Genomic DNA, 57,671 nt, shown 5'->3' with positions numbered 1-57,671 from the left:
ATACCATACAACTTTGTCTGGAAGGACAGGTTAAAATTGAAATCGTAGACATGGTAGAGGCCGCTGATAGTATCTTTCGGCATAAGCCCCGTTTTGCTTTGCAACGGATCATATCCCCTTTCCACCTTGCGCGTATATACGCGTCCGTTGTAGTTGAGCGAAGGTGTAATATTCAGATGGTCAAGAACACTGAATGTAGCCCCTATCGGAATGGAATATTTCATCCCGTTGCTCCAGTCTTTTGTCAAATCCGATTCGAAGAGTTTATCTTCTTTGGTGGTGATGCTGTTACGGATATCTGCCGTATAGCTCATATATATTTTTTCGTACCAGCGCTCGTCACCCATCATCTCTTTCCGCTTGAACGGATAAATACGGCTCATCGAGATATTCAGCTGCGGCAGGGTAAGCATAACAGTCGAGTCCTTCATTCTTTGAGCAGCATTTATCATCCCCGAAAATGTCCAAGGCGAATTCGGGATGCGTTGCGTCAGCGTGATAGACGAACTCTTATTATTGTCGGTGTAGGCCTGTGTCCCCTGCGAATTCAACTGGTTACGGTTGTATGTACTCGATGTATAATCCACTTTCACCGAGAAGGTGCGGTACATATTGAACTTAGGATCTTGCGTGTGTGTCCAGCTCAATTTCAGGTCGCGCTGAACAGTACGGTCTATCCCCTTTTCGCCCAATTGAGTAACTAAATACCCTATATCGAACGTACCATTATATTTATATCGGTTTTTATATGTCGACCGGGCACTCAATCCCCACGATCCTTTCGTATATATCTCCCCTCTAAGGCCTAAATCGATATGATCGTTAATAGCAAAATAATATCCTCCGTCGTGCAGACCGAATCCTTTATCCATATCATCTACGAACGACGGGAAAAGCACCCCCGACGAATAAGAATCGGTAATCGGGAAAAATCCGAACGGAATCCCCAGAAACGGGATAGGCAAATCTTCGATAACCAGATAAGCAGGCCCTGTCACCACATTTTTGCCGGGACGAACCTTCGCCTTTGTCAACCGCACATAAAAGTGTGGATGGTCGTGATGGTCGCAGGTCGTATATGTCCCGTCCTTCATGAAGAAAGTTTTGTCGGGATTCATCTTCGCATTCTCGGCTACCACGTATCCTTCGCCCTGCTGCGTTATCGTATGCCAGATATAGGCTTTTTTCGTTTTGAAGTTGTAGCGCATCCTCTTCGATTCGTACTCTCCCGACTTCTCGGCAAAAACAGGATAACCAAATTCTTCACCTATCGAGTCGAGCCCGTATTTGGCTGTCACAATGCTGCTGTCGACATTCATGGTTATATTTTCGGCTTTCAGGCTGAGGTCGGTATAGTACACCTCGCTCGAACCGTAAAGATGCCCTATATTCCCCGCCGTAAAGACAATCGAATCCTTTGCCTTGTAATCGACCACAGCATCCAAAGTCGATTTCTTTTTCAGCGTATCGCTAAAAAGGGTATCGATGGAAAGGGTGTCTACAACAAGGGGGGCTTTCCGTTGCCTCGAAGGTTGATTGTCAGCGGAATCACCAGACAATTCGCGTCGCGGAACAGGCAATGTACGCCGAAGGAGTGAAGAATCTAAAGGGATTACGGTATCTGTCCGCAAAGGTAAAGATGGAGTATCAGCCTTGTACGAATAAGCTTTTTGCGCCGCCCAGAAAGGCGTTGAAAACACAAGCAAAACCAGTATATATGTGAAAATACGTAACTTATTCATCTATCAGGCAACCCTACAATATAAGATGCTAAATTAAAATTCAGCTGCAAAACTAATCAATAATCGGCGAAAACCCGAATCGAAGTGAATAAAAATATAGCTTGACATATGAGTATTTTTAGTATCTTTCGATTCTTTAACAATTTCGTTGCTAAATAAAGGATTTTACTCAATAAACGTTGTTCAGGTATGAAATATTACATCGCCATTATACTCCTGCTTGGCAGTTTCGTCCATGTCACCGCCCAAAAGTTTTCGGACAACTTCGAAACGAAAACACTACGGCTGGACTATATCTTCACCGGAACTTCCGGCACACAGGATGTAGCCTTGGATGGCATGAGCCGGCTCCCCGGCTGGGCAGGCAGGTGGAATAACTTAGACAGCCTCGCCCTGAAAGGAAACGGGCAGGTGATTGTTACGGATGCCGCTTCGGGCAAGGTCATCTACAAAGACGCATTCAGCACGCTCTTTCAGGAGTGGCAGATAACCGAGGAAGCCCAAACGGTAAAGCGTAGCTTCGAAAACGTATTCCTCGTGCCTTATCCCAAGAATAAAGTTTATGTGGAAATAAAACTGAGAGACAGACAGGGAAATTACCATAGCAAAATAAAGCATCTCGTCGACCCTCAAGACATTCTCATCAAGGAGAAAGGGCAATCCATTGCCCACAAATATACCTATACCCACCATGCGATAACCGCCAAACTGGGCATCATACACGTTGCCATTCTGGCCGAAGGATATACGGCGGAAGAGATGCCGCTTTTCAGGGAACATGCACGCATCGCGACCGAACGCATTTTAGCACACACCCCTTTCGGGAAACATCAGGACAAAATCACTTTTGTAGCCGTAGAGACCACCTCCGAAGATACCGATGTCAGCGTACCCCGCAAAGGCATCTGGAAATCGACAGCTTTCGGTTCTCATTTCGATACCTTCTACTCCGAGCGCTACCTCACCACTACCAACGTCAAGAAAATACACGATGCCATTGCCGGCATCCCCTACTCGCACATCATCATTTTAGCCAATACCCACACCTATGGCGGCGGCGGCATATTCAACGCCTACACGCTCACCACGACAGGCCACCCTGAATTTGCACCCGTTGTCGTTCACGAATTCGGGCATAGCTTCGGAGGTTTGGCCGACGAATATTATTACGAAGGCGATATAGGCGAAGGCACATACGCATTAGACGTCGAACCGTGGGAGCAGAATATTACGACTTTAGTCGATTTTTCGTCGAAATGGAAAGCTCTCCTGCCCGCAGGGACACCCGTACCGACGCCTGCCGGCAGCAAAAACGATTATCCGGTGGGAGTGTACGAGGGTGGAGGTTACTCCGCCGAAGGGATTTATCGCCCTGCTTTCGATTGCCGGATGCGGACAAATACGTGCAAAGATTTTTGTCCGGCATGCCAAAAAGCCTTAGATAATTTGATAAAATTCTATACCGACTAAAAAAAATAGAGGTTAGATTTTCTTTATAAGAAGAAAACTGCTATTTTTGTCGCTCTAAATTAGGATTAAAATATTTTAAACATAAATAAAACAGAAACAATGTCTTCTAAAAAGAAACAAGCTGAGATTCGGGAAGAAAAGGATTGGGAACGCATCGACCAAGCAGTTGTCAAATCGGAAAATTTCCTCGAGAGATACAGCAAGCAGATTCTCGGCGTCATCGCAGTAGGCGTTATTGCAGCATGTGCATACCTTGCTTACCAGCATTTCTATGCCACTCCACGTTCGTTGGAAAGTGAAAAAGCAATCGCCCAAGGACAATTGTATTACGAAATGGGACGCGATTCGCTGGCATTATATGGCGATGCCAATGCCTATGCCGGGTTCGAAAAAATAGCCGCCGACTACAGTTCGACTAAAACAGGTAACCTGGCGAATGCTTATGCAGGAATCTGCCACGCACGCCTCGGCAACTACGAGAAAGCTCTCGAATACCTGAATGCGTACAGCAACAGCGGCGACAAGGTATTCTCTCATCTGATAGATGCAACAAAAGGAGATTGCCTCGTTTCGACAGGTAAACAGAAAGAAGCAATCGCATTGTACGAAAAAGCAGCAAAGGCTGTGGACAACAATGTGCAAAGCCCTATCCTTTACAAAAAAGCAGCGCTACTATACCGCGAGCAAGGAAACCATGACAAAGTAATCGAACTATTCACTTTCGTAAAAGACAATTACATGAATTCTTCGATTGCCATGATGGAAGCCGACAAATACATCGAAGAGGCTAAATTGCTGAAAGGTAAGTAAGAAAAGAGGAAAAGGTAGTAATAAATAATATTATACAAAGCTGCTGACATAATCGTTAGCAGCTTTTTGTTTCTTCGGGAAAAAGTACAGGAAACAAAAAGTATTTCTGCCCGAAAAGAGTTGCTGTTTTTTTAGATATTTTTAGAACAATTTTGAAAATTAAACGTTAAGAAATTATAGTTATATTTGCAGTCTGATTATTTAAAACGAACGGAATAATGTTGAAAACTAATATATATGCGCTTTTTATCATACTACTTGCAGGATTTATCTTCGCCTCCTGCGATGAAGAAAAAGCGCCGGACAGCTTTGAAATGACAGGTAAGCTCGAAAACCTTACCGCCCCCTATTTTATTGCCGTCCGCGAACATAGCGATTCTATAATAGTGGATACGGTGAGAGTAGACGAGAAAGGGCTATTTTCGCTGAAAGGCTCTATCGACACCCTGACGGTTGTTTCGCTGTACTTCAACAACAATAGCGAATACGCATTCGCCCTGTTGGACAAAGGCTGGAACATAAACATCACAGGCGACGTATTATACACTGACCTGCTGGCTGTCAAAGGTGGGGACATCAACGATAACCTCACAGCCTTTAAGAAGGAAAACAGTGCCCTGCTGAAAAAACGCACCGATATACTGAAAAACATCGACGACAACAGCTATCTGGAAGAAGAAGGACTCTCACCCGAAAGCCCTCAGGTCACAGAATTGCGGAATGTCAACTTCGAACTATCGGGAGTGGCCGCCGACTATGTGCGCAACAATCCCGACAAGATATCCAGCGTAATGATTATCAATGCCTTCTTCAAGCACGAAACAACGATACCGCTGCTCGACGAATCGTTGGCATTGTTGCGCGGAAAAGCCGCCACGTTCGAACTGACACGCAGCTTAGTCGCCTACAGCAACAAAATAAAGCGTTCGGCGGTAGGCAATATAGCTCCCGAATTTTCGCGCAATGATATAACCGATAAGAATTTCAGGCTATCTTCCCTGCGTGGCAAATATGTATTCCTGATGTTTGTCTCTACCACATGCGAGATGTGCGATGCACAACGTCCTGATGTCATAGAGCTATATACGAACCTGCGCAAGAAGGTTAGCAATATCGAATTTGTGACAGTCGTAATCAATACGGAGGAAGTTCCTATTTCCAAAGAAATACAGCGGTCAGTCAAATGGAGCCTGATTCCCGAAAACGGAGGATGGTCGTCCGACTTGCTCGACATATACAATGTACGCGCTTTGCCTTTCTATATGATAATCCTACCCAACGGAAACATCGCTCATCGCGATATTTCGCTTTACAGCACGGAAGAACTTATAGATGAGGAAGTGAAAAAAGCGCAGGAAAATACATTCCGCCGTTGATAGTTATATCCTCGGCACAACCAACAACCAAGACCTGAATATGCTCGTAAAAGTTTATGGTGCTGCCGTGCAAGGCATCGACGCCACCTTGATCACAATAGAAGTAAACTGCTCGAAAGGTATAAAATTTATGCTCGTAGGACTTCCCGATGCTTCGGTGAAGGAAAGCCACGAGCGCATTATATCGGCACTCCAAGTCAACGGCTATAAATTCCCCCGCCAGCAAATCGTCATCAATATGTCCCCTGCCGACATCCGCAAGGAAGGGACAGCCTACGACCTGCCTCTGGCAATAGGCATACTGGCCTCCTCCGGAGAGATAGAAGGAGATAAACTCGAAGATTACCTTATCATGGGCGAATTGTCTTTGGACGGAACCATATTGCCGATAAAAGGCGTCCTTCCGATAGCCATCAAAGCCCGCGAAATGGGTTTCAAAGGCATTATCCTCCCCCGAAAGAACGGGCGCGAAGCCGCTGTTGTCAACGATTTGGATGTATATGCCGTAGACAATATAAAAGAGGTCGTTGAATTCCTCAACGGAAATACGGAATTGGAGAAAACCACCGTCAACACCCGTGAAGAGTTCTACAAACTGCAGCAGAACTTCGAGTTCGACTTTTCGGACGTAAAAGGGCAGGAAAACGTGAAACGCGCCCTCGAAGTATCTGCCGCAGGAGGTCACAACATCATCATGATAGGCCCTCCGGGTGCAGGTAAATCAATGATGGCCAAGCGTGTACCATCTATCCTACCGCCTTTCACATTGCATGAGGCATTGGAGACGACCAAAATACATAGCGTTGCGGGTAAAATAGGTAACGAAACCTCCTTGATGGCACAGCGTCCTTTCCGAAGCCCGCACCATACCATTTCGGATGTCGCTTTAGTCGGCGGAGGAGCCTATCCCCAGCCGGGCGAAATCAGCCTCTCGCACAATGGCGTACTCTTTCTGGACGAGTTGCCGGAATTTAGCCGCAGCGTATTAGAAGTGATGCGCCAGCCACTCGAAGACAGAAAAATATGTATCTCCCGCTCGAAGTTTTCCGTCGAATATCCGGCAAGCTTTATGCTTGTTTCGTCGATGAATCCTTGTCCGTGCGGTTACTACAACCACCCCGAGAAAGAGTGTGTATGCCCGAACGGGGCGGTACAGAAATACCTGAATAAAATATCCGGCCCGCTACTCGACCGCATAGACATCCATATCGAGATAGTGCCCGTCCCATTCGAAAAAATTTCGGACAAGACACCTGCCGAACCGAGTGCCTCGATACGCCAGCGGGTAATAAAAGCGCGCGAAATACAAGCTGTCCGCTTTGCCGATGTAGAAGGCGTTTACTGTAACGCCCAGATGACATCGAAAATGCTGTCGCAATATGCGACGCCCGACAGCGAAGGACTGAATCTCCTGAAAACGGCGATGGACAGGTTCAACCTATCGGCACGGGCATACGATCGCATATTGAAAGTATCGCGCACCATTGCCGATCTCGACGGCTCGGAAACAATAAAACCTCATCATTTAGCCGAAGCAATCAGCTACCGCAATCTGGACAGAGAAACTTGGGCGAATAAGCTATAATCTCCATATAATTCATATCTTTGCAAAGAATAATCTTGGTGATATATATATGAAAACATCTAAATTTATACTTGGTGCACTTTGCACACTTCTCATCTTGTCGGTCTCGTCCTGTAAAGAGGAAAAGCCTCATTTCACCATCGAAGGAGAAATCAGCGGAGCCGATTCGACGATGCTCTATCTGCAAAAGCAGGGGCTGAATGAATATGCCTTGGTCGACTCGGTCAAATTGGATAGCAACGGTACTTTCTCGTTCAAACAGGATGCGCCTCAACACGGCGAGTTTTATACGCTGATATTAGGCAATCAGGTTATCAACTTAGCCATAGATTCGATAGAAACAGTTGTTGTGAAAGCATCGAAACCGACCTTTGCCGCCCAATATACGGTGGAAGGTTCGGACGAAAGCAAACTGATGAAGGAAATCATCTTAGAGCAATACAAGCTGACAAATACGGTTCGCTCGCTGATGGTCAAACTTCAAAAGAAAGAGATTTCGCAGGATGAATATATCACAGATATGAATACAGCTGTCGCAGCTTATAAAACCTATGCCGAAAAAGTTATCCGCTCCGACTATACCAGTTATGCATCCTATTTTGCCTTGTTCCAGAAAGTAGGAGATTTACTTATATTCGACCCTTACGACAAAAAGGATCGCTCCTTGTATCAGGCGGTTGCCACGGCATGGCTGCACAAAGATCCCGAATCGCCAAGGACAAAGCAATTAGAAAGTTTTGTACTGGGGATTCTTGCTGATATCCAAAGAGAAAAAGACAGGGAACAACATATTATCGAGCTGAATAACAACATGAAAGAGGTAGACTCACAGGATTTCTTCAAGATATCATTGCCGGACATCTCTAACAAACAAATCGAACTGGCCTCTTTACACGGGAAAGTTGTCCTGCTCGATTTCACGGCTTACCAGACCGATTACTCTCCGGCTCATAACATCCTGTTGAATAAAGTATTCGAAAAATATTCCGGCAAAGTGGCTATCTATCAGGTGTCTCTCGACAGCGATGCCCACTCATGGAAAAATACGGCTACCAACCTCCCTTGGATTTGCGTTTACGACGAAAAATCACTCGGCTCGGAATTGATACAGAAATTCAACGTACAAAGCTTGCCTACTACTTACATTCTGGATAAGAAAGGTAATATCGTGAAACGCCTCTTAGGCTCGGAGAATATAGATGACGAAATCAAAAAACTATTGTAAAACATCATACTAAAATTTGGATATCTGAAGAATAGTATCTAAATTTGACCAAAATCATACTGAAAAGGGAAGGAGTTCTGGCCATTACCGGCAAGGATTCTTTTTCTTTTTGTCGCTTTATTTTATTTTGAATTAACAAGAAAATCATTATGGCAGTAACTTACATGACTGAGGATGGCTATAAAAAGCTGAAAGAAGAAATAAATCAACTCGAAACAGTTGAGCGCCCCGCTATTTCGCGCCAGATTGCTGAAGCACGCGATAAAGGGGATTTGTCCGAAAATGCAGAATATGATGCGGCCAAAGAGGCTCAGGGCTTGCTGGAAGCCAAAATTGCCCAGCTAAAAGGCCTGTTGGCGAATGCGCGGTTGATAAACGAAGATGCGATAGGAACCGACAAAGTTCAGATACTGAACAAGGTAACCATCCGCAACACGAAGAACAACCAGCAGATGACCTACACGCTTGTTGCCGAAAGCGAAGCCAACCTGAAAGAAGGCAAAATCGCTGTCAGCACACCTATCGCGCAAGGGCTGATGGGCAAGAAGGTAGGCGAAACAGCCGAAATCAAAGTCCCTCAGGGAGTAATGACTTTCGAAATAGTCGATATATCAATATAAAAACAATATGTATAGCGTTTTTAGCAGAATCGTTGCGGGCGACATTCCATCATACAAGATAGCAGAGGACGACAAATATTATGCCTTTCTCGATATAAGCCCGATGAAAGAGGGACATACACTGGTTATACCTAAAGTCGAGATAGATTACATCTTCGATTTGGACGACGAACTTTTGGCCGGACTGGCAGTCTTTGCCCGGAAAGTAGCAATAGCTATTAAAAAGGCAATCCCTTGCGAACGCGTAGGGATGATGGCCATCGGCATGGAAGTGCCTCATGCGCATATCCACCTGATACCGATAGACAAAGAATCGGACATGCTGTTATCCAATACACGATTGACTTTTACTCAAACTGAGTTTAAGGAGATAGCCGAAAAGATAAAAGCTCAACTATAAGAGAATATAGCAAACCTAACATAAGACAAAGACTATAGGGTATTTACACCCCCTTACTCTTTGTCTTTTTTCATGATGAGCATCTATGCCATTCGCCTCTTACAGAAGTTATTTTAACATACCTGCGAAAGGAAATATATAAAAGATGACACTTGCTTCACTTCTTTTATTACCTTTGTAGAGAATGCGATTAAAAATCAGAGTTTAAACAGCCAAGCAGATTTTGATATATACTATCAATCAGAGTAACAAACAATAAACTCGCATCAAAGCTTGATGTTTTATTCATGCAGGTTTTCCTGTACAGAAGAGGGAAAGTTGTAAACACAAAAGGAAATTAGATATATTATTCTTGGGGGCTGAACGGAAACCCATACGACTTATGTGGCATAACACTGGAATAAGATTATGAAATGTATTATAGTTGACGACGAACCGATAGCACGCGAGGGGATAAGATTATTAATAGCAGATATATCTCAGCTGGAATTAGCTGGCAGTTTCAACAATGCCGAATCTGCAAGTAACTTTATAACCGAAACACCTGTCGACCTGATATTTCTGGACATCAATATGCCCGGGGTTAATGGCCTGGAATTTGCGCGAAGCATACCTAAAGATACACTTGTCATTTTCACGACAGCCTATTCCCAATACGCTTTAGACAGCTACGAACTGGATGCAATAGGATACCTGATAAAACCGATAGATCCTGCAAAATTCAGGAATGCGGTAAATAAAGCATTAGTCTACCATTCTCTCTTGCTGAATGAAGAGAAGAAGAATATCGACAGCATCGAAGATGAATATATCTTCGTCAAATCCGACAAGAAATACTTCAAGATTAAACTCAGCGAAATACTCTTCATCGAAGGCCTGAAAGATTACGTTATTATCCAACTCGATAATCAGCGTATCATTTCACGCATGAGCCTGAAGACCATTCAAAACCTGCTGCCGACCAATATATTCTTCCGCATAAACAAGTCGTACATCATCAATATGGAGCACGTCGATTCATTCGACAATAACGACATATTCATCGGAAGCTATGAGATAGCCATAGGAAACTCATACCGCAACGATTTTTTGAACGACTTCATCAAAAACAGACTTTCTCAGTAAACGATATATGATCCCCTGACATTATACACACCTTTCTGCAATAAAGAAACCACCTACAAGCCTGTAAGTGGTTTCTTTATATCCGTATATCTGTTAAATAGAAAATCTTACATAAAGATTCCTAATATGTAATAGCATATCATAGCCAATACTGCGCTGACAGGTATTGTCAATATCCAGGCCACGAGCAGGTCTTTAGTGACTCCCCAACGGACAGCCGAAAGACGCTTGATAGAGCCCACACCTATAATACTACCGGTGATAACATGTGTCGTACTCACCGGAATCTTGAATAACTCTGTAAAGAAGAGCGTCAAGGAACCTGCGGTTTGAGCACAAAACCCTTCAACAGGAGTAATCTTGGTAATGCGGTTACCCATTGTTTTCATTATCTTCCAACCGCCACAGACTGTACCCAGAGCAATAGCTCCGAAACAAGAAAGGGCAAGCCACATATGCGTATTCATTATATGATTAGGACTATCACCCTGCATAAATTCAGGAAGGCCAAGGCTTTGGTTGACAAACAAGGCAACTGCAATAACCCCCATTACTTTCTGCGAATCATTCAAGCCATGCCCTATACTAAGCCCTGCCGATGATATCAGCTGGAGATTCTTAAACCACCGTTCAGCTTTTGCCGGCTTGGCTTTACGCGCCAGATGTAATGTAAGGATAGTTATTATATTACCGCCTACCATACCAATCAATGGAGCCAAAACGATGAATGCTATAATCAAGCCGATAGTTCCGCCATGAACGACATCGAAACCATAAGAAACAATACCAGCCCCGGCAAGCCCGCCAATCAATGTATGCGAAGACGATGACGGTATACCCAGTCGCCAGGTAGCAAGATTCCAGATAATAGCAGCCGACAATGCAGCTATAAGAGTTTTAGACGCTGCTGCAGGTTCGTGCAAAGGCAAGTCAATTACCTTGGAAACGGTTGAAGCAACACCAAAATCTTCAAATATAAATTTAGCTATAAAAAATGCGACGAAGTTGAAGAATGCCGCCCAGATAACGGCTTGTACGGGTGTAAGAACTTTAGTGGTAACAACTGTTGCTATCGAATTGGCAGCATCGTGAAAACCATTGATGAAGTCGAAAACGATAGCCAATACAATAATTATAATAAGTAAAGTCATAGAGCTTTATTAGGTGTACTTGATGATTATGGTTTTCAGAATTTTCCCTACCGTTTCGGCCGAATCGCTCGCACGTTCCATCTCATGCAGGATATCTTTGAGTTTGATAACTTCTATGGCATCCTTTTCATTTTCGAACAAATCGATGAGAAAATGCTCATACACATCATCCGCCTTAGACTCTATTTCATTGAGGTGTCCACACGCCCCGCGAATACTATCTGCTTTACCTTTCAGATTAGGCAAATCATTGATTGCCGATTTAATATCGGATGCAGCATCTTGCAGGAGTAAAGCCAGCACCCGAGCACTTTCGGGCAAGGATTTGGGGCTGTACAACATAATACGTTTTGCCGAACTGTTAATCATATCAATCACGCTGTCCATAGTGCCGGCAAGCGAGACTATATCTTCGCGGTCGAATGGTGTGATAAACGTATCGTTAAGTTCCGTAAAAATAGTATTCTGGATTTTGTCGCCTTTATGCTCTTGTTCCTTTATCTTTTTATAGATACTGACAACTTCTTCGTGACTGGAAGCCTGCACACAATCTCCGATGAGAGAAGCAGCTTCGGTTATAACATCCGCCATTTCGCGGAGGAGAGGAAAAAATTTACTTTCTTTAGGCTTGAACCTATCGAATAAACCGTTTTTCATACAATAAAGTTAATGAACCAATTATTTATCTGTTCGTTATCAAGCCTTTAAGCTATCAACTTCACACTTTTTTTCGAATGCAAAGATAATATTTTCTGATGGAGTATAAAGTGTTTTAACACAAAACTTAACAGAAATGTAACAAAAACAAAGTAACCCTTTAATAAGCTGTTTTATCCTCTTTTTTCTCCCACATCCTGAAGGCGGACAATGCTTCTTCGCGCATCAGATGTTCGGCGGAAATGCTGCGTTTTTCGGGCGACAACTCGATTTGCTCGTATATAAAGGAGTCGTCGAAACCGATATCTTTGGCATCCGTTTTGGTGCATCCGTAGTATATTTTACTGATATGTGCCCAATAGATTGCCGACAAGCACATCGGGCAAGGCTCGCACGAGGTATAAATTTCGCAGCCCGACAAGTCAAATGTTTGCAATATTTCGCAGGCATTGCGTATAGCCGAAACTTCGGCATGTGCCGTCGGATCGTTGTGCAAGGTCACACAATTAGCACCTTCTGCCACAATCGCTCCATCCTTAACAACAACTGCCCCAAACGGGCCACCTCCGCGCTGCACGCTTTCTTCTGCCAGACGGATTGCCCGCGCCATAAATTCCTTTTGCATCGCTACAACGTTTTGTTTATCTGGTCTATATAATCCAGTAATTCCTCTTTCCCCAGTTTATGCTCCGACGAGGTCATAAAAACGGGCGGAAACTCCTCCCAATCTTCTTGTAAGCGACTGAGGTAATTATCGACATTGCCTTTCACCTTCTGTTTGCCCAGTTTATCTATTTTGGTGAAAACAATGGCAAAAGGGATACCGTTCTCGCCCAACCAGTTGATAAATTCCAGATCTATCTTCTGCGGTTCGTGACGGCTATCGAGCAGCAGGAACAACGAAGTCAGCTGCGAACGGTTGAGTATATAACTTTCTATTATCTTCCTGATATTCTCGCGCCCCTCTTTTCCACGCTGGGCATAACCATACCCCGGAAGGTCGACCAGATACCACTCCCCTTTATTGATTGTGAAATGATTGATCAACTGCGTTTTTCCCGGCTTCGACGAAGTCATAGCCAACCCCTTATGATTGGTCAGCATATTAATCAACGAAGACTTACCCACATTCGAACGCCCGATAAAAGCATATTCGGGTTTTCCGTCCGAAGGGCCTTTCCGGTAGTCGGTATTACTAATGAGGAACTGCGCATCTTTTATTATCATAGATTTATCTTTTTAGAGAAAGCAAATATACAAATAAAGAATAAGGGCATAAATAAGATTTTGGATATATATGCTTAGTAATTTTGTTTATATTTGGTTGTAAATATCGATAATTCAACAACCTTGCCTGTTATGAATAAGCATACATATATTAGGCTCTCTTTTATTGTTTTTGTCTTCAGAATAATACTGGTAGTGTTATATTCTATTTTTCTACTCTTGGGATTTGTTGGAATAATGGGACATGGTAAAACATTTTTAGACGTTATCAAAATGTTATTTGTTCCATCTGTAATATGGTGGAGCATTATAATCGGCTTACATTTTATATATAGATACCTGAAAAAGAACAGCTACGAAGATTATTAATTTCACTTGACAGATCTGACAAGCTTTATTTCTCTGGTATTGCCATTTAAGCAAAAATAATTTAAAATAATCAATATCTTTGTAGCAAAACAAAAGTTATTGTCCGGCTGTTTAATCTATATATCAAACGACAGAAAAACAGAAGAATTATGCGCACATTCAAAAAAATAATATTCACCTTGCTCGCCATCCTTATCATTGGCGGACTTATCTTCGGATACATCTGGTACTTCGTTCCATTCAGCGATTCGGGCGTAAAAGCAGGAACACTGAACAACATCAAACACAAAGGAATCATCTTCAAAACATACGAAGGCGAACTTATTCAGACAGGTTTCGGCATGAATCCTAAAGACAGGACGCTTCAATCCAACGAATTCCAGTTTTCGGTAGCCAACAAAGAAATTGCCGAAAAATTAATGGGCATGAGCGGTCAGGTAGTAAAAGTACACTACAAAGAATACTTCGGGGCATTGCCTTGGCGCGGATATTCCAAGTTCGTGGTAGACAGCATCCTCGAACCCGATCATTATCAACAACCTCAATACCGTTTCAACCAAGAAGGAGATAGTAATCCCGACGAAACAAACATCGAAGATCTGCCACCTGTTACGGGAGGGGAAATCAGCAATATGTAACGGATGATAAGAGGAGTACAAGCAGCAGACGCCACGCAAATAGCCGGGATATACAATCATTACATCGAAAATACAGTTGTTACTTTCGAAGAAGAGCCTTTAACCTCTTCCGAAATGCAAAACAGGATAACCTCCGTTTTAGCAAAAGGCTATCCGTATCTCGTCTACGAAGAAGGCGGAAAAATCTGCGGCTTCGCCTATCTCAATACATGGCGGGCGCGGTCGGCATTCGACATCACGCTCGAATCGAGCATATACATTGCTCCCGAAGCCCAAGGCAAAGGGCTCGGAAAAGAATTATACACCTGCCTGATCAATAAAGCCAAAGAAATAAACCTGCACTCGATTATTGCAGCCATCTCTCTGCCAAACGACATCAGCCGGCAGCTGCACCGGGAAGCAGGCTTCGAATTAGTCGGCAACTTTAAAGAAGCCGGACGAAAATTCGGCCAATTAATCGACTGCGAATTCTGGCAATTATTCCTACAATCCAATAAGTAACCCTATGAAAAGAATCTGTTTATCCGTCATCCTTCTTTTACTCGTTGCGGGCGTTTCCTATAGCCAGACATTCCCTACCAAACCCGACATACCGATGGTCGACGGAGACGGAAATATATACATCGCGCGTTGGTTCGGCAAAAGCGAGACCATTGGCGCATACTGGACAACAAGCAACCTGTGGAGTACCCGTGCAGGAAACGGGCAACCTTTCGCCCATAAAACCGTATTGCTGAACACAGGAAAACGGGATTCCATTCCCGCCAAAATAGTAAACAACAAGTTCTCGATAAAACCATCCGACCATATTTCCTACTACGAAGGAGAAGGTACTGTCATCACACAAGCCACTCTCACCCAAAAAGAATATGCTCAAAAGTTCGGGCTGATGTACACATGGCATCAGGCAATAGTCGCCTGCCCTAAAGGATGGCACTTACCTACCGAAAAAGAATGGAAAGAACTGGCAAGGATAATGGGAGGCATAGACCTTGCCGGAGGAGTGATGCGCGGGAATGGCGGATTCGTTTACCAATCCGACAGGGATCTCTATAAATGGGGAGGAAAAGAAGAAAACGAATGGGGCTTTAACGGTCTGCCCGCCGGTCATATCGATGCCAAAAGCCTCACGCAGCAGCTGGGAATATCAGCCGTGTGGTGGACAACGACCAACGGCGTCATATACGGTATCAGCTATAGGAATACACAAGTGCAGTACGACCGCAATTCTTTTTATATAGCCGCATCCGTCCGCTGCGTAAAAGATTAATTTCCCAAAATATCTGCTTATTAAAGAAATTATATCCTGTCAAAGAATTGGTCTTTCGTTTTTTTTCCTTTTCTTTGTAGAAGAATAAGAGGAATAACCATATTTCTCAAAAAAGTCATTTTTTTCATTTAAAATGCAACATATCAATATGGTTTGCACGCTAAATAAAGGCACACACACACACACACACACACACGTAATATAACGATTTCTTGGGATATATCCAAGAGATGGTATCTTTTTTTTCTATCTTATATACATTTTTTTCTACTCTATATAACTATCGGCTATCGGCTAACAACTGATGAAAATAGAAAACTGGTAGGCAAGTCAGCCAGTACACGAGAGCGTCTTGTCTACTCGTATACTGGTCTACTTGTCAACTTAAAATATGCTTGTGTTAATGTCAGGGGTATTCACCCCATTTCATCCCGTCTTCTCCGTGAGGAGAAGCGGGATTCTTTTCGGGCAGTTAACAGTCAACAGTTATCAGTGAACAATTTAATGTTGCCACGCCTTTTAAGGCGTGGGTATGATTGTATCTCCCCTGCAATGACTTTAGTCAAAAAACATTCGGCTAAAGCCATTTTTAAACTAACATTCATAAACCTCCACTTAAAAGTGGAGGCAATTAATAAAGATAGGACGAGATCCCTCGTATCTACTCGGGATGACAACAAAGCTATTGGCTATCAGCTAATGGCTAAAAGCTATAAAAATTTACTAACTCACAAATTGACATTATTATGAAACAAAAAACTTTGATACAGGCTATTATCATATTAGCCTTATTTACAACAATTAGCTTGCAAGCGCAGGTAACTATCGGGAGCAGCGAAGCACCTGCACAGGGAGCACTGCTCGACCTGAAAGAAAGTGGAACTACCACTAAAGGGTTAGGCATGCCGCGGGTGGAGTTGAATAATCTAACCCCTACAAACAATACTGAATTTTCTACATCGATAGGAGGTAGTGGCAATTGGTCAATGACAGACCATGTAGGACTCATTGTATATAACTCTAAAGACAAAGCTAAATGCCCTGTTACAGAATCTATTTATAAAGGTCTATATGTCTGGGATGGCAATAAATGGGAAGGTATCGGAATAAAGAAACCGGAAGTACCATTAGCGCCAACAAACGAATCGGAATGGGGCACACAGGTTCTCCGGCATCCAGCCAAGGCAGGAGTATATGAAGAATTTATATCTGCCAGTTTCGGTACGACAGGACGATGGATGGTAACCAATTTAGCAGCATCGGCTTACGATGGCATTCATCACAGCACATACGGAACGATTAATGAGCGGACGTTAATCGGGCCCGACGGAAACATGGGAGGAGCATACAATATGGCCGCATGGTGCTATCCAAGCAGTACTTCACCAACAACATCTACCGAATACGAAGCCAATCCACATATCGGATATTTATATACTTGGGACGCAGCCACTGCAGGAAAAGGCGGAGTAGACGGATTGCAAAATGTAGTAGACGAACAAGGTTTAATTCATCCGGAGGTACAAGGTATTTGCCCAGCCGGATGGCACCTGCCAAGTGATAGAGAGTGGACAGATTTGGAAAACGAAATTATCCGGAACACAACCAAATATGCCAATGTCGCCAACAATATTGACCCGGGAGACAATTCCCAAATAATTCCTTATCTACAAAGCGGCATCCGTGGCGCACACGGATATGCTATGACAGAAGCATGCGAAGGAGCAGCAACCGGAACATCCAAAGCATACTGGGAGGGTGGATTCTCTGGGCTGTTAGTTGGATATGGTTATGCACAAGGTAGTATCTCTTATATCTGGACGAGTAGTAGTGCCAATATGGCAACTTATGCCCAACAGCATACTTTAGGTGATGGATGGAGTGGTGTCGGAAGCTTTTCTTTCGAGAGAAAAGATATGCTACCTATACGCTGCAAGAAAAATTAATATTCCTCCGCCAATGTTATATATAGCCTTCTCACCTTGAGAGGGCTTTCTTTTTGCACACACAGTACTGAAAAATCTTTAAAATTTTGCCCCTACTCTATCAAAATGAAAGTAAAACATTGTATCTTTAAGGCTATACAATCCTAAAAAAAGAGACAATAAATGAATATCAAAATATTCCCATTCAATCCCATACAGGTCAACACCTACGTTTTGTCCGACGAAACGAAGGAATGCGTCATTATCGATCCCGGATGTTTCTACCCGGATGAGAAAAGGGAGCTCCTTAGTTATATTCTGGACAACGACCTTGTCATCAAGCATGTGCTGAATACACACCTGCACTTTGACCACACACTCGGGCTGAACTTCGTATACGAACAGTTCCAGATGCGAACCGAGGCTCATCAAGCCGACCAGTTCCTGTTAGACATGCTGCCGCAGCAATACGAAGCATTCGGTTTTGGGAAGTACGACGGCGAAATACCCATAATAGGAAAATACCTCACCGAGCACGACATTATTTCGTTCGGAAACCAAAAACTGGCTATACAACACGTCCCGGGTCACTCTCCGGGTAGCCTTGTTTTCTATAATAACGAATACGCTTTTGTGGGCGACGTTCTTTTCCGTGGAAGTATCGGCCGCACCGACCTTATCGGCGGCGACATGCAACTGCTGTTAGACGGCATCCGTAGCAAGCTGTTCACACTATCGCCCGATACGGTTGTCTATTCCGGGCACGGGCCTACGACTACCATCGGAGAGGAAGCTAAGAACAACCCGTTTTTCTAACATAGCGGCAGCTTACCTCGTCCTGCAGGCAATTACAAGAGAGTTACATATAATCCTTAAAAATATCAACATACCATGGAAACAGAAAAATTCCAACACCGGCACATCGGTATAAATGAAAGCGAGCAAAAGATAATGCTCGACAAAATAGGTGTATCCTCCCTCGACGAATTGATAGACCAGGCTATCCCGCAAGATATACGCCTCAAAAGCCCGCTGAATCTTCCTCAACCGTTGAGCGAGCACGAATATTTAGAAGAAATAACAGCTTTGGCGCGGAAGAACAGGATATGCGCTTCTTACATCGGCATGGGATGGTACGATACCGTCAGCCCATCGGTCATCATCCGCAATGTATTCGAGAACCCTGTATGGTACACTTCCTATACGCCCTATCAGGCGGAAATTTCGCAAGGACGCCTCGAAGCTTTGATGAATTTCCAGACGATGGTCAGCGAACTGACCGGATTGCCTCTTTCCAATTGCTCGCTATTGGACGAAGCAACAGGAGGTGCCGAAGCCGCCACGATGATGTTCAATCTGCGCAGCCGCGACCAGATAAAAAATAATATCAACAAACTATTTGTAGACGAAAAAGTATTCCCGCAAACATTGGCCGTTATCCAAACACGGATGAAACCGCAAGGGATAGAAGTCATTACGGGCGATTACAAAACATTTGCCTTAGATAACACCTTCTTCGGATGCATCATCCAATATCCGAATGCAGACGGAAATATCGAAGACTACAAAGCCTTCACGGAAAAAGCACACGAATTGGATTGCAAAGTAGCTGTCGCTACTGACCTCATGGCATTGGTATTGCTTACCCCTCCGGGAGAATGGGGCGCGGACATTGCCTTCGGAAGCAGCCAGCGATTCGGCATACCGATGTATTACGGAGGCCCTTCGGCCGGATTCTTCGCTACGCGCGACGAGTATAAGCGCAGCATGCCGGGACGTATCATCGGATTATCGAAAGACGCTTACGGCAAGCCGGCTTACCGCATGGCCTTGCAGACACGCGAACAGCATATCAAACGCGAAAAAGCAACATCCAATATTTGTACCGCGCAAGCCCTATTGGCAACTATGGCAGGATTTTATGCCGTTTATCACGGAGCAGACGGATTGAAACGCATTGCCCGCCAGATACACTCCACCACCGCCCTGATTGCCGACGAATTAACAGCATTAGGCTACAAAATATGGAACGAACAGTATTTCGACACCCTCAAAATTACCTTGCCCGATGGTGTGACGCAGCAACAAATACGCGACATCTCGGAAATGCGCGACATCAACCTGCGCTATTTCCCTACAGGCGAAGTGGGTATCAGTATCGACGAAACCACCAACGACTATAAGGCTCACGAGTTGCTTGCCGTCTTTGCTTTGGCAAAGGGTAATCTAAAAGTATTCATGATAGACGACCTTCCGGCAAAATGCATTATTCAGGACAAATTCCTGCGTACAACCGACTTTTTGCAGAATGAAGTGTTCAAGCTATATCATACCGAAACGGAAATGATGCGCTACATCAAGCGTTTGGACAGGAAAGATATTTCTCTGGCTCATTCCATGATTTCGTTAGGTTCGTGTACCATGAAACTGAATGCGGCAAGCGAGATGCTTCCGTTGTCGTTGGCCGGAATGCAAAACGTACATCCTTTCGCACCCGAAGATCAGGTATTGGGCTACCGCGAACTCATCAACGAATTGGAACAATATCTTGCCGAGATAACAGGTTTCGAGGCTGTCAGCTTCCAACCCAACTCGGGAGCAGCAGGCGAATATGCCGGACTGATGACTATCCGCCGCTATCAGGAGAGCATCGGACAAGGACATCGCAACATTATACTGATTCCGGCATCGGCACACGGAACCAATCCGGCATCGGCCGTTCAGGCGGGATATGATATTGTAACGACTGCCACCGACGAAAAAGGGAATGTAGACGTTGAAGACCTACGTGCAAAAGCTATCGAACACAAAGATAACCTTGCCGGACTGATGATTACCTATCCGTCTACGCATGGTATCTTCGAAAAAGAAATCAGAGAAATCTGCCATATCATCCACGAAAACGGCGGACAGGTCTATATGGACGGCGCCAACATGAATGCACAGGTTGGCTTGACTAATCCGGGCTATATCGGTGCGGACGTTTGCCACCTCAACCTGCATAAAACATTTGCCATCCCGCATGGCGGCGGAGGTCCGGGCGAAGGCCCTATCTGCGTGGCGAAGCATCTTGTTCCGTTCCTGCCGCATCATCCGATGTTGGACGGCAGCACATTGAATACGGTTGCTTCTTCGCCTTTCGGCAGTGCAGGAATCCTGCCTATCACTTACGGATATATCCGCATGTTAGGAGCAGAAGGGTTGGCAATGGCAACCAAAATAGCTATCCTCAACGCCAATTACTTGGCAGAAGCATTCAAAGACACTTACGGAATCGTTTACCGTGGTACTTCGGGACGTGTCGGGCACGAATTGATATTGGAATGCCGCAACGTGAAAGACTTTTCGGGCATAACTGAAAGCGATATTGCCAAACGCCTGATGGATTACGGCTACCATGCTCCTACCCTTTCATTCCCTGTACACGGTACATTGATGATAGAGCCTACCGAAAGCGAAAGCCTTGCGGAATTAGAGCGTTTTATTGCGACCATGAACCAGATATGGGAAGAGATCAAAGAGGTCGAAAATGGCACTTACTCCAAAGAGGATAATGTTTTGGTAAACGCACCTCACCCCGAATACGAAATAGTTGCCGACGAATGGAAGCACGCGTACCCACGCTCAAAAGCCGCCTATCCACTCGAATTTGTGAAGAACAATAAATTCTGGATTAATGTTGCCCGCATCGACAATGCTTTTGGCGACCGTAATCTGGTAAGCTGTTTATGTGATATGGGATAGCCTTGCGCTATCCCGTCTTGAGTAGGCGGAACTGCAATTACAACACCTGGATATAATGAATAATCAGATACTTAATGCTTTGCTCGAAAGAGAAGAAGCACATAGACAGATTGTAGAGAACAAGCTCAAAATCATAACAAACCCTTCATTTCATAGGCTATATAATCTATGGAAAGACTTTGACAAGAGTACATCCATTGAGAATATGCTTTCGGAGTTCAATGAGAATTACGTAAAATTCTGGATTAACGACAAGTATAATAAGGATTTGACCAAGGGGTTCAACATGTTATATTTTGAGCATAGCGGCTACTATGGTTGTGGCGAGACAGAGGCTTATGCCATAAATTTCGCCGATACCAATCAGCAAAAACTGCCAGTGCTAGAATTGATGGACAGCCGATTCGAATATTTAGATAATATTTCTTGTTTTCCTGCACTCACAATAGGAGTATTGGATGAATTTTCGATGGCTCAGGATGAAGACAAGGATAACTGGGATGATGACAAGGAGTGGGACGATCGAATAAGTATATATAACCTATTTGAATCTACCGGGATGATAACATTCCATGAAATGTTGAAAAAAGTAAATTTTCATAAGATTTCAAAAGAATTGAATCTGAAATTTCCATTTTACTTTTCATTCTGCGAACATGATTGTGGCGAAGAACCAAAACTAATATATGCAATAGCATAGAATTTATCATCAGAGGCCGGATGTGAATCCGACCTCAACTATTAACCTACTTTAGAAATTTCTTGCGTAGCCATTCCCTGACAGGCAAATCGTATAATTTCATCGACAGGTATGCTACTAATATAGAAACAACTACCACGAGTAAACCATATGGCCACGATTCGGCCAGCGAATACTTATTATTAGTAACCCATGCCATATATACATACACTATCGGGAAGTGAGTGATATAGATAGGATAGGATATATCCCCCAAGAATTTGCATAACCGGGAAGCTTTCTTGCCTCTAACCTTCCCCCCTGCACCTAACCAAACAATGAAAGGGAACATGATTATCAGGCAAAAGCATTCATATAAACCATTCATCCAAAGGCTATCCGCTCCACCCAAACGGGGAACAGAGAATAGAACCACCAGTAAAACACTTGCTATCAGGAAAGCATTTTTAATATAGCGCAACTTCCCGATACGAGCCATCAACAAACCGGCAAGGAAAGGGAAAGCAAGCCGCGTAAAGCCAATTCGCAATTGGGTAGGGTCACTGATAGACCATCCCCCGATGATATCGCCGTTAGGATTTGTCAAAGCGTACTGAATTGTAACTCCTGCTGCTGCGACAAGCAGAATAGACAAAATAATCTTCGGCAAATGACGGAAAACAAGCGCATACAGGATATTGGCAATATATTCGAAAAAGAGCGACCAAGCCGGCCCGTTGAGCGGGTGCATCTCGCTCCATCCTCTGATATCCAACCCTTTTCCGACAGGAATCAGCGTCAGGCCAATCACCATTACCAACAGCATCTTCCACACGGGAACTTGTTGTATCTCCCAGCCCAAAGCAGGAGAATCCTGAAAATAAAACAACAATGCCCCTATTATCGAACCGATTATAATCATCGGCTGGAGGCGGATTATACGACGTTTGAAAAAATCTTTCAGCGTCATTTTCCCCCAACGGTCATCATAGGCATATCCGATTACATAGCCGGAAAGGAGGAAAAAGAAATCGACCGCTAAATAGCCATGATTGATTATTTGTGCGGCATGATCGCCTCCCGAATAAATTTCTAAGACATGAAAGAGAACGACGACTAATGCGGCTACACCGCGTAGCCCGTCGAGAATCTCGTAATGGGGTTTTGAGTCAGCCAAACTTAATGGTTGTTGTTTCATTTTAGTATTTCCGTATTATTTACTGATTGAACAAAAGTTATTTCTTAACCATTGCAAAAATAAGGCTAATTCTGCAACAGCGATTGTTTTATTTTTAATTAGTATTGTCTTATATTTGCATTATGCCTATTTTTATATAAAAACATGAAGGAAAATATAAAATATAGTCACAACCTTGAGATCACAGGAGCATCTTTCTTCTATGATCATGTCCATATCAATTACGAAGACCAAATTAGTTTGCATCAACAGGAATCATGGGAACTGTCTTATGTTATCACAGGCAGGGGAACACGGGTAATAGGAGATTTGATGGAATCATTTTCCGAGGGGGAAGTAATCCTTATTCCACCAAATATAGCACATTGCTGGTATTTCGACGCTTCCATACATGATACCGAAGGTAAAATAGAGAATATCTCCATCACATTCTCTAACAAGCTGTTAGAGAATTGCAGAAGTATTTTCGTAGAACTAACTGATACAATCCGGCAAATACAAGAAAACTCAAATGCTATATCTTTCTCGATGGAAACCTTATCGGAAATACAGCAAATTATGTTATCTATGTCAAAGGAAACAACTGCCGAAAGAATTGTATCATTTATCAGACTACTGAATATAATAGCCAATCCTCATACAACCAATATTGTAGGTCATCCCACAAGAGAAGACAAGAAAACCAAGAAAATACAAAGCATTTACTTGTATGTGATGAATAATTATCAACACAATATAACGCTTGAAAAGATTGCACAATTTGTAGGAATGGAAAAAAGTTCTTTTTGTGTATTTTTCAAGAAAATGACAAATAAATCCTTTTTCACCTTTTTGACTGAATACAGAATCGACTCTTCTTGCCAAATGCTTCTGGAAACAAATAAAAGTATATCTGAGGTCTGCATTGCTTCGGGTTTCAGAGACGTGCCATACTACAACCGAATTTTCAAAAAGATAAAACATATCACTCCCGGCGAATACAGGAAACGTTATCGTACCAAATAACCTCAAGCGGCAGAAGTTATCCCATCCGCAAGATAGCATCACCTAATCCAAAAATCATTTCGAAGTAGAGATATAGTGCCATGAAGCATCCGTACAATCCAACCATAGACAGGATGGCAGATATACAGTTTATTATCTTTGACTCAGAGTCTTTGAACCTGATGGCAGTAAAAAAGATATTTATCGCAAAGAAAACAGCAATTACCAACATATAGGGAACAAAAAGCAGCAAAAAGAAGGAGATAGTCCCAAACCCAAGATCCGGTGACAACCCGTCAATAATAGTATCGGCATTACGTACCAGAAAAGCAGGAATCAGCAAAAGAAATATCCCTATCAGCGTAATAAAGAATAATGTATAGCTCCTTTTTTTCGATAATTTCAGCATGTATTTGTATATTTGTAGAATATAGGATACGTCTCGGCTTTCGCTATATCTGTAAACAATCGCAAGGTATTAATATTTTTATAAACTATATTCAATAAAACAACAATAAGATGAAACTGCGTACATTATTTACGATACTTATATTCTCGGTCATGGCCTGCGGAAATACTTTTGCGCAAGACAAAAAAGACAACAAGAAAGAAACTATCACTTATGATGTTTCGATGAGTTGCGAGAAATGTAAAAAGAAAATAGAAAAAAACATCGCATACGAAAAGGGCGTAACAGACATGCAGGTCAACCTGCCTTCCAAAACCGTAACAATCGAATACCGGAAAGATAAAACAACGCCCGAAAAACTTCAGCAGGCATTCGAAAAGTTGGGATATACAGCTGCTGTTCATAAGGAAGAACCAGTAAAAACTAATGAATAGGAAGAAATGAACTAACAATGTCAGAATCTGTTTATAAACAGATAAAAGACTGCGTTAATTTATTTTTCACCAAATCATTTAAAAACTGAAAATTATGAAAAAAGTATTGTTTGTTGCAACTTTCGCTGTATTCGCATTCTATTCTTGTGGTAACAAAACACCGAAAACAGAAAGCGAAGTCCTGATTGAAGAAGTTGAAGAAATCAAAGAAGTACACAATGCCCGCAATTCGCTCGATTATTACGGGACATACGAAGGTGAACTTCCTGCTGCCGATGCTCCGGGCATAAAAACGACTATCGTATTGAATAAGGATAATACTTATACCCGGAAAGTCGTATTTGTCAATCGGAAAGACAACATCCCGGAAGAAAAAGGCAACTTCACATGGAATGCCGATGGCAATATCATCACGCTCGAAGGAGCTGAAAAAGCCAACCAGTATTTCGTTGCCGAAAACAGGCTATTTGCCTTAGACATCAACGGTCAGCGCATAACCGGCGATTTAGCCGATAAATATGTGCTTACAAAAAAATAAAATTTGCTTATGAGTAATGTAACTATTCGCTGCCTGAACAATAACACCTACAAGGAGTTTCCTAAAGGAAGCTCCTTGCTTGAGATCAAAGAAGCCCTTAACATTCAATCTGACTACCTGATTATCAATGCTAAAGTAAACAACAAAACCGAACCGCTCGAATACGAAGCCTACAGCGACAAAACGGTGGAGTTTATGGATATTACCTCCCAATCGGGTATGCGCACGTATGTCCGTTCGCTTTGTTTTATCCTGTCAAAAGCGATATCGGAAATTCTGCCCGACGAGCGTTACAATTTTGAACACCCTATTTCGAAAGGCTATTTCTGCAAACTGATAAACCGAGAGAAAGTCAGCCAGGAAACGGTAGATGCTATAAAAAAGCGTATGCTGGAACTTGTGGCGGAGAATCTGCCTTTTATCCACGTCGAAGAGGAAACGAGCAAGATAGTGGAGATGTTCCGCGAAAGAGGCTATCACGACAAAGCCCTTTTGCTCGAAACTTCCGGCGAGCTATATTCCAAATACTATAAATTGGGCGACTCTGTCGACTATTTCTACGGAAGCCTCGCTCCATCGACAGGATATATCCAATTATTTGATTTGATTCCTTACGAGAACGGGCTTTTGTTGCGTATACCGAACAGAAGGAACCCGAAGGAACTGGAACCGGTAACGGAGCAGCCTAAGATGTACAACGTCTACAAAGAAGAACTGAACTTCCTCAACATTATCGGATTAGATAACGTCGGGGATCTCAATAAAGCCAATCTGGAAGGACGAACTTCCGATATTATTAAAGTTTCCGAAGCCTTGCAGGAGAAAAAAATCGCCGACATTGCCACGCAAATCGCTCACCGTTTCAACGATGGGGTACGCGTAGTACTTATTGCCGGACCATCCTCATCGGGAAAGACGACAACCCGTATGCGCCTCGAAGTGCAACTGATGGCAAATCTTATCAAGCCGGTAGGGCTTTCGCTCGACAACTATTTTGTTGACCGCGAAAAGACGCCGCTCGACGAAAACGGGGATTATGATTTCGAATCGTTATATGCTTTGGATCTCGACTTATTCAACAGCGACCTCACTAATTTGTTGAAGGGTGAAAAAATTGCTCTCCCTACTTTCAATTTTACCACCGGCAAGCGCGAATATAAAGGAGACGAATTGCAATTGCACGAGAACAATATACTCGTCATAGAAGGTATTCACGGTTTGAATCCTGAGCTTACCCCACACATCCCCGACAGCAAGAAGTTCCTGATATACGTATCGGCGCTGACTGCTATTTCATTGGACGACCACAACTGGATTCCGACAACGGACAACCGCCTGTTGCGCCGCATGGTTCGCGATTTCCGCTACCGTGGCTATTCGGCTATCGACACGCTATCGCGTTGGCCGAGTGTACGTAAGGGCGAAGACAAATGGATATTTCCTTATCAGGAGAACGCCGATGTCATGTTCAATTCGGCTATGATATATGAATTAGCCGCTCTGCGAAAATATGCAGAACCTATTTTAAGGCAAGTGCCGAAAAACATACCGGAGTACTCGGAAGCACACCGCCTGCTGCGTTTCTTAGGCTATTTTCATTATATCAACGACAGGGAATTGCCTCCTACATCGTTGCTGCGCGAATTCTTAGGAGGAAGTAGTTTTAAATATTAGTTTTGAGTGAAGTATATTTTCACGCGGCACAAATCCTTCGGGGTTTGTGCCGCTTTTTTTACTCCGTTTCCGCTTTATATTCCATTATATCTCCCGGTTGACATTCCAAGGCATTACAGATTGCCTCCAATGTTGACAGCCGGATAGCCTTTGCCTTCCCGTTTTTCAATATCGAAATATTAGCCATCGTTATCCCCACTTTCTCGGATAACTCGGTGACGCTCATCTTTCGCTTTGCAAGCATCACATCTATGTTGATTATTATTGCCAAGTTGTTTCGTTTAAATGGTTAAGTCGTTTTCCGATTTCATATCTACGGCATTTTGCAATATTTTTTCAGCCACAGTAGCAGCAGTGCCTATTATGGCAGAAATGAAAATCATAAAAAGCCCGATAGCAACGCCTCCGGCAATATCTTCCGTCGCACGCTGAATTATAAAGAAATAAGCTTCGGCGCCTGCAATAAAAAGGATAAGAGCTATCGCACAATACTTGATAATCCGCAAAGCTTTCACCGATTCCGGAGAGAATATCCGGTCTTTCCTGACGTATCCTAACAGCCTGAATACTTGATATAACACTACAAAAAAAGATATAGACGAGATATAGACATACGCCAGAAAAGGATCGTTGAAATAAATCTCAAAGAGCGTCGCACCAACGTTTCGCCCCTCGAGATGAGGCTCCCAAAGCATAAAAGAAAGAGTGCCAATGCCAATAAAGACAATGACTACCTGAAGAAATACTATCGATATTCTTTTCATCATGACTTTCAATTTTTTAATTATTCATTTTGATTTATGCAAAGATAATAAATATTTATCGATAATCGATAAATATTTATTGATATTTTTATGCAAGCTATTATTTTTTTGCATAAAAAGTCTTACATCAGGCTTATACAGCCCGGTTAAACACATCAGATGAAAAAGAATTAAGTTAAATAGAAATCTCCGAATCACCGAGCAAGGATTCCAGATAATCCTTGTCTTTCTCCAGCAGTGCCAGAGCTTCTGCCGCCGCGTGTTGTTGCGATTCTTTTTTAGAGCGACCGACTCCTTCGCCTGCAACCTTTCCGCAAATATAGGCCACCGATTTGAATGTCGGGTTATTCTGGGCATCGATGGAGCTGTCTACAACCTCGAAATCGACTGGGATCTTATACTTCTGTCCCCACTCTATCAGTCGCGACTTGTAATTTTCGTCTTCCTTGGCAACCTGCTCTATGTTCAGGTATTGGTTAATCAGACGCTCTTTCACAAAGCGTTTCGAAACACGATAGCCCTGATCTAAATATATAGCCCCTATCAGCGCTTCCAGCGCATTGCCATACATATGCGTATTCTGTGTGATGCGGGTAGAGGTCTTTACCAACTTATCTAAGCCCAGATTCAGCGCCAGCTTATTCAATGTTTCCCGCTGAACGATACGGGCACGCATATTGGTAAGGAAGCCTTCTTTCTTGTATTCGAATTCTTTGAAAACAATATCGGCAACAATAGCATCGAGGATAGCATCGCCCAGAAATTCGAGTCGCTCGTTATTAATCCATTTGCCATTGCTCAATTTAATAGAGGAAGACTTGTGTGTTAACGCCTGTTCGTATAAGGTTATATTGTAAGGATAAAAGCCAAGTATCTTGTAAAAAAAAACATAAGGCTCCTTCCCTTTGCGCGGAAGAAGCCTTATTGTCCGATATAGTTTCTTAAACACTGTTTATTTCTTATACTTCTTTACGATGATACAAGCGTTGTGCCCGCCAAATCCAAAAGTATTCGATAGCGCAGCATTTACTGTACGTTCCTGTGCTTTATTGAATGTCAGGTTCAATTTGTAGTCGATAGCCTCGTCTTCGTCACCATCTTCGTGGTTGATAGTCGGAGGAATCACATCGTCTTGCACGGCAAGCGTACAGAACAATGTTTCCAAAGCTCCGGCAGCACCCAGCAGGTGTCCGGTCATCGACTTAGTCGAACTGATATTCAATTTGTAAGCATGATCACCAAAGATTTCTTTGATTGCAATCAATTCCGATGGGTCACCAACAGGCGTCGATGTTCCGTGTACATTGATATAATCGATATCTTCAGGTTTCATTTGGGCATCTTCCAATGCAGCTTTCATCACAATCTTCGCGCCTAATCCTTCAGGATGCGACGCAGTCAGGTGATATGCATCGGCAGACATACCTCCACCTACTACTTCAGCATATATTTTAGCTCCGCGAGCTAATGCATGTTCTAACTCTTCGAGTACCAAGCAAGCAGCTCCCTCACCCATCACAAATCCGTCGCGGCTTGCGCTGAAGGGACGAGATGCTGTTTGAGGAGAATCGTTACGTGTCGACAGAGCAGTAAGCGCATTAAAACCTCCTGTTCCGGAAATGGTAATAGGCGCTTCCGAACCACCGGTTACAATAGCTGTCGCTTTACCCAGACGGATAAGGTCGAAAGCCACTAACGCACTGTGGGTAGAAGAGGCACATGCAGAGACCGTACCGAAGTTCGGTCCACGCAATCCATGGCGCATGGAGATAAAACCTGCAGCAATATCCGCAATCATCTTAGGGATGAAAAACGGATTGAACTTAGGTCCCATATCCTGATGCAGGAAGTAATTTCCTACTTCGTCCTCGAAGCTTTTGATACCTCCGATTCCGGACGAAAAAATAACACCAATACGATCGGTGTTTTCTTTTTCGAAATCGAAACCAGCGTCTTTAATAGCCTCTTCGGATGCGGCAACTGCTAACTGTGTATATCTGTCGCACTTACGTGCTTCCTTTCTATCAAGGTATTGGCTTGGATCGAAATCCTTTACTTCGCAAGCAAATTGAGTCTTGAATGCTGAAGCATCGAAAAGAGTAATAGGTCCGGCACCACTTACCCCCTTCTTGGCATTTGCCCACGTAGTGGCCACATCGTTTCCAAGCGGTGATACTGTTCCCAGACCTGTTACTACAACTCTTTTTAATTCCATAAATTTATTTTATAGGAACAAAAATTTATTTTGTATTTGCTTCGATGTAAGAGATAGCGTCTCCTACTGTAGCTATTTTTTCAGTTTGATCATCTGGAATTGAGATACCGAATTCTTTTTCAAATTCCATAATCAATTCAACTGTATCAAGTGAATCAGCTCCTAAATCGTTAGTAAAGCTTGCAGTATCTGTTACTTCAGATTCTTCTACGCCTAATTTTTCAACGATAATCGCTTTTACTTTTGATGCTACTTCAGACATAATTTTTAGTTTTAATTAATTAAATGAATTATTTATTCTTATTTTTGTCGGTGCAAAGTAAAAGCTTTTTATTCATATAACGCAAATATTTTGCGGACAAAATAGTTAAAACTGCACATTTTTTTTACATATGTGCATTTTTCGAAAGGATTCTTCAAATGACTAAAGTTGCCATTTTCGCCTCAGGTTCAGGCTCTAACGCAGAGAATATCGCTCACTTTTTTCAAGGGAATAAAAACATTCATATCTCTCTGATTGTTTCTAACAAAGCGGATGCCTATGTCCACGAGCGGGCAAAAAAACTGGGCATCGAATCGGTCACTTTTACTAAAAGTGATTTCGAAAGCACAAGTAAAGTAATTAACTGTCTGGTCAATAAGGAAATTGATTTTATTGTTTTAGCAGGATTTTTATTAAAGGTTCCGCAAAACATTATCGATTCTTATCCTTATTGCATTATCAATATCCACCCTGCCTTACTCCCCAAATACGGAGGAAAAGGAATGTACGGTAACAATGTACACAAAGCTGTAGTGGAGGCCAAAGAAAAAGAATCGGGAATTACGATACACTATATCAACGAGAATTACGACGAGGGTGATATCATTTTCCAGATGACATGCCCTATTGATAAGAATGACACATTCGAAGATGTAGCCCAAAAAGTCCATGCTTTAGAATACGAACATTTTCCGGCTATCATCCAGACTGTGATAATGAAAGAGAAAACATAAACAAATAATGAAGAAGTGGCTGTATAGACAAGCAATCGACCTCAAGATTTTATTCAAATTATTTTTACCAAAAGGCAAAGCAGAATATATTTTGTTTTCGGGATTGCTCGTATTTTACCTTATCTATTCCCTTTATATCGCCTTTCATTCGTCGATTATAGACAGTACTGTTTTCGAAACAGATATTTACTTTTCGTTCGACAATCCTTTAGTGTTGAAACAGGGGCGTACACAGATGGCAGGACATCCGCTGATGATGATTTTTTATTATCCGTTTGTCGTTTTGGGAGATTTACTTGCCTCTTTTGCCGGATTCAAGGCTAAGACGGTGTTGTTTGTCTTGCTCTCGGCCAGCCTGATAAGCATGTCGTGCGTATACATAAACCGCTACCTGAAAGAGATAGCAGAGGTGAAAAACAGTGCAGCACTGCTTTTCACGATGTTCTATGCATTCACCTTCACCAATCTCTTATTGGCCTTTACCGCAGAGAGCTTCACCCTATCGGCATTCTTCCTTTCGTTCAACGTCTATTACTTTTCGCATTATATCAAGAAAGGCGAAGTGCCTTCGTTGACTTCTACCGCTATCATATCTTGTCTTTTCTTAGGCGGCGTGACGATTACCAATTTTGTAAAAGGTGTTATCCCAACGTTGTTCCTAAACTATCCATGGAAGAAGATTCTCAAACGCATCTTGGGATTAGGATTGATTTTCGCAATAGTTTTTGTGGTTATCGAAATCGGATTTCAGGTATTCTTAGATAAAAGTCTTCTCGGATATGTATTCGTGCATCAAGGCAGACATACCCCAATGGCTTTATCTTTCGAAAGCATCAGGCTATATGCCTTCCACCACCTTTTCGGTACGCCGATATTTATATCCGACTATTGGCTCTACAGCAATATGATCAACCAAACCGATTATAAGGAATGGTATCAGTACCTATTCACATGGCTGTTGCTTATAACAGTTGTGATAGGATTGGTCAGGAATTACCGGAACAAATTCGTGCAAATGATATTTTTGCTCTTGCTGGTAGATATATCTATCCACCTCCTCCTGAAATTCGGGCTGACGGCGCCGTTTATCTACGGCGGGCACTGGATATATTGTATTCCTCTGATATTGGGCTGGCTATACAAATCGCTGAAAGGGAAAGTGCAGACTGCCTATGTCTGTTTTGCAGGATGCCTGTTCGTCGTGATGGTTATAAACAACCTCATCGGGTTATCCCGTTTTATATCGATTGCCGTAGAGAATTTCCCTGCCCTTCAATAGCTCACCTTATATAAATATTGCCTACTTTTGTTTCTAATTAGATTACCAACAGGTGATCCGGAAGAATCAGCATAATGAAGAAAATCGTATCATATCTCAAACTGATAAGGGTGGACCAGTGGGTAAAGAATGTCTTTATCCTTTTGCCGCTATTCTTTTCTTTTCGCTTCACTGAAATTCCTTTAATCATTGCTGCTGCATTAGCCACAACAGGCTTTTGCCTGATAGCCAGCTGTGTCTATATCATCAACGACTGGAACGATATAGAGCAGGACAGGCTGCACCCGACAAAGAAAAACCGACCTTTAGCATCGGGAGTTATATCGAAATCTGAAGCATTGGTTATGCTCTTTATCCTGTTAGCCGGAGGAGTATGTATATACACATTCGCCCTGCAGAATATAAATGCCCTGATACTGGTTGTTTCATATCTTATACTGAATATCTTATATTCTTTCAAGCTGAAACATATCCCGATACTGGACATCTGTATTGTGGCTATCGGTTTTGTTATCCGGGTATTTATAGGAGGACTGGTGACCGGAATCCTAGTATCGAACTGGCTGATAATAATGACTTTCCTGCTTTCCTTGTTTATGGTACTCGGCAAGCGGAGAGACGATGTTGTGATAGCTGAAAAGACAGGCAATATCACCCGCAAAAACATAAAAGGTTACAACCTGACATTCCTCAACGCTGCCATAATGGTATCGTCTGCAATCATCTTGGTTTCGTACATTATGTACACAATAAGCCCGGATGTAGTCGATCATCACGGAGAATATTTATACCTCACCACTCTGTTCGTATTCATGGGGCTGTTCCGGTATATGCAAATCATTTTTGTGGAAGAACGCAGTGGCAGCCCGACAAAAGTGCTTATCAAAGACCACTTTATACACATCATCATTGTCTGCTGGGGTATCTCGTTCGTCTTAATTCATTATTTCCTGCGATAAATCATGGAGAAGGGCAAAAAAGTCATTGCAGCATTCGACTTCGACGGAACTATCACTACACGCGATACGCTTTTCGATTTCATCCGCTTCTACAAAGGTATGCCCCGCATGCTTGCCGGGTTATTCTTACTTGCCCCTGTATTAGTAGGCTTCAAGTTAGGCTTCATCAGAAACAGCCGAGCCAAAGAGATACTATTTACGCACTTTTTCAAAGGGGAAAAGGCAGAGCGGTTCGACGAAGTGTGTGCAGCATATAGTGCCCGCATAGACGAGATTGTCCGCCCCAAAGCCCTCGAAAGAATAGCATCGCACCTCGAAGATAACGATACTGTAATTATTGTCAGTGCGTCCATCGATCGATGGATCATTCCTTGGGCAAAGAAAACAGGATTGAAAGAAGTTATAGGAACACAGATAGAAGTTACCAACGAAAAAATTACCGGACGATTCCGTAGCGAAAACTGCTACGGGCAGGAGAAAGTAAACCGTCTGTCCACAGCATACCCCGACCGCAATTCCTACATCCTGTATGCTTACGGAGACAGTTCGGGGGACAAAGAACTGTTAGCCTTTGCCGATTATCCTCATTATCAAGTCTTCTGATTATTATTTCTTATTCTGAATATTCTGCTTTACGCGGCGGACAGAGCGTTTATTAGTATCTTTTTCCGGTTGCTTGGGTTGGTCTTTTTTAACCTCTTTTTTGCCCTGTTTCTTTTCTTCTTTCTGTTTATTCTGCTGTTTTACAGGCTCTGCGGATTCGGGAGCAGGCTCTTCTTTAGGAATGACCTTATATTCGGTTTCTTCTATTATTTTCACATTATCCTCAACGACAACATTGTTTGCGTTTCCTTTGTAGACATACTGATCAAGCTTCAGTTTACGGGCCGACGAAGGAGTTATATCGATCCAGATTTCGCCGTTAGGATTCCCCGAAACCGTACTCGCCACTCGGATATCCCTGTTCAGTATATACGATTCCTTTATCCTGTCCAGCATATCCTGCCCTACTTCCTTGCCGTTGACGAAGTAAGTCGGGCGGTTACCGTAACGTTTCTTTATCTCGATAAAGTCCTCGACGGTTGTTTCTTCTTTCTTGAGCAATTCGAGATAGACATCATCCGCCACGCGGGCTTTCTCCTTATTCTGGCTGACAATGGAATTCAGCCTCAATCCCAATCCTTCATTCCTGTTTTTCAGGACTATATTATTGCTCTCTACTGCTGTCAGCAAATCATTGATATCCAGCAAAGCGGCTTCCGAAGTTTCATACTTTGTCGTATCAGCTCCTATTATCGCTTTAAGATATTCGATAGAATCAGTCTCCGATTTGAATTTGCGCTCACCGTCATTCAGCCACTTAAAACTCCGGTCCCGGATAATCTTACTGCGCGGGACAAATGTTTCACTCTGCGCCCACAATAACGATGGGAGCACGATAAAGACTGTTAAGGATAGTATACGTAGTACGAACTTCATTTCTATGATTTGTAATACAACGGCAAATATACAAGATTTTTTCTTAACTACAGGGAGTTATCCCATTTTTAGCATATTCTTAACGCATTCGCCCGAAAAGAAAAAGCCCATCTGAACAAAAATACAGACAGGCTCCGGCAATACTTTTTAGATTTCCATCAGTGTTATTCGTTATTCATCTTGTAACTCAATGCTCCCGAAGGGCATTGACTTATCTGAACCTTCAACTGTTCTGTTGTAGCATTCTCCGGTTTCACCCAAGGTCTTTCTTTCGGGTTATAGACCTGAGGTAATGCCCTTACGCAAACCCCTGAATGGATGCACAACTCGGGATTCCAGATGATGGTAATTTCACCATTGGTATACTCTTTTATCTTTTCCATATTATCTCTTTTGATGACTACTTAATAATTATTTCCTTATTACCAGCCTACGCCAATCGGGATTCTTTTGCAAATAACCGACAACAAAAGGACAGAGCGGCACAAGCCGTAAATCTTTCGCTTCAATATCTTTCAATACCTTTTCCAGCAATTGAGTAGCTATTCCGCGTCCTTCGAGGGGGATGGGCACTTCGGTGTGCGTGAGATATATCGCTCCTTTATTGGTCTTTATATATTCTATCTTAGCCAGATAACCATCTATGTGAAACTCGTACTGTTTCTCTTCCGTGTTGTCTATCAACGTATAATCTTTCATTTTTCAGCCCTTTCTTTTTTTTAAATCAACAGATATGTTTCTATTGAACATTCTTCCTGCCGGTTTTGTTTAGCCGGGCTGCTTGTCAAAAAGTATTTCGGACTATTTTTTCAATGTGAACAGGAACTCCAATCCCGCTCCGGGACGGTTTTTCACCTGAATTTCGCCTTTGTGCATCGTCACGGCATTGCGGACAATGGACAAGCCCAATCCCGAACCTCCCGTTTCGCGCGTACGGCCTTCGTTCACCCGATAGAAGCGTTCGAACAAGCGGTTTAAATGTTCTTCGTTCACCCCTTTCCCCGTATCGTAATAGGAAAAATACACGAACTTCTCGTCCTGCATATAATTGGCGATGTGTATCTCTGTTCCCGCACCACCATACGCCAACGAGTTGTCGATCAGATTACGGAAGATGGAATACAACAATGTATAGTTACCATTTATCGACAAATCACCGGGAACGGCAATCGCCAACGCCACGTTATTCTGTAACAACTTGTCGGACAAGTCTATCCTGACCTCGTTTATCAATTGCAGAAGATTAATCTTCTCGAATGTAAAGCGGGACGACGATTCCTCTATCTTGCTCAACAAGCTCACATCCTCAATCAGATTCGACAAACGGATAGATTGCATATACGCCTTATCGATAAACTGCTTACGCTTTTCTTCGGGCAAGTGGTTTGCGTTCAGCGTTTCGAGGAAACCGCGCAGGCTCGTTACCGGCGTGCGCAATTCGTGCGCAATATTATTGGTCATTTCCTGCTTGATAAGGCGCGTTTTCTCGGCTTGGGTAATATCCTTGATGGCGATTTCGAAGCTTTTGTCCTCGTAGATAATAGTCCGTATCACAAATGCTTTTCCGTTGGCATTCAGCTGGAAAGAGAAATGATTTTTCAATTTCGCTTCGTCTGCCAGGAAATCTCTCAACGGGCGGAATTTTTCGCTGCGAAATACCTCATTAGCATCCAATACCGGCCTATCCATAATCATATTCACATACTGAATAAAATGGGTATTGAAATATATCTGCTTCTGATCGGCATTGAATATGGCAAAGCCTTCTTCCGAAAAACGGAAATGACGTATCAGTTTCTCGCGCTCCACCATCAATGCCTGTTTGTTTTTCTCCTTCTGGTCGATAAGTTTGGTAAGCTCTCCGCCTATCTCGCCCAATTCGTCATCGGGGAAGGTTATATTCTTTTGCAGCGGCTTGTCGTTCTTGGCAAGCGACACCAGATCCTTCAACCGGGTGATCGACTGGCTGAATCGTCCTGCGACATAATTCAACAGAATCAATACGCATATAAACAGCGCCACCACAATGTAAATAAACATATTGTCCGCCTTCAGCAGGTTTTTCGTCTGTATATCATAGGGCAAGGCTACACGTACAAAACCGTCGGGATAGCTCTTAGCATAGTAAAGATACTTACGCTGCGTAGAGGTCGACAGGCGGATGTGGCTTCCCTGCTTTTTATATTGAGCCTGCAATATCTCGGGTCTGTCTAAGTGATTATCGAGTTGGCTGACATCTTGCACCTGTTTGTCGTAATCTACCGTCCCATCGGGCTCTATCACCGTCACGCGTATCTCTTCGGGCAGGATAGAAATCAGAGCACCAAGACGATGCATAGAACTATCATTAAGGCTATTAGACACTATATAGCCATGTATCACATCGGCATAACCATCGAGTTTTGTCTCGAGTGCCTCGGTGCGGTATCTTTTTTCTTCCTTCTGCTCTACAAAGATTATACATGCCGCAAAGACAGCGAAGATGATAACGAAACAGAAGAATATGCGTTTTTTATAAGTCAGTTTCATTTATAGCTATATTTTCGATTATATTAAATCAATTCAAAAATAAAATATACTTTTGCATCACTAAAAGAGAGGGTATGAACGAAAAACTTAAAGGCGGATTATTAGTCTTTCTCGGAGCTTGCAGTTTCGGGGTATTATCCACAATCGTCAAATTTGCATATGCCAATGGATATACACTTGGCGAAATAACAGGCTCGCAAACGTTTTTCGGGTTCCTCACACTCTGGTTATTGTATTTTGTCTCTACAAAATTCAAAAAACAATCAGCCGGCAACACTTCCCCCGAAGGACAACAAACGCCTACCAAATGGTGGAAAGTCTGCTTAGCCGGAATGTTCACAGGCTTGGTCGGCATATTCTATTATCAATGCGAAAGCTTCTGCCCGCGTCGGTAGCTATTATCCTGCTGATGCAGTACATCTGGATAAGCATGCTGATCGAAGCTATCGTTTTCAAGAAGAAACCGAGCCGCAAGCAGCTCTTGCTATTGGTTGTCGTCTTATCCGGCACATTTCTGGCCGCCGGAGTATTCAGCACAACCATCGTTATCAACCTGAAAGGCATCATCTTCGGGCTTATTGCCGCTACCTGCTATGCCATCTTCGTCATCTCGAGCGGACGCGTCGGCAATGACCTGCCTGTCCTGAAAAAGAGCGCTTTGATGGTTACAGGAGCATGCGCCATCACCTTCATCATATTTCCGCCACTGTTCTTTTTCAACGGTGTACTCCTCGGCGGACTATATATGTGGGGATTGAGCCTTGCCCTGTTGGGTATGGTCGTCCCTCCGTTACTCTTTTCGATGGGGATGCCGCGTGTAGGCGTATCCATAGGGGCTATCCTCAGTGCAGCTGAATTGCCGGTCGCTACCATGTCTTCTGCCTTTATCTTACACGAACAGGTAGACATCATCCGATGGTTGGGCGTCGCCCTCATCCTCGTGGCCGTGATAGCTACCAATATCAAAACGACGAAACCCCGTTAGGTTTTCCCCCGTATTGCTATTGCGGGCTGAATGTGTAACCATAGCCCGTGCGGTTAATGATATAATCGCCAAAGTGTCCGAGCTTGCGGCGCAAACGGGTGATGTGTACATCCACCGTACGTTCGAGAACGATGCCGTCGTTCTTCCACGCCTTATCGAGTATATCGCTGCGGGAGTATAATTTCCCTTCGTTCTGCACCAACAGTTCCAGAATATTGAATTCTGTTTTAGTCAATTCTATCGGTTGACTATCAAGTAATACGGTTTTTGACTCCAGATCTATTTTCAGTTCGCCTATTTCGATTATTTTCTTCGCAGGCTTATCCACGGGAACGGCCATCCGTTTCAGTATATTCTTTACTCGGGCAATAACTTCTTTGATAGAGAACGGTTTGGAAATATAATCGTCCCCTCCGATAGAAAAGCCCGTCAGCATATCGTTCTCGGTATCTTTTGCCGTGAGAAAAATAATCGGAATATTATTCCCCGCTTTTCTCAATTGATCGGCAAATTTGAAGCCCGATATGCCTCCCATCATCACATCCAGCAGGATGAGCCGATGCTTGCCGGACAATATTGTTGCAGCAGCTTCCGCCGAATCGGCCGAATCGACCTGATAGCCTTCATTTTCGAGGTTGAATTGCAGGATTTCGCGAATATCCGGTTCGTCGTCTACTACCAGAATAGAGAGGGGTTGTTCCTTATTTGTTGCCATGTCTGATATCTTTGCCTTCGGTCAGGTATATCGTCGCCTCGGCGATGTTGGTTGCGCTGTCTCCGATACGCTCGAGGTTGTGCGATATGCTGTCGAAGTTGATTATATTCTGAATCTTCTCTTCGGACAATTGCTTATTGGCAAATGTCTGCTGTAAAGATATTTTAATTTTCCAGAATAGCTGGTCTACTTTATCATCTTCTTTGATTATCTCATAGGCTACATTCGGATCTTCGTTGCCGAAAGAGAATATCGCATTGCGCAACATTTCGCTCACATAGCCCAGCATCTTATCTATCATTTTGGCTATTTCGGAAAAATCCTTGTCTTTCAACTCCATATCTTTCAGGAAGTGAATAATATTGAGCAGCATATCCCCTACCCGCTCCAGATTGGAGGTAATATCCTGATAGGTAATTATTTTACGCAGATCGGCAGCTTTCGGCGTGAACTGGAAGATAGCAAATACAATCTCCTCGCGTATCTTCACTTCGAGGCGGTCGATAATGATTTCATTCTGTTCCGCTTCCGCAATCAAAGCATCTATTTTGTTGTCCTGCAACAACTTTGTCACAATTTGCAGTTGCAGCAAAGTTGTTTTCGACAGTAGTTCAAAATCATTCAGCAGTATCTGCAACTGCTTATTTTTCATATTGATGGTCATATTTTTTTAGCTTTTAGCCATTAGCTTTTAGCCAATAGCAGTTTGTTTATAATCTTCATATCCTAATAGCTACCGGCTATTAGCTAACAGCTTTATCCGAATACCCCTGTCAGGTAATCTTCTGTACGCTTATGTTTCGGCTTGGTAAACATCTGCTTAGTCGAACCATACTCGACCAGCTCGCCCAGATACATAAACATCGACTTATCCGAGATACGCGCCGCCTGCGACATATTGTGCGTAACGATAATTATCGTATAATGCTCTTTTAGTTCCAGAATCAGTTCCTCGATACGGTTGGTCGAAATAGGATCGAGTGCCGATGTCGGTTCGTCCATTAATATAACTTCCGGTTTGAGGGCGATAGCACGGGCAATACACAAGCGCTGTTGCTGCCCGCCCGAAAGGAAAGTCCCTTTTTTATTGACCGAATCTTTCACCTCGTCCCAAAGCGCTACGCTGCGCAGGCTTTTTTCGACGACCTCGTCGCGCTCCGGTTTGCTGAGCTTGATTCCGTTCAGTTTATAGCCTGCAATCACATTATCGTAAATACTCATTGTAGGGAAAGGATTCGGACGCTGAAAGACCATTCCTGCCAAGCGGCGGACTTTCATCGGATTCATGTGGAAAATATTCTCCCCCTTGAGGAGAATCTCACCCGTCGTTTTTATTTCGGGATAAAGCTCGTGCATACGGTTTATCGCACGCAGCAGGGTACTCTTCCCGCAGCCCGACGGCCCCATAATAGCTGTCACCGTGTTTGCGTCGAAGCCTGCATTCACATGCGCTACAGCCAGTTTTTCGGGCGAATAGGCTACCGAAACGTCTCTCAGTTCGAGAATATAATTGTTTACTGAATTTTCCATTTTTTAGCAATGCTTTTAGCCAGAATATTTATTCCGAGTACAATTAATAATAATAGTAATGACGACGACCACACAAGGTCTGCCAGATTAGGATCGTTATAGAACTCCCAGATGAGCAACGATATAGCGCTCGTCGGGTGTGTTATATCCCATGTAACGATGGATGCGCCCAGAACCGTAACCAGCAGCGGCGCTGTTTCGCCCATCACACGCGAGATAGCGAGCAACGAGCCGGTAAACAACCCTCCGAAGGCTGATGGTACGAGTATGCGCAACACAACCGATGTGTAAGAGCCTCCTAATGCTAAGCCTGCTTCTTTGAGCGATGCAGGGAGCATTTTCAGGCTTTCCTCGGTCGAACGGATAATCATCGGCAGCATCATTATCGCCAACGCAACACTACCTGCCAATGCCGAATAGGTATGCATCGGCATCACTACCCAGACATATACGATAACCCCGATTACGATAGACGGTATTCCCTGCAACAGGTCAGCCAGATTGCGGACAAATCCCGCCAAGCGTTTCTTCGGATTTTCTGCCAAATAGATACCTGTCATAATCCCCACAGGAACGGCTATCAGGATAGCGGCTGCCAGAATAAGCAATGTACCTGTAATCCCGTTCAATATACCGCCCGGAATAGGGCTGTCGCTCACGCGGGCTATCATAGCCTCCATAGACGTAGGGGCAACTTCGGTAAACAAGCTCAGATTAAATTGCTTATAGCCTTTCTTTATCAGTTCCCACAAAATGAGGAAAAGCGGCACCATCGTTACGGCCGAAAAGAAGCATACCATATAGAAGAACAAATTGTTCTTGGCTAAACGGAAACGGGTGCTTGAGAAAATTGATTTTCCACCCCCATCCGGCTTCCCCCCAAGGGGGAAGTGATTTCTGGACTCCTCTTTTTTTGAGAGGTCTAAGGAGGTGGATATAGTCGGATTTTTCATATATTTTTTATCAATAACTTTTTTCCTTTTAAGCAGGCATACGGCTCTGCCCTACTCGTACACTTGTAACTGCCCGCAGGGCGAAGTAACTTGTAACTATCTATTTATGACTTTCATTATATACTTGGCTACGAAGTTGATAGATGCCGTTATGAGGAACAACAACAACCCGATAGCCATCAATGAACTCAGTTTCAATCCGCTTGCCTCGCCAAACTGGTTAGCAATAATACTCGCCATCGTATTACCCGTATCACCCAACCCCAGTGGGATATTATTGGTATTACCGATAAGCATCGTGACGGCCATCGTTTCGCCTAAGGCACGTCCAAAGGCAAGGATATAAGCGGCGAAGATACCCGAACCGGCAACGGGTAGGCTAATGGTTCGGATTACTTCCTGATTGGTTGCTCCCAAGCTATATGCTCCTTCTTTCAAATCGTTGGGCACCATCGAAATAAACTCGGTACTGAGTGAGGAGGCATAGGGGATTATCATAATAGCCAGAATGATGGAAGCCAGCAATATGCCGAATCCCTGATCGTTAATTCCTAAATCTACAATTACCGGGCGCAGGACATAGAATCCCCACAAACCATAGACAATGGAGGGGATACCTGCCAACAAATCGACAACCGAACTAACAATTGTCGAAATTTTCTTTTTTCTGAAATATTCTCCATTGAACAAGGCTACCGATAGGGAGAATGGGATACAAAACAGCAGGGCTAATATCGCTGTCAGCATCGTCCCTGCAATAAAGGGCAGCGCCCCGTAAACATCATTTCGGGAGTCCCATTCTCCCGAAGTGATAAAATTGATTATTCCAAATTCCGAAAGGGCTGCTGTACTCTGGCTCACAAGCCCGTATATAATCCCTGCCGTGAGCAGGATGATAAGGCACGAGGCCAGTAACAGAACGCCTTTGAATAGTTTATCTTTCATTATTTCAAGACTGCTTGTCCGTCGAATGTTATTGCTTTAATCGCTGCTTTTGTTTTCTCAAGGGCTGTACCGGATAATGCGGCATAATGCGTCTTCACCGCCACACGCTGTCCCTCTTCGCCTGTCATATAATTAAGCAGGTTTGCCAGATTCTGTACCTGTTCTACCGTACGCCCGTTATAAGACTGCTCCTTGTAAACGATAACCCATGTGAAAGTGCTAATCGGATAGGCTTCAGGGTTAGACGAATTGGTAATCATCAGACGGGTGTCATCGGGCATGTCCACATTAGCGGCAGCCGAAATACTCTTATCATCCGCAACGATATAGTTGCCCGAGCTGTTTTGCATCTGTGCAGCCGGAATAGCCAAAGCCAATGCATATTCAGAACCGATATAACCTATCGAACCGTCTGTCTCGGCTATTACTCCGGCAACACCCGGGTTACCTTTAGCTGCAATACCGGCAGGGAAGTTCAATGATTTCCCTTTGCCTATGGCATCTTTCCATGCAGCATCGGCTTTGAACATGTAGTCAGAGAAAACATAGGTCGTTCCGCTACCATCCGAACGGTAGACAGGGGTAATGGCTTTGTCGGGCAAATTAACGCCCGGATTGATTTCCTTTATACGTTCATCGTTCCATTTTGTTATCTCTCCCCTGTATATTTCCGAAACGACCTTTGCATTCAATTTCAGGTCTTTTACTCCGTTCAGATTATAGGATAGCACCACCGCACCGAGAGCGGTAGGCACGTGAATTATGTCCGAACCAAATTCTTCCAGTTCCGCATCCGACAGAAATACATCCGTCGCGCCGAAATCGGCTGTTTTATCTTTCAGGCTACGGATTCCGCCACCACTACCGATAGCACCATAGGTTACATTTACTCCCGAATGTTTAGCAAAATCTTTGAATACGATATTATAGAATGGTGCGGGAAAAGTCGCTCCTGCTCCTGATAATTTCGAAGACTGATTGCCACATGATGTGAAGATGAGGGCAATGATAAAAGAAAAAAACAATACTTTTTTCATAATGTTGTATCTATTTTAAAAATTCTAATACAATATTATTCAAGTATTGTGACAGGGGTATTACGCTAATGTTACGTTTCGGTTAAATCTGAAAACAGTAGACAGCTTAACGGGTATATTAGTAAACAAGTAAAGAATGTTTACTTGTCAACTCGTCTACTATTGTCTATTAATATCAGAGATTAAACTCTAAATTAATAAACAAATACTGTTCCGATTTGTTCCGGTCGGGATTGATATTGCGGATATTGGGAGATATTTTCAATTGCTTGACCGGCTGAAATTCGATACCGCTAATCATTAGCTGTCCGTCGTTGCTATTCCACGGGTCGGTGAAATTGGACGGAGATTTGGAATCCATATTATCATAACGGGCATACACACGCCACTTGGGCGCAATTTTGACCGAAGCGTATGCCGAATAACCATAATATGATTTCTTGTCGATAAATCCTTTGTTGAAAACACGGCTATATTCCACTCCTCCCGAGACACGCTCGTCCATATATCCGGCAAATAAGGCCATGGAATATTGATTTTTATAAGTTGCATCCAATACACCTGCAGGCAAATCGTCGCGCATCAGCGTGTCTTTCTTGGTATAGATGTCTCCGTATGCACGTAATACCATATTTTTGACAGGCTTATAAGTCAATCCTAAGGCATAACGGGTACTCTCATTCTTCTTCACCTTTTTATATCCCTCTCCGTTGGCAATGGTGACATCTGCCGAGAGTGAGGGTGCAAACTGGTAGGCTGCCGTAACACCGACATCTACGCTGTGGTGCATCTTATTCTGGTCTTGGAAAGATTTCAATACATAGCGGTGATACCAATATTTCTCCTGCACATTAAATGCCAGCATGCCGATCTCGCCCACACTCACATCGAAGCCATAATCTCTCCACCTGACATAAGCATTGCGGAGATAAACCTCGTAATTTCCTTTTTCGTCTTTCCCCGATGCTCCGTCTATAATCACCTGCGCCTCGAGTGTAGGCGTAAATTTATAATTATAGCCCAGAAAGGCACGCGTGATGTCGAAACCGGTATCTTCGTTCGTATTGCTGCTCAAACCAGTGCTATAGTCGATAAATGCACGGGCTATGATTTTGCCCGACGGTTTGAATGCAACGGTATCTTTCTGCGCATATACACCTGATGCACAAACGAGTAACAGGGTAAAAAAAATAAATCTCCAATTCTTCATAGTCTCTTTCTTCTTTTGTTTCGGGACAAAAGTAGACGCAAAAATATACAATCCTACTAAAGAACGGTTAATATCCTGTTAATATTTTCCCGGAAGCTATATATAACAAGAAAAACCGAACCCTGACGGGGTTCGGCCTCCTTAAAACTATTTGCGATACAAATAATTAGTTTATGGAACCTTGTAGAAGGTTATTTCATCAAATCCTACCATTCCGGCGTAAGATGCATATGTATCCGGCATAACGAGCTTAACATAGCGAGCCGAATGTACTTCAGGCAAATAATCCGACGCTTGCGAATCATAATTTGCCAGGAAGAGTTTTTGGTCAATCTGTACGAACGAACCATCATCATGCGTCACGCCATTCTCATCTTTTGTGCTGACATATATTTTCATCGTTTTCAGATATTTGAAGACCGAATTCTGTATCAATATTTTGTCGAATTGTTGTACAGACTTCATATCTATCAATATCCAATGTGGCAGCCCGGCTGTTCCTGACATCCATGCGTTAGAACTTCCGGCTAATCCATCTATCAAATTAGTACAATTGTAATAGCTTAACGAATAGATAGAAGAAGCCGTAACGGTCCATCCTGTCGTATTGAGTGCAGGCCTTGGATATTTCGAGTAAATCCAGATAAATTCAGATTCGATATTATCACCATCCGTAGATATAGCTTTCAGTTTGGTGATACCAGTCGTCAAAGGAGTAACGATTCCGTTCGCATCAACACTGGCAATAGCAGGATCTTCTATCTCGTATCTGAGTGTACGGTTAGCGGCAGTCTTAGGCAATCCACTATACACCGTTCCGGCATCGAAAGTATTTCCTGCGTCTATAAAAGTATATTTATTTCCCGGAACCAATGAAATAGAATCCACCAAAGCTGTTACATGAACAACACATTTGGTCTGTGTCCACGACTCTCCATTAGGTGCGACAACTATCAGGTGTCCAAAACCACCATCCATGGCCTCAATCATCCCCGTAGGGCTAACGGTAAAGACTTTGGCATTGTTCGACACATAAGTCACATCAGCATTTTTAGGATCTGTTTTTATTTCGAGCTGATGTTGATCGTAACGCATCAGGAAGATCGTGTCATTATCAGTGCCCAAAATTTCTATATCTTTCACATCCTTCGAATCGTCATCGTCAGAACAGGCTGAGAAGGCCAATATAAGCACTGACAATAAAAGGAGTATATTTATCTTTTTCATAATCTTTTTATTATATTATTTTGAATTAACCTTGTAAAAGGATGTAGCCCCACATACAAACTCGCAGAGCTACATACCTCAACCTCTCTTATCTCCCAACCTCTACTCTCTCGTTTAAGAACCATTGCGTAGCTACACTGGCTTCCTCGCCATAAGCATTATGGCCGTGGCCTGTAGCATCTGCAAATGTATTGCCTGCACCTTCATTCATTTTCCAATAGGCTTCGAGTCCCGGAGTTTCAGGATCTACTCCGTACATGCTGTTTCTGATTTGATCGGCCGTACGGGCAACTGTCCAGATTCTCAACTGGCTACCCCACATCTTAGATCTCATATAACCATCATTAGCTTTTTCTCCACAGAAATGGAAATCACCTTTTAACATTGTAATTGTTGTTCCGGGCGAAGACATACGTGCATCTTCTACACCATTCACATAGAGAATTACGTTCGTACCGTCGTTTGTAAGTGCAACATGATACCATTTATCTGCTTTGAATTGCGTTTTACTATTCAAGCGTGAGCCCATAGTCACGGCATTGAGCGTTGTTCCCGGAAGGCCGGTATCGCCAAATCGCATAAAGATCTTCTGACCTCCACCTGCGGTGAATATGATCTGGTTGTTCATCTGTCCCACACCTTCTCCTAACTGGCTGATTTTAAACAACATTTCAACCGTATACCGGTTTACAACAAGATCGTTTTGCATGGCTAATATCATTGTGTTTCCACGTTGGAACATCGGCACGTCGGCCATTGGTATCGGCATAATAGCAAAAATATAGTTCGATGCCGACTCGAGGATAGCATATCCATCAGCGGACGAGATGCCTACCGGAAGGGCATAAGTCATACCCGACTTATTCATTTCGTCGCTCAATGGCTCCAAATGAATATTAGTAGGTGCAGCAGACTCTCTACCGGCCTCTATATTAGCGTGAGTATCCGAAAAAGTATAATAAGTTTCCGGCAGAAGCAGATAACCTGTACCATTTCTTTTGTTGTATTCTGTCAGGTAATCTTCGTTAATATCCAGCGTTACATCCAAGTCGCTTTTCACTGGTCTATCCGTTCTGACGGCAACCGAAACGGTTCTTCCGCCGACATCAACAGTCAACTGTTCCGATTTGTCTATATTGCGGGCATTGGCTAAGTATACAACATCTCTCACCACATCATCATTAGCATCATCACAGCTCGAAAATCCAAGATGAAGCATAAGGAAGGCTATTCCTAACAGACATATATTCTTTACTTTTGTTTTCATAGTTGAATTTTATTAGAGTTTATGTTTATTTTTTCTGGGCAGAATTCATTATTTGAATAGCTTCGCGCATATACGGATAAAATCCCGATTTTTTGGCTACTTTATACTCATATTCCATATGATATGTACCACAACCACCTTTGCGCAGTAATTTTCCGTTATAGATAGGTTCCCACATCGCAAAACCCTTCAACGATTGCACACTTTCGCCATCACGTGTCGTATAGCCAACTCCGCCTGCCATTGCAAAACTCTCGAAATTCTCGGTACAAATATATTTTGCGGCTACCTCCTCAGGAGTCATATAAGCTGCAAATTTTTCTATCGGCTTTTTTATTCTGTTCTGGTCGAGGCTGGTATCGCTATTGCTACCTCCCAAGTTACCATAAGTTTGCTCGATAAAGTAGTCAAAGTAAGGACCCGATTCAGGTGCAATAGAGTGAGGTTCGCCATCGATAGCCAACAGTTTTCCTGTTCCTGATTTAGGACCAAAGTATTTTCCTAACTCATCGATAAAGATATGCATACGGTCTTCGTAGCTGGCCAGATTACCTGCTCCTCCGTGATATGGCTCGTGGTCGATATCGAATCCGTCAAAACCGGCGGCATTTACACTATCGGCAAATGCTCTTGCATATTTCCGGATAGCAGCTTCCTGTTTCACCGGATCAGTTGCATCCCATCCCCAGAATTCATTTTTGTCTACACCTTCGGGTGTCAGGTTATCTCCCACATTCATCGTAAAAGAACAAGCCATCACTTTCACACCTTTTACTTTGCGCACATATTCAAAATCGGCTCTCTTTTTCTCATTGAAAGTGTATGGATGCCATGGCCCCCACAGAGAGATCACATCGATACTGTCGGGCAATCCTGCCATACAGTTCTGCAAACTGGCTCCTACACCTGTCCAGTTACCAAACCATCCGAAGCTGACTTGTCTGTCGCGGTAAGTAGCCTTCCAGGCTCTCAGGTCGGCATAATATTCGTCGGTTTGTTCAGTCGAAAGGAAATCCTTTTCCTCAGTTTCCGTCCAGTCGCTACATGCAGTACCGATACCGGCAAATAGCAACAAGGTTGTGATGTATAATAATATTTTTTTCATCGTTTTCAGTTTTTATGATTTGTGTATAAAACCAAATTATTTGAATTTACCAGTTCGGTTTTCCAACTTTTTTATCCCACCAGAGTCTGGTACTATAGTTATCAGCTCCTCCGAGTAATGAGACAGCACCATTATAGTTCGCCGTATTATTCAATCTTTCGTCAGGAGGGAACGGAATGCGCGATGCCAGACGTGTAGCCAATGACGCATCTGTGTTCTGAACTCTCGGCACGGAGAAGAAACGAGGATAACCCGTACGACGGTGTTCGCTCCATGCTTCTGTTCCGAGCGGATAAAGTGCAATCCATTTCTGCGTAATGATTCTTTCTAAGTTTTGCTCGTCAGTATCTGTACTTTCCCATTTGATTGTGATAGTACTCAACGCCGCAGTACTGTTATTCGGAGTCAGATTCGGGTCGACATAAGCTGCCTGAGTTTTCGTATCATTTTCGATGTAAGTATCATAACCCGATGCCGCATGCTGCTCGAAAGAGAGGCGTACTGCTTCGCGGTAATAGTCTTCGGCAGTTCCGCCGGGAAGATCGCTCCATCTGAGTTTAGCTTCGGCTTTCAGGAATGCGATTTCCGATGCAGGCATCCAAAGAACTGTTTTCTTCGATTCCGGCTCGTTCGGTGTCGAATATTTCAAAGACCAGTTCTTGTCGAGCAGAATACCTACCCGAAGTCCATTGTATTTTCCATTTGAGAAAGTAGCCTCGCCATGAGCAAAATAAGCCGACATACGAGGATCGCTGTAACCTTCCATGTAAGTAACAATATCTGCAGCTACACGACAATCCGAATAAGAATCCCACATAACATTCAATGGATTCCGGTTAACTGTAATATTGGCATTATCGCCATTCGAGTCCATCAAGAGTGATTCGTTATCCATTAACTCTCTGATACCTGCCTTTGCATACGCCTCGTCGGCATACACCATACGCATCAGGATACGGAATTTAAGCGAACGAGCAAATTTGAGCCATTTGCTGAAGTCTCCGCCATATACGAGGTCGGCTTTGTACATACTTCTATCCGATGGGTTAGCCGCTACGTAGAGTGTTATCTCATCAATTGCAGCATCCAAATCATCAATCATTTGCTTGTATACAATATCCTGGCTATCGTATGCAGCAGCAATACCTCCGGTTCCTTCACTCAGCTTAGAATAAGGTATCGGCCCATACATATCGGTCATCCGGTGCATAGCAGCAATTCGCAATATCTGTGCCCAAGAATAATAAACCCCTTCAGCCTCTGTGAGTTCTTTTACTTTTCCCCATGCTTCATATGTTTTTGGGAAAACATCGTTATACGGCGAGTTTATCCAACCATCACCGGCATTGAAAAAAGAGAAAGTCGTAGACCATCCTCCGTTTGTAGTGGCAAAATAGCGTCCATAAATATGTCCGATCAGATTTTCACTCATTTGATAAGCATTCTCCTGAACGGGTATCACATAATTCTGCATCTGTTGTATCATCGAATTCAACAGCACAGGCCTTGTCATTTCTTCTGCAGTCGGTTGATCTCCACGCTTATTATAGTCTCCAAAGTTATCCGTACATGAAGCTGTACATAGCAGAACAAGCGCCATTAGCGATACTCTGACTCCAGTAAGCGATAATATATTTTTCATAATAATCTTAAGTTTATGTTTTAAAATTTAACCTGAATATTAAACCCGATGGTTCTCAGACTCGGTTGCATAAAATAGTCTATTCCCTGGAAGTAAGTTCCTGTCGACGCTGTAAGTTCAGGGTCGAACGGAGCTTTGTTATATATCATCCACAGGTTGCGTCCAACAACAGATGCTTTCAGGTTCAACTTGTTATCGAACCATTGCGATGGGAACGAATAACCCAAGCTAAGTTCCTGCAAGCGGAAGTTGGTAGCGCTATAGATATAATGAGAGTAAACTTTTCCGGCACCGATAGTCTCATACCATGTCTGAGCATCTACTGTTCCGTTGTTGACAGGGATACCACCTTTGTCTCGTGCAATTGCAGTCGCTTTTGTCACCCCGAAACCATCTAAGATAGCCTGGGTAGGAGAAGCTACAACACCACCGATACGTCCTGTGATGAGGAACGAAAGGTTGAAGTTTTTCCAGTCGAAATCATTGCGCCATCCTAAATTCCATTTCGGTAATACTGAACCGACTTTTTTCAGTTCATTTACAACATTCAATGAACCATTTGCCGGATCGACATAGATATATCCGTTCTGATCTCTTTCCAATTCGTTGGTTGTCCACAAGTCGCCCATAGTTCCTCCCTTTTCAAGACGAATCTGGAGAGAACCTGTACCTCCTGCGTTATACGTATCCAATGATATATATTGGTTCAGATCAGGATCATAATAATTATCGATCAGTTCTATAACTTTATTTTTGTTATAACTTGCCGTGAAAGTCGTATTCCAGGCCACCGCTCCCAGATGCTGATTCACCGAGACAGAAGCTTCCAATCCTTTATTTTCGACATTTCCCGATTGAATATACATACTCTTATATTTCGAAGATGCTGAAATCGGAACAAGGAATGTCTGATTTTTCGTATTCGATTTGTAGAACGTAAGATCTACATTTACTTTGTCACCAAAGAGTTTCGAGCTTAATCCGAGTTCCCATGAATCGGTTCTTTCCGGTTTCAGATTATGTGCAGGTTTGATACTTTGCGTTTCCCATTTATTTATAGATTGGTCATACGCATAAGTTGCATAAGAGATGTTAGCCGGGATAGCAGAACCTACCGAGGCGAAAGATCCGCGCACTTTCATATAAGAGATGAAGCTTGGCAGATCGACCATTTCGCTAACTACACCTGACAAACCTACCGATGGGTAGAAGAATGAACTTTTGGATGTATTGGCTAACGGAGATGCCCAGTCATTTCTACCGGTCAACGTCAGATATAACATGCTTTTCCAGCCTGCTTCGACACTTGCAAAAACAGATTGAGTCTGAATACGGGTTCCTTCGTCTATATACATTGCACTACGGCCGTTAGGGTCGATATTCTGCGCTGTAAAGAAGTTCGGGATAACTTGCAAAGGACCCTGAACACCTAATGTACTCAGTTTGGAGTCCATGATACTTGTTCCGACATTCATAAACAATGTATAATCATCCCAGCGCTTATTAACAGTCGCAATCAAGTCAGCATAGCTCTGTCTGTCCTGTTCTTTTTGAGCGCGATAGAAACCTTCTTCTCCCGAGAACAGTTCGATTGTTGTCGCATTCAATTTGCGGGTAAAAGTTCCTGACGATTCGTCGATACGGGCACGTCCTTTTACATTCAACCAATCAAGAATATCGTATTGGAGACTAACATTTGCCATGTATCTCGACTTTTTAGTCCCTTGATTGTTACGATATGCTAACCAATATGGATTCTGCATGTTATAGCCCTGGTCGCCCCAAGCCCATTGCTGTTCGTAAATCTCACGTGTCGAGTTATAATCTTCGTACGTTCTTACAGCATTGAAATCTTCTCCGCGAGGGAAAGTATAAAGAGGCACTAACGGGTTGAAATATTGTCCTTGTGCAAGCATATTGTTATCTTTCTGACGAACATATGACAAGGAGAAATCCAATGTCATTTTTTCGTTCAGGAAGTTGGTCGTATTTCTCAACGTCACATTCGTACGCTCGAATGTATTATTTGGGATGATACCTTCGGCTCTTGTATCCGATAGCGAAGCATAAGTCTGGCTTCTTTCGCTACCGACTGACATACTCAATGAGTTTTGCACGTTGCTACCGGTATTGAAGAAATCTCTCGGACTGAAGCTTGAAGGAGTAGTCAGTTTCTCATCCGACCAGCTCGCATAAGCATTCGGTTTATTTCCGTATGTACGTTGAAACTCCGGCATTATAAATGGTTTGGAGAAAGTCGTTTGGTTAGAGTAAGTAATCTGAGGTTTTCCTACTTTCCCTTTTTTAGTAGTAATCACAATTGCTCCATTTGCAGCATCAGACCCGTAAAGGGCAGCAGCCGAAGGACCTGTCAGCACTGTAATGCTTTCGATATCTTCCGGGTTCAAATCAGCAATAGCTTCACCACGTGGCTGAAGGTTATATTCGTTATTATGTTCTAATGAACCCTTGTTAGTATTCATAATCGGAATACCATCTATTACATAGAAAGCATTATTGTCTTTCGTTATCGATTTTGTACCACGCATCACCACACGTGTAGCACCACCGATACCTGTAGCAGATGCGTTGATGTTAACCCCTGCAACCTTTCCCGAGAGAGAGTTCATGAAGTTGGCATCTTTTACGGTAGTCAAATCGTCGGAGTTTATTTGTTGTACATTGTAACTCAATGCTTTCTCTGACCTTTTAATACCCAGAGCCGTTACAACAACCTCTTCCAGAGCGATATTGCTTTCTTCGAGAGTGATATTAAATACTGTACGGTTTCCGACCGATAATTCCTGCGATTTATAGCCAACATAGGAAATGACAATTATGTCTCCGTCATTGACATTCAATGTGAATTTACCGTCGATATCCGTTTGTGCTCCATTGGTCGTCCCTTTGACGGCAACACTAACGCCGATAAGCGGTTCGCCCGTTTTATCTACAATCGTCCCCGAAATCGTTTTTGATTGTTGTGCAGCATTTACTTCTTTTTTCGAGAGAATAATATGATTCCCTTCCATAGAGTAAGTGATATCTGTACTACTGAACAATTCGGATAGAAGAGAGTTTACCGGTTTATCTACCACATTAACAGAGAGCTTTTGTTTAGCCTCTACCTTATTGTTGTAGATAAACAAATAGTCGGTTTGAGTTTCAATTTCAGTCAGTATTTTATCTAACTGAACATTCTTCATTTTTATCGATACTCTCGATGTCTGAGAATACGAATTTCCTGCATACAAAAACTGTACACTACATAGTAATAGCAGAATTGCTGTTCTCATAATTCTAAGGAATTGTTTAGCCGAATGATATTTTTTGGGAAAAACATCTGGCAAATCGTTATTTTTCATAGATTTGTAATGATAATAAAGTTAATACGATATTTTTGTATTGATTTTTTCAGCTATGCCAAAGAATGTTGCCGCATTTTTTGGCATTTTTTTTATCCATTTTAGTTGTTGTTTTTCATAAGCATTCCTGTTTTTTTTGTTTTTCTACTCCTTATATATTCATTTTATATATTCATTCAATTAGATTCAATTCCGGTAACGGTTCATTCTGTATGGAAACTTAGTTTCCCCCTATCAATTCACTTGATGTATATTATATTGTTTTCGGTATCCCGCGTATAAGTAAAATGTAAATCCTTTTGCAAAACTCTCAGGGCGTAATCGATACCGTCTGTTATTCTAAATTTACCTGTGTACGAATAGTCCGACACTGTATTATTATGAATAACTATTTCGATACCATAACTTTTCTCAAATTCTTTCATTATATCGACAAAAGGGTTATTGACAAACGAAATCAATCCTTCTTTCCAGCGATACGAATTATAATCGGTCAGCGCTACCTGCTGCAATCTCCCATCGGCAAGAAACACTTTGTTATCGGGCGAAAGGATCATTTCCTGTTTTGGGTCGGCATGCAAAGATACTTTCACCGAACCATCCATCAATGCCGTCTCGAAGGAATGGGCACCAGAATAGTCTAATACATCAAATTGTGTCCCTAACACCTGTATTCTTCCCTTTTCTGTCTCCACAATAAAAGGGATTTCCTCATCATGATAAACATCGAAGTATGCCTGACCATCCAATTTCACAAAACGCTCTTTAGCATTAAATGAAACGGGATATTGAATCGTCGTGCGGGCATTGAGCCATGCATTCGTCCCATCCGGCAATACAATATTTATACGCTGTCCGGCAGGAACAGTTATCGTTTGCATAGCCGTATAATTAGGCTCTTCCGGCTTCTCTATCAGAAAATAGGTTACGAAAAAGGCTATCACCGCAACAGACGCAATTTTCAGCACCTCTCTAAAAAGATTATACCTACGCTTCGGATACAAGGCGGCTTCTTCTTTTTTGTCTGCGAGAATAGACTGAATATCGTGCTCGTCTTTCAACAGCAGTATCGAATCAAACAATTTTCGTTGCTCAAGAAACGTACGTTCGTTATCCGGACTTTCACCAATCCATTTTTCGAGAAGAGCGTTCTCTTCTTCGGATGTTTGCCCATTAAAAAATCTATATAATGTTTCCTGATTCATGTCTGCCAGTTGCTTGATACTTTTTTTTCGTTATTATAATTATCTTCTCGTTATATTTAAAACACATGAAAATTGATTTCCCCTAACAAAAAAGTCAATTATTTATAATTTTAACAAAAGCAGGGCATCTTTAGAAGATGCCCCATGGGAATATCCCGCTCTCGATCGGGAATCCCTGCTTATTTATGTTTGAACCAGCTATCCGGAATATCTTTCGGTGCACTTCCGTTAAAGCTATATTGAAGCCTCAACGTATAGCCGCCTCCACCTTCTACAAAGTCGAGTTTGAATGGATGCAACCCTTTTTTCATTGCAGACTGCCCGCTCTGCAGGATAGCGGAATGCCAGCCATCGTTGTCGATAACCAATTCGTTGTCTATATACAACACACCTCCGTCGTCGCACGTATAGAAGAAGCTATAGATACCGGTTTCAGGCACATCAATATAGCCATCGAATATTAGCCCGAATTGTTTGGTTTCCTTTGGTGCTTTGATGCTGGAAACGACAAATACCTCATCCGGCGTCTTACCGGCCATCTCTTTAGTCGTCTTATAGGCTCCGTCAAAGAAGCTGCATTGTAAACCTGCTTTTGGATTCTCTACCTTAACGGCTTCCTTCATCTCGCTCGGTTTGAAATTCAAGCTATAGATTTCACCTCTTACGCCCCCCGGGCTGAATAGCGCCATCTTCAATGTTGTAGGGGTAGCAATAGAGACCGGTGACGATAGTTCTGTAGATGTCCGTTCCGGCACGCTGCCGTCCAACGTGTAATGAATCGTCATATCCGGTAACGGGCTATTCACCTTGAATTGAGTTGAGCCTACATAAACATTTTCCAAGGCAAATCCTTCGATATCGGGCAATCTATAATTTACGCCCATCGCATCCAGTTTAGGATAGTGCTGCAACAAACGGGCATAGAAATCGTCGTAATGGTGCGGATCATTTGTCCATACCCTTTCGGCTAATGCCAGCATACGCGGATACATCTGATATTCGGCTTGCCTTTCGTTAGGTATATATTCCGCCCAAAGATTGGCTTGCGCACCCAATATCAGGTGCTTCTTATCTGCGGGGATATCAGGATATACGACATCCATCGTGTAGACGTTGTACGTACTGGTATTGTTATTGGCATAGTCGAAGTACAGCGGATTGGTAGGGGTCATAATCACCTCGTTGCCATTCTCCACAGCTTTCAGGGAAGCATCTTTCACCCATCCTCGCCAATACATGATTATCGTTTTCGAATTTGTTCCTCCATCAAGGAGCTCGTCCCATGCAATAGTCTTTTTCCCTTTCGATTCGAGGAAACTTTGCATCTCGCGGATAAAGTAGCTATGCAATTTATGCACATCTTCCAGATTATGCTCTTTCATAAACCGCTGACAGTTTTCTGATTCTTTCCATGTTTCCATGTCTACCTCATCTCCGCCGATGTGCAAATATTCCGACGGAAACAAATCGGCTATCTCGCTAAGCACATTTTTGGCAAATGTATATACATCTTCCTTGCACGGGCAAATAGGCGTAGAAAACAACTCTCCCCATCCGGCTTCACCATCCAACAGGAAAGGATAGGCGTTGATAGCTGCCATCATATGCCCCGGCATGTCTACCTCGGGAACGATTTCGACGTGTCTTGCCTGAGCATAAGCAATCAGGTCTTTCATTTCTTCTTGTGTATAGAAGCCGCCGTATATTTCCTCGCCATCCTTCTCGCGGATAAAGCGCGGATCGATTTCGAAGTTCGGATTGTCTTTCGAGCGCGCGATACAGGTCGAATCGTGCTTATTCTTGAGTGTACGCCATGCACCCTCCGAAGTCAGTTTAGGATATTGTTTTATCTCTATCCGCCAGCCCTGATCGTCGGTCAGGTGGATATGGAATTTATTGAATTTGTAGTATGCCAAACGGTCGATATGCTTCCTCAGATAATCCATCGTGTAGAAATGGCGCGATACGTCCAGATGCATTCCCCGCCAAGTGAAACCCGGGGTATCTTCTATTTTGAGATTGGGGAGCATCACGGCATTTTGCATATCAAACGGAAGCAGCTGCCTCAAGGTTTGTATGGCATAGAAAGCACCTTTGCCGTCCTTGGCACGAATGATAACTTTATCCGATGCTATATCCAGTTTGTAGGACTCATCCGAAGACAAGGCCGCGTCGTAACGGATTTCGATGCCATTCTTTTTCGCTTTTTTCGAAACCGAAACATTTTTGCCGAGCACACTTTGTAACAAAGATTGCAAATACGATGCCTCATTGCCGAATCGTTTAGTATCTGTCACTACGATAGATACATTCCCGTTCAATTCGAAACTCCCATCCAATAGCTGAATATTGGCCGGGTAAGGAATAATGGGCAATTGCGGTTCTCCTTTTGCCTGTAGCGAACAAAAACTGAATACCGCTATAAAAACACCTAATAATATCTTTTTCATAAAGTTATATAATTATATAAATAAATCATTATTTCACCAATAATAAGACTGTAGGATCTCCTCCATCCTTGGATTATCTTTATCCGTGTCCTGCACTTCATACCTCAGGTTCAGCATTTCCCTTTTCATCCGATAAATAATATCTTTATATTCAGGGTTGTTGTACTGATTATGATTCTCATAAGGATCAGTTTTCAAGTCATAAAATTCCCACTCGGGGAGCTTCGCTTCCATGTCCGAGCCATCCATCCCTAAAGGATCTCCATAAAGAAACATCAGTTTGTAATCACGGCTCCGGATGCCCATATGCGCCGGACGTATGGTATGATGTGTCCAGTACCTGTAATACATCGACTGACGCCAATCTGCCGGAGTATCTCCTTTCAGGTTTTCGCGGAAACTCCTTCCCTGCGATTTCTCCGGAACGTTTGCCCCGGCATAATCCGCCAACAAGGCAGCAAAGTCTACATTCAGTATAATATCATCGTTACGCGTTCCTGCCGGTATTTCTTTCGGATAGCGGATCACAAAAGGCATACGAAGCGACTCTTCCAACATCATCCG

56 protein-coding genes (2 of these 56 cut by a window edge) are annotated in these 57,671 nt (G+C 43.0%); 25 read left to right on the top strand and 31 right to left on the bottom strand.

Annotation, left to right across the window (positions count from 1 at the left end):
* On the bottom strand, positions 1-1,742 hold the 5' portion of the coding sequence (locus tag D0T66_RS08145; protein WP_163356767.1) for a putative LPS assembly protein LptD. The gene continues 1,108 nt to the left of window position 1, outside the view; only the first 1,742 of its 2,850 coding nucleotides appear in the window; its start codon is at positions 1,740-1,742; its stop codon lies beyond the left edge, outside the window.
* A gap of 189 nt (positions 1,743-1,931) precedes the next feature.
* On the opposite strand from D0T66_RS08145, the gene D0T66_RS08140 reads away from it, so the two are divergent.
* From D0T66_RS08140 to D0T66_RS08105, 8 genes are all read left to right on the top strand, one after another.
* On the top strand, positions 1,932-3,212 hold the full coding sequence (locus D0T66_RS08140; RefSeq protein ID WP_163356766.1) for a M64 family metallopeptidase: 1,281 nt from the start codon (positions 1,932-1,934) through the stop codon (positions 3,210-3,212).
* A gap of 99 nt (positions 3,213-3,311) precedes the next feature.
* Positions 3,312-4,022 carry a tetratricopeptide repeat protein gene (locus D0T66_RS08135; RefSeq protein ID WP_163356763.1) on the top strand — a complete coding sequence of 237 codons (711 nt, stop codon included), beginning with the start codon at positions 3,312-3,314 and terminating at the stop codon, positions 4,020-4,022.
* A 218-nt stretch (positions 4,023-4,240) separates the two neighbouring features.
* Positions 4,241-5,398 (top strand): DUF4369 domain-containing protein, encoded by a 1,158-nt coding sequence (locus D0T66_RS08130; RefSeq protein WP_163356761.1) that lies wholly within the window; start codon positions 4,241-4,243, stop codon positions 5,396-5,398.
* Between the two features lie 40 nt (positions 5,399-5,438).
* The gene (locus D0T66_RS08125) at positions 5,439-6,983 is read left to right on the top strand and encodes a YifB family Mg chelatase-like AAA ATPase (protein WP_163356759.1); all 1,545 of its coding nucleotides are present in this window, start codon (positions 5,439-5,441) and stop codon (positions 6,981-6,983) included.
* A 49-nt stretch (positions 6,984-7,032) separates the two neighbouring features.
* Positions 7,033-8,208, top strand: a complete 1,176-nt coding sequence (locus D0T66_RS08120) for a TlpA disulfide reductase family protein (protein ID WP_163356758.1) — start codon at positions 7,033-7,035, stop codon at positions 8,206-8,208.
* 149 nt (positions 8,209-8,357) lie between these two features.
* On the top strand, positions 8,358-8,828 hold the full coding sequence (greA, locus tag D0T66_RS08115) for a transcription elongation factor GreA (protein ID WP_163356757.1): 471 nt from the start codon (positions 8,358-8,360) through the stop codon (positions 8,826-8,828).
* A 7-nt stretch (positions 8,829-8,835) separates the two neighbouring features.
* Positions 8,836-9,228, top strand: a complete 393-nt coding sequence (locus D0T66_RS08110) for an HIT family protein (protein ID WP_163356756.1) — start codon at positions 8,836-8,838, stop codon at positions 9,226-9,228.
* A 408-nt stretch (positions 9,229-9,636) separates the two neighbouring features.
* Positions 9,637-10,353 carry a LytTR family DNA-binding domain-containing protein gene (locus D0T66_RS08105; protein WP_163356755.1) on the top strand — a complete coding sequence of 239 codons (717 nt, stop codon included), beginning with the start codon at positions 9,637-9,639 and terminating at the stop codon, positions 10,351-10,353.
* 107 nt (positions 10,354-10,460) lie between these two features.
* Here the strand turns inward: D0T66_RS08105 and D0T66_RS08100 are convergent, their stop codons facing one another.
* The 4 genes from D0T66_RS08100 to yihA all read right to left on the bottom strand — a co-directional run bounded on the left by D0T66_RS08100 (position 10,461) and on the right by yihA (position 13,388).
* Positions 10,461-11,504: an inorganic phosphate transporter gene (locus D0T66_RS08100; RefSeq protein ID WP_163356754.1), complete on the bottom strand. Its 1,044-nt coding sequence runs from the start codon at positions 11,502-11,504 to the stop codon at positions 10,461-10,463.
* Positions 11,505-11,513: 9 nt separating this feature from the next.
* Complete coding sequence (locus D0T66_RS08095; protein ID WP_163356753.1) at positions 11,514-12,161, bottom strand: DUF47 domain-containing protein; 648 nt, start codon at positions 12,159-12,161, stop codon at positions 11,514-11,516.
* A gap of 160 nt (positions 12,162-12,321) precedes the next feature.
* Complete coding sequence (locus D0T66_RS08090; protein WP_163356752.1) at positions 12,322-12,786, bottom strand: nucleoside deaminase; 465 nt, start codon at positions 12,784-12,786, stop codon at positions 12,322-12,324.
* A 2-nt stretch (positions 12,787-12,788) separates the two neighbouring features.
* Positions 12,789-13,388 carry a ribosome biogenesis GTP-binding protein YihA/YsxC gene (gene yihA / locus D0T66_RS08085; RefSeq protein ID WP_163356751.1) on the bottom strand — a complete coding sequence of 200 codons (600 nt, stop codon included), beginning with the start codon at positions 13,386-13,388 and terminating at the stop codon, positions 12,789-12,791.
* A gap of 518 nt (positions 13,389-13,906) precedes the next feature.
* Between yihA and D0T66_RS08080 the strand changes: the two genes are divergently transcribed.
* The 7 genes from D0T66_RS08080 to D0T66_RS08050 all read left to right on the top strand — a co-directional run bounded on the left by D0T66_RS08080 (position 13,907) and on the right by D0T66_RS08050 (position 22,034).
* Positions 13,907-14,395: an alkaline shock response membrane anchor protein AmaP gene (locus D0T66_RS08080; RefSeq protein ID WP_255489775.1), complete on the top strand. Its 489-nt coding sequence runs from the start codon at positions 13,907-13,909 to the stop codon at positions 14,393-14,395.
* A 3-nt stretch (positions 14,396-14,398) separates the two neighbouring features.
* Complete coding sequence (locus D0T66_RS08075) at positions 14,399-14,896, top strand: GNAT family N-acetyltransferase (protein WP_163356750.1); 498 nt, start codon at positions 14,399-14,401, stop codon at positions 14,894-14,896.
* 4 nt (positions 14,897-14,900) lie between these two features.
* Positions 14,901-15,665, top strand: coding sequence for a fibrobacter succinogenes major paralogous domain-containing protein (locus D0T66_RS08070; RefSeq protein WP_163356749.1), 765 nt, complete (start codon positions 14,901-14,903; stop codon positions 15,663-15,665).
* 746 nt (positions 15,666-16,411) lie between these two features.
* The gene (locus tag D0T66_RS08065) at positions 16,412-17,611 is read left to right on the top strand and encodes an FISUMP domain-containing protein (protein ID WP_163356748.1); all 1,200 of its coding nucleotides are present in this window, start codon (positions 16,412-16,414) and stop codon (positions 17,609-17,611) included.
* 162 nt (positions 17,612-17,773) lie between these two features.
* Positions 17,774-18,406 carry an MBL fold metallo-hydrolase gene (locus tag D0T66_RS08060; RefSeq protein ID WP_163356747.1) on the top strand — a complete coding sequence of 211 codons (633 nt, stop codon included), beginning with the start codon at positions 17,774-17,776 and terminating at the stop codon, positions 18,404-18,406.
* 75 nt (positions 18,407-18,481) lie between these two features.
* Positions 18,482-21,334, top strand: coding sequence for an aminomethyl-transferring glycine dehydrogenase (gcvP, locus tag D0T66_RS08055; protein WP_163356746.1), 2,853 nt, complete (start codon positions 18,482-18,484; stop codon positions 21,332-21,334).
* Positions 21,335-21,389: 55 nt separating this feature from the next.
* The gene (locus tag D0T66_RS08050) at positions 21,390-22,034 is read left to right on the top strand and encodes a hypothetical protein (RefSeq protein WP_163356745.1); all 645 of its coding nucleotides are present in this window, start codon (positions 21,390-21,392) and stop codon (positions 22,032-22,034) included.
* A gap of 46 nt (positions 22,035-22,080) precedes the next feature.
* Here the strand turns inward: D0T66_RS08050 and D0T66_RS08045 are convergent, their stop codons facing one another.
* Positions 22,081-23,211, bottom strand: a complete 1,131-nt coding sequence (locus tag D0T66_RS08045; protein ID WP_163356744.1) for an acyltransferase — start codon at positions 23,209-23,211, stop codon at positions 22,081-22,083.
* A 144-nt stretch (positions 23,212-23,355) separates the two neighbouring features.
* On the opposite strand from D0T66_RS08045, the gene D0T66_RS08040 reads away from it, so the two are divergent.
* A complete protein-coding gene (locus tag D0T66_RS08040; protein ID WP_163356743.1) occupies positions 23,356-24,216 on the top strand; it encodes an AraC family transcriptional regulator in 861 nt (286 codons plus the stop codon).
* Positions 24,217-24,232: 16 nt separating this feature from the next.
* Here the strand turns inward: D0T66_RS08040 and D0T66_RS08035 are convergent, their stop codons facing one another.
* Complete coding sequence (locus D0T66_RS08035) at positions 24,233-24,604, bottom strand: hypothetical protein (protein WP_163356742.1); 372 nt, start codon at positions 24,602-24,604, stop codon at positions 24,233-24,235.
* A gap of 110 nt (positions 24,605-24,714) precedes the next feature.
* On the opposite strand from D0T66_RS08035, the gene D0T66_RS08030 reads away from it, so the two are divergent.
* The 3 genes from D0T66_RS08030 (at position 24,715) to D0T66_RS08025 (ending at position 27,250) form a co-directional block, all read left to right on the top strand.
* Complete coding sequence (locus D0T66_RS08030) at positions 24,715-25,038, top strand: cation transporter (RefSeq protein ID WP_163356741.1); 324 nt, start codon at positions 24,715-24,717, stop codon at positions 25,036-25,038.
* A 94-nt stretch (positions 25,039-25,132) separates the two neighbouring features.
* Positions 25,133-25,576, top strand: a complete 444-nt coding sequence (locus tag D0T66_RS16200; RefSeq protein ID WP_185154829.1) for a copper resistance protein NlpE — start codon at positions 25,133-25,135, stop codon at positions 25,574-25,576.
* Positions 25,577-25,585: 9 nt separating this feature from the next.
* A complete protein-coding gene (locus tag D0T66_RS08025) occupies positions 25,586-27,250 on the top strand; it encodes a nucleoside kinase (RefSeq protein WP_185154828.1) in 1,665 nt (554 codons plus the stop codon).
* 58 nt (positions 27,251-27,308) lie between these two features.
* Here the strand turns inward: D0T66_RS08025 and D0T66_RS08020 are convergent, their stop codons facing one another.
* The 5 genes from D0T66_RS08020 to D0T66_RS08000 all read right to left on the bottom strand — a co-directional run bounded on the left by D0T66_RS08020 (position 27,309) and on the right by D0T66_RS08000 (position 30,491).
* Entirely contained in the window at positions 27,309-27,521 is a 213-nt protein-coding gene (locus D0T66_RS08020; RefSeq protein WP_163356740.1) for a helix-turn-helix transcriptional regulator, read from the bottom strand.
* 10 nt (positions 27,522-27,531) lie between these two features.
* A complete protein-coding gene (locus D0T66_RS08015) occupies positions 27,532-28,017 on the bottom strand; it encodes a DUF2975 domain-containing protein (protein WP_255489774.1) in 486 nt (161 codons plus the stop codon).
* 172 nt (positions 28,018-28,189) lie between these two features.
* Entirely contained in the window at positions 28,190-28,963 is a 774-nt protein-coding gene (gene rnc, locus D0T66_RS08010) for a ribonuclease III (RefSeq protein WP_163356739.1), read from the bottom strand.
* Between the two features lie 3 nt (positions 28,964-28,966).
* A complete protein-coding gene (gene fabF / locus D0T66_RS08005; protein ID WP_163356738.1) occupies positions 28,967-30,229 on the bottom strand; it encodes a beta-ketoacyl-ACP synthase II in 1,263 nt (420 codons plus the stop codon).
* A gap of 25 nt (positions 30,230-30,254) precedes the next feature.
* Positions 30,255-30,491 (bottom strand): acyl carrier protein, encoded by a 237-nt coding sequence (locus D0T66_RS08000; protein ID WP_163356737.1) that lies wholly within the window; start codon positions 30,489-30,491, stop codon positions 30,255-30,257.
* 158 nt (positions 30,492-30,649) lie between these two features.
* On the opposite strand from D0T66_RS08000, the gene D0T66_RS07995 reads away from it, so the two are divergent.
* The 4 genes from D0T66_RS07995 to D0T66_RS07980 all read left to right on the top strand — a co-directional run bounded on the left by D0T66_RS07995 (position 30,650) and on the right by D0T66_RS07980 (position 34,066).
* Positions 30,650-31,225, top strand: coding sequence for a phosphoribosylglycinamide formyltransferase (locus D0T66_RS07995; RefSeq protein WP_163356736.1), 576 nt, complete (start codon positions 30,650-30,652; stop codon positions 31,223-31,225).
* Between the two features lie 7 nt (positions 31,226-31,232).
* A complete protein-coding gene (locus tag D0T66_RS07990; RefSeq protein WP_163356735.1) occupies positions 31,233-32,504 on the top strand; it encodes a DUF6080 domain-containing protein in 1,272 nt (423 codons plus the stop codon).
* A gap of 74 nt (positions 32,505-32,578) precedes the next feature.
* Positions 32,579-33,463 carry a decaprenyl-phosphate phosphoribosyltransferase gene (locus tag D0T66_RS07985; RefSeq protein WP_163356734.1) on the top strand — a complete coding sequence of 295 codons (885 nt, stop codon included), beginning with the start codon at positions 32,579-32,581 and terminating at the stop codon, positions 33,461-33,463.
* A gap of 3 nt (positions 33,464-33,466) precedes the next feature.
* Positions 33,467-34,066 (top strand): HAD family hydrolase, encoded by a 600-nt coding sequence (locus tag D0T66_RS07980; protein WP_163356733.1) that lies wholly within the window; start codon positions 33,467-33,469, stop codon positions 34,064-34,066.
* Positions 34,067-34,069: 3 nt separating this feature from the next.
* Here the strand turns inward: D0T66_RS07980 and D0T66_RS07975 are convergent, their stop codons facing one another.
* The 4 genes from D0T66_RS07975 to D0T66_RS07960 form a co-directional block, all read right to left on the bottom strand.
* Positions 34,070-34,942: a hypothetical protein gene (locus D0T66_RS07975; RefSeq protein WP_163356732.1), complete on the bottom strand. Its 873-nt coding sequence runs from the start codon at positions 34,940-34,942 to the stop codon at positions 34,070-34,072.
* Positions 34,943-35,106: 164 nt separating this feature from the next.
* Positions 35,107-35,325 carry a (4Fe-4S)-binding protein gene (locus D0T66_RS07970; RefSeq protein ID WP_163356731.1) on the bottom strand — a complete coding sequence of 73 codons (219 nt, stop codon included), beginning with the start codon at positions 35,323-35,325 and terminating at the stop codon, positions 35,107-35,109.
* Between the two features lie 28 nt (positions 35,326-35,353).
* Positions 35,354-35,641, bottom strand: a complete 288-nt coding sequence (locus tag D0T66_RS07965) for a GNAT family N-acetyltransferase (protein WP_163356730.1) — start codon at positions 35,639-35,641, stop codon at positions 35,354-35,356.
* Positions 35,642-35,743: 102 nt separating this feature from the next.
* Positions 35,744-37,471, bottom strand: a complete 1,728-nt coding sequence (locus tag D0T66_RS07960) for a cell wall metabolism sensor histidine kinase WalK (RefSeq protein WP_163356729.1) — start codon at positions 37,469-37,471, stop codon at positions 35,744-35,746.
* 74 nt (positions 37,472-37,545) lie between these two features.
* Between D0T66_RS07960 and D0T66_RS16350 the strand changes: the two genes are divergently transcribed.
* Together D0T66_RS16350 and D0T66_RS07955 are read left to right on the top strand one after the other, a co-directional pair.
* Positions 37,546-37,866: a hypothetical protein gene (locus tag D0T66_RS16350; protein ID WP_255489773.1), complete on the top strand. Its 321-nt coding sequence runs from the start codon at positions 37,546-37,548 to the stop codon at positions 37,864-37,866.
* Complete coding sequence (locus tag D0T66_RS07955; protein WP_255489772.1) at positions 37,839-38,456, top strand: EamA family transporter; 618 nt, start codon at positions 37,839-37,841, stop codon at positions 38,454-38,456. The genes D0T66_RS16350 and D0T66_RS07955 overlap by 28 nt, the downstream gene beginning before the upstream one ends.
* Before the next feature lie 16 nt (positions 38,457-38,472).
* Here the strand turns inward: D0T66_RS07955 and D0T66_RS07950 are convergent, their stop codons facing one another.
* From D0T66_RS07950 to D0T66_RS07880, 15 genes are all read right to left on the bottom strand, one after another.
* A complete protein-coding gene (locus D0T66_RS07950; protein ID WP_163356728.1) occupies positions 38,473-39,171 on the bottom strand; it encodes a response regulator transcription factor in 699 nt (232 codons plus the stop codon).
* A complete protein-coding gene (locus D0T66_RS07945; RefSeq protein ID WP_255489771.1) occupies positions 39,158-39,823 on the bottom strand; it encodes a phosphate uptake regulator PhoU in 666 nt (221 codons plus the stop codon). The genes D0T66_RS07950 and D0T66_RS07945 overlap by 14 nt, the downstream gene beginning before the upstream one ends.
* 104 nt (positions 39,824-39,927) lie before the next feature.
* Positions 39,928-40,701 carry a phosphate ABC transporter ATP-binding protein PstB gene (gene pstB, locus D0T66_RS07940; protein WP_163356726.1) on the bottom strand — a complete coding sequence of 258 codons (774 nt, stop codon included), beginning with the start codon at positions 40,699-40,701 and terminating at the stop codon, positions 39,928-39,930.
* A complete protein-coding gene (gene pstA, locus D0T66_RS07935) occupies positions 40,686-41,501 on the bottom strand; it encodes a phosphate ABC transporter permease PstA (protein WP_255489779.1) in 816 nt (271 codons plus the stop codon). Before pstA ends, pstB begins: the two co-directional genes overlap by 16 nt.
* Positions 41,502-41,750: 249 nt before the next feature.
* A complete protein-coding gene (pstC, locus tag D0T66_RS07930) occupies positions 41,751-42,599 on the bottom strand; it encodes a phosphate ABC transporter permease subunit PstC (RefSeq protein ID WP_163356724.1) in 849 nt (282 codons plus the stop codon).
* A complete protein-coding gene (pstS, locus tag D0T66_RS07925; protein ID WP_163356723.1) occupies positions 42,599-43,636 on the bottom strand; it encodes a phosphate ABC transporter substrate-binding protein PstS in 1,038 nt (345 codons plus the stop codon). Before pstS ends, pstC begins: the two co-directional genes overlap by 1 nt.
* A gap of 175 nt (positions 43,637-43,811) precedes the next feature.
* On the bottom strand, positions 43,812-44,846 hold the full coding sequence (locus D0T66_RS07920) for a hypothetical protein (protein WP_163356722.1): 1,035 nt from the start codon (positions 44,844-44,846) through the stop codon (positions 43,812-43,814).
* Positions 44,847-45,017: 171 nt separating this feature from the next.
* Entirely contained in the window at positions 45,018-46,073 is a 1,056-nt protein-coding gene (locus D0T66_RS07915) for a discoidin domain-containing protein (protein ID WP_163356721.1), read from the bottom strand.
* An 88-nt stretch (positions 46,074-46,161) separates the two neighbouring features.
* Positions 46,162-47,340, bottom strand: a complete 1,179-nt coding sequence (locus tag D0T66_RS07910) for a DUF1735 and LamG domain-containing protein (RefSeq protein ID WP_163356720.1) — start codon at positions 47,338-47,340, stop codon at positions 46,162-46,164.
* Positions 47,341-47,365: 25 nt separating this feature from the next.
* Positions 47,366-48,445 carry a glycoside hydrolase family 18 gene (locus D0T66_RS07905; protein ID WP_163356719.1) on the bottom strand — a complete coding sequence of 360 codons (1,080 nt, stop codon included), beginning with the start codon at positions 48,443-48,445 and terminating at the stop codon, positions 47,366-47,368.
* Positions 48,446-48,491: 46 nt separating this feature from the next.
* Positions 48,492-50,087 (bottom strand): SusD/RagB family nutrient-binding outer membrane lipoprotein, encoded by a 1,596-nt coding sequence (locus D0T66_RS07900; protein WP_163356718.1) that lies wholly within the window; start codon positions 50,085-50,087, stop codon positions 48,492-48,494.
* A 20-nt stretch (positions 50,088-50,107) separates the two neighbouring features.
* Positions 50,108-53,383, bottom strand: coding sequence for a TonB-dependent receptor (locus tag D0T66_RS07895; protein ID WP_255489770.1), 3,276 nt, complete (start codon positions 53,381-53,383; stop codon positions 50,108-50,110).
* 308 nt (positions 53,384-53,691) lie between these two features.
* Entirely contained in the window at positions 53,692-54,657 is a 966-nt protein-coding gene (locus D0T66_RS07890; protein ID WP_163356716.1) for a FecR family protein, read from the bottom strand.
* Between the two features lie 179 nt (positions 54,658-54,836).
* Positions 54,837-57,107, bottom strand: a complete 2,271-nt coding sequence (locus tag D0T66_RS07885; protein ID WP_163356715.1) for a family 20 glycosylhydrolase — start codon at positions 57,105-57,107, stop codon at positions 54,837-54,839.
* A 33-nt stretch (positions 57,108-57,140) separates the two neighbouring features.
* Positions 57,141-57,671, bottom strand: the 3' portion of a protein-coding gene (locus D0T66_RS07880) for a sulfatase (RefSeq protein WP_163356714.1). It continues 1,053 nt past the right edge of the window; only the last 531 of its 1,584 coding nucleotides appear in the window; its start codon lies off the right edge, out of view; it ends in the stop codon at positions 57,141-57,143.

Origin of the sequence: Dysgonomonas sp. 25 (assembly GCF_010501075.1) — a bacterium.
In the GTDB taxonomy this organism is placed as follows: domain Bacteria; phylum Bacteroidota; class Bacteroidia; order Bacteroidales; family Dysgonomonadaceae; genus Dysgonomonas.
Note: the sequence above shows the minus strand (reverse complement) of the source record. Positions and strands in the feature narration are given on the sequence as shown.

Bases quoted from the DNA above. Each gene is read 5' to 3' on its own strand.
- D0T66_RS08140 (WP_163356766.1), top strand. From the start codon at position 1,932: ATGAAATATTACATCGCCATTATACTCCTGCTTGGCAGTTTCGTCCAT.
- D0T66_RS08135 (WP_163356763.1), top strand. From the start codon at position 3,312: ATGTCTTCTAAAAAGAAACAAGCTGAGATTCGGGAAGAAAAGGATTGG.
- D0T66_RS08130 (WP_163356761.1), top strand. From the start codon at position 4,241: ATGTTGAAAACTAATATATATGCGCTTTTTATCATACTACTTGCAGGA.
- D0T66_RS08125 (WP_163356759.1), top strand. From the start codon at position 5,439: ATGCTCGTAAAAGTTTATGGTGCTGCCGTGCAAGGCATCGACGCCACC.
- D0T66_RS08120 (WP_163356758.1), top strand. From the start codon at position 7,033: ATGAAAACATCTAAATTTATACTTGGTGCACTTTGCACACTTCTCATC.
- greA (WP_163356757.1), top strand. From the start codon at position 8,358: ATGGCAGTAACTTACATGACTGAGGATGGCTATAAAAAGCTGAAAGAA.
- D0T66_RS08110 (WP_163356756.1), top strand. From the start codon at position 8,836: ATGTATAGCGTTTTTAGCAGAATCGTTGCGGGCGACATTCCATCATAC.
- D0T66_RS08105 (WP_163356755.1), top strand. From the start codon at position 9,637: ATGAAATGTATTATAGTTGACGACGAACCGATAGCACGCGAGGGGATA.
- D0T66_RS08100 (WP_163356754.1), bottom strand. From the start codon at position 11,504: ATGACTTTACTTATTATAATTATTGTATTGGCTATCGTTTTCGACTTC.
- D0T66_RS08095 (WP_163356753.1), bottom strand. From the start codon at position 12,161: ATGAAAAACGGTTTATTCGATAGGTTCAAGCCTAAAGAAAGTAAATTT.
- D0T66_RS08090 (WP_163356752.1), bottom strand. From the start codon at position 12,786: ATGCAAAAGGAATTTATGGCGCGGGCAATCCGTCTGGCAGAAGAAAGC.
- yihA (WP_163356751.1), bottom strand. From the start codon at position 13,388: ATGATAATAAAAGATGCGCAGTTCCTCATTAGTAATACCGACTACCGG.
- D0T66_RS08080 (WP_255489775.1), top strand. From the start codon at position 13,907: ATGCGCACATTCAAAAAAATAATATTCACCTTGCTCGCCATCCTTATC.
- D0T66_RS08075 (WP_163356750.1), top strand. From the start codon at position 14,399: ATGATAAGAGGAGTACAAGCAGCAGACGCCACGCAAATAGCCGGGATA.
- D0T66_RS08070 (WP_163356749.1), top strand. From the start codon at position 14,901: ATGAAAAGAATCTGTTTATCCGTCATCCTTCTTTTACTCGTTGCGGGC.
- D0T66_RS08065 (WP_163356748.1), top strand. From the start codon at position 16,412: ATGAAACAAAAAACTTTGATACAGGCTATTATCATATTAGCCTTATTT.
- D0T66_RS08060 (WP_163356747.1), top strand. From the start codon at position 17,774: ATGAATATCAAAATATTCCCATTCAATCCCATACAGGTCAACACCTAC.
- gcvP (WP_163356746.1), top strand. From the start codon at position 18,482: ATGGAAACAGAAAAATTCCAACACCGGCACATCGGTATAAATGAAAGC.
- D0T66_RS08050 (WP_163356745.1), top strand. From the start codon at position 21,390: ATGAATAATCAGATACTTAATGCTTTGCTCGAAAGAGAAGAAGCACAT.
- D0T66_RS08045 (WP_163356744.1), bottom strand. From the start codon at position 23,211: ATGAAACAACAACCATTAAGTTTGGCTGACTCAAAACCCCATTACGAG.
- D0T66_RS08040 (WP_163356743.1), top strand. From the start codon at position 23,356: ATGAAGGAAAATATAAAATATAGTCACAACCTTGAGATCACAGGAGCA.
- D0T66_RS08035 (WP_163356742.1), bottom strand. From the start codon at position 24,604: ATGCTGAAATTATCGAAAAAAAGGAGCTATACATTATTCTTTATTACG.
- D0T66_RS08030 (WP_163356741.1), top strand. From the start codon at position 24,715: ATGAAACTGCGTACATTATTTACGATACTTATATTCTCGGTCATGGCC.
- D0T66_RS16200 (WP_185154829.1), top strand. From the start codon at position 25,133: ATGAAAAAAGTATTGTTTGTTGCAACTTTCGCTGTATTCGCATTCTAT.
- D0T66_RS08025 (WP_185154828.1), top strand. From the start codon at position 25,586: ATGAGTAATGTAACTATTCGCTGCCTGAACAATAACACCTACAAGGAG.
- D0T66_RS08015 (WP_255489774.1), bottom strand. From the start codon at position 28,017: ATGATGAAAAGAATATCGATAGTATTTCTTCAGGTAGTCATTGTCTTT.
- fabF (WP_163356738.1), bottom strand. From the start codon at position 30,229: ATGGAATTAAAAAGAGTTGTAGTAACAGGTCTGGGAACAGTATCACCG.
- D0T66_RS08000 (WP_163356737.1), bottom strand. From the start codon at position 30,491: ATGTCTGAAGTAGCATCAAAAGTAAAAGCGATTATCGTTGAAAAATTA.
- D0T66_RS07995 (WP_163356736.1), top strand. From the start codon at position 30,650: ATGACTAAAGTTGCCATTTTCGCCTCAGGTTCAGGCTCTAACGCAGAG.
- D0T66_RS07990 (WP_163356735.1), top strand. From the start codon at position 31,233: ATGAAGAAGTGGCTGTATAGACAAGCAATCGACCTCAAGATTTTATTC.
- D0T66_RS07985 (WP_163356734.1), top strand. From the start codon at position 32,579: ATGAAGAAAATCGTATCATATCTCAAACTGATAAGGGTGGACCAGTGG.
- D0T66_RS07980 (WP_163356733.1), top strand. From the start codon at position 33,467: ATGGAGAAGGGCAAAAAAGTCATTGCAGCATTCGACTTCGACGGAACT.
- D0T66_RS07975 (WP_163356732.1), bottom strand. From the start codon at position 34,942: ATGAAGTTCGTACTACGTATACTATCCTTAACAGTCTTTATCGTGCTC.
- D0T66_RS07970 (WP_163356731.1), bottom strand. From the start codon at position 35,325: ATGGAAAAGATAAAAGAGTATACCAATGGTGAAATTACCATCATCTGG.
- D0T66_RS07965 (WP_163356730.1), bottom strand. From the start codon at position 35,641: ATGAAAGATTATACGTTGATAGACAACACGGAAGAGAAACAGTACGAG.
- D0T66_RS07960 (WP_163356729.1), bottom strand. From the start codon at position 37,471: ATGAAACTGACTTATAAAAAACGCATATTCTTCTGTTTCGTTATCATC.
- D0T66_RS16350 (WP_255489773.1), top strand. From the start codon at position 37,546: ATGAACGAAAAACTTAAAGGCGGATTATTAGTCTTTCTCGGAGCTTGC.
- D0T66_RS07955 (WP_255489772.1), top strand. From the start codon at position 37,839: ATGCGAAAGCTTCTGCCCGCGTCGGTAGCTATTATCCTGCTGATGCAG.
- D0T66_RS07950 (WP_163356728.1), bottom strand. From the start codon at position 39,171: ATGGCAACAAATAAGGAACAACCCCTCTCTATTCTGGTAGTAGACGAC.
- D0T66_RS07945 (WP_255489771.1), bottom strand. From the start codon at position 39,823: ATGAAAAATAAGCAGTTGCAGATACTGCTGAATGATTTTGAACTACTG.
- pstB (WP_163356726.1), bottom strand. From the start codon at position 40,701: ATGGAAAATTCAGTAAACAATTATATTCTCGAACTGAGAGACGTTTCG.
- pstA (WP_255489779.1), bottom strand. From the start codon at position 41,501: ATGGTATGCTTCTTTTCGGCCGTAACGATGGTGCCGCTTTTCCTCATT.
- pstC (WP_163356724.1), bottom strand. From the start codon at position 42,599: ATGAAAGATAAACTATTCAAAGGCGTTCTGTTACTGGCCTCGTGCCTT.
- pstS (WP_163356723.1), bottom strand. From the start codon at position 43,636: ATGAAAAAAGTATTGTTTTTTTCTTTTATCATTGCCCTCATCTTCACA.
- D0T66_RS07920 (WP_163356722.1), bottom strand. From the start codon at position 44,846: ATGAAGAATTGGAGATTTATTTTTTTTACCCTGTTACTCGTTTGTGCA.
- D0T66_RS07915 (WP_163356721.1), bottom strand. From the start codon at position 46,073: ATGAAAAAGATAAATATACTCCTTTTATTGTCAGTGCTTATATTGGCC.
- D0T66_RS07910 (WP_163356720.1), bottom strand. From the start codon at position 47,340: ATGAAAACAAAAGTAAAGAATATATGTCTGTTAGGAATAGCCTTCCTT.
- D0T66_RS07905 (WP_163356719.1), bottom strand. From the start codon at position 48,445: ATGAAAAAAATATTATTATACATCACAACCTTGTTGCTATTTGCCGGT.
- D0T66_RS07900 (WP_163356718.1), bottom strand. From the start codon at position 50,087: ATGAAAAATATATTATCGCTTACTGGAGTCAGAGTATCGCTAATGGCG.
- D0T66_RS07895 (WP_255489770.1), bottom strand. From the start codon at position 53,383: ATGAGAACAGCAATTCTGCTATTACTATGTAGTGTACAGTTTTTGTAT.
- D0T66_RS07890 (WP_163356716.1), bottom strand. From the start codon at position 54,657: ATGAATCAGGAAACATTATATAGATTTTTTAATGGGCAAACATCCGAA.
- D0T66_RS07885 (WP_163356715.1), bottom strand. From the start codon at position 57,107: ATGAAAAAGATATTATTAGGTGTTTTTATAGCGGTATTCAGTTTTTGT.